42 protein-coding genes and 3 pseudogenes (1 of these 45 running past the window's edge) are annotated in these 57,671 nt (G+C 42.7%); 23 read left to right on the top strand and 22 right to left on the bottom strand.

Annotated elements, in window-relative coordinates; genetic code table 11:
* Positions 1-37: the end of a T3SS effector HopA1 family protein gene (locus tag AABK37_RS13720; RefSeq protein ID WP_432552115.1), read on the top strand. Its footprint begins 1,067 nt before the window's first position; 37 of the gene's 1,104 nt are visible here — the last part of the coding sequence; its start codon lies off the left edge, out of view; the stop codon is at positions 35-37.
* On the opposite strand, the gene AABK37_RS13715 is transcribed toward AABK37_RS13720, so the two are convergent.
* Together AABK37_RS13715 and AABK37_RS13710 are read right to left on the bottom strand one after the other, a co-directional pair.
* Entirely contained in the window at positions 34-339 is a 306-nt protein-coding gene (locus AABK37_RS13715) for a DUF5615 family PIN-like protein (protein ID WP_432552122.1), read from the bottom strand. The genes AABK37_RS13720 and AABK37_RS13715 overlap by 4 nt on opposite strands.
* A gap of 31 nt (positions 340-370) precedes the next feature.
* Positions 371-907, bottom strand: a complete 537-nt coding sequence (locus AABK37_RS13710; protein ID WP_432552114.1) for a hypothetical protein — start codon at positions 905-907, stop codon at positions 371-373.
* Positions 908-1,128: 221 nt separating this feature from the next.
* On the opposite strand from AABK37_RS13710, the gene AABK37_RS13705 reads away from it, so the two are divergent.
* Positions 1,129-1,290, top strand: coding sequence for a hypothetical protein (locus AABK37_RS13705; RefSeq protein WP_432552113.1), 162 nt, complete (start codon positions 1,129-1,131; stop codon positions 1,288-1,290).
* 484 nt (positions 1,291-1,774) lie between these two features.
* Positions 1,775-1,939: a hypothetical protein gene (locus tag AABK37_RS13700; RefSeq protein WP_432552112.1), complete on the top strand. Its 165-nt coding sequence runs from the start codon at positions 1,775-1,777 to the stop codon at positions 1,937-1,939.
* A gap of 147 nt (positions 1,940-2,086) precedes the next feature.
* On the opposite strand, the gene AABK37_RS13695 is transcribed toward AABK37_RS13700, so the two are convergent.
* From AABK37_RS13695 to AABK37_RS13680, 4 genes are all read right to left on the bottom strand, one after another.
* Positions 2,087-2,821 carry a peptidylprolyl isomerase gene (locus AABK37_RS13695; protein ID WP_432552111.1) on the bottom strand — a complete coding sequence of 245 codons (735 nt, stop codon included), beginning with the start codon at positions 2,819-2,821 and terminating at the stop codon, positions 2,087-2,089.
* 185 nt (positions 2,822-3,006) lie between these two features.
* The gene (locus AABK37_RS13690; RefSeq protein ID WP_432552110.1) at positions 3,007-4,527 is read right to left on the bottom strand and encodes an HlyD family efflux transporter periplasmic adaptor subunit; all 1,521 of its coding nucleotides are present in this window, start codon (positions 4,525-4,527) and stop codon (positions 3,007-3,009) included.
* Positions 4,528-4,699: 172 nt separating this feature from the next.
* A complete protein-coding gene (locus AABK37_RS13685; RefSeq protein ID WP_432552109.1) occupies positions 4,700-7,429 on the bottom strand; it encodes a peptidase domain-containing ABC transporter in 2,730 nt (909 codons plus the stop codon).
* Positions 7,410-8,042: a helix-turn-helix domain-containing protein gene (locus AABK37_RS13680; protein WP_432552108.1), complete on the bottom strand. Its 633-nt coding sequence runs from the start codon at positions 8,040-8,042 to the stop codon at positions 7,410-7,412. The genes AABK37_RS13685 and AABK37_RS13680 overlap by 20 nt, the downstream gene beginning before the upstream one ends.
* Positions 8,043-8,311: 269 nt before the next feature.
* Between AABK37_RS13680 and AABK37_RS13675 the strand changes: the two genes are divergently transcribed.
* The 5 genes from AABK37_RS13675 (at position 8,312) to AABK37_RS13655 (ending at position 15,104) form a co-directional block, all read left to right on the top strand.
* Positions 8,312-8,512 (top strand): hypothetical protein, encoded by a 201-nt coding sequence (locus AABK37_RS13675; protein ID WP_432552107.1) that lies wholly within the window; start codon positions 8,312-8,314, stop codon positions 8,510-8,512.
* 373 nt (positions 8,513-8,885) lie between these two features.
* Positions 8,886-10,532, top strand: a complete 1,647-nt coding sequence (locus tag AABK37_RS13670) for a sigma-70 family RNA polymerase sigma factor (RefSeq protein ID WP_432552106.1) — start codon at positions 8,886-8,888, stop codon at positions 10,530-10,532.
* A 13-nt stretch (positions 10,533-10,545) separates the two neighbouring features.
* Positions 10,546-11,799 (top strand): DUF1822 family protein, encoded by a 1,254-nt coding sequence (locus AABK37_RS13665; protein WP_432552105.1) that lies wholly within the window; start codon positions 10,546-10,548, stop codon positions 11,797-11,799.
* Positions 11,792-14,284 (top strand): CHASE2 domain-containing protein, encoded by a 2,493-nt coding sequence (locus tag AABK37_RS13660; protein ID WP_432552104.1) that lies wholly within the window; start codon positions 11,792-11,794, stop codon positions 14,282-14,284. The genes AABK37_RS13665 and AABK37_RS13660 overlap by 8 nt, the downstream gene beginning before the upstream one ends.
* Positions 14,277-15,104, top strand: a complete 828-nt coding sequence (locus tag AABK37_RS13655) for a DUF928 domain-containing protein (protein ID WP_432552103.1) — start codon at positions 14,277-14,279, stop codon at positions 15,102-15,104. Before AABK37_RS13660 ends, AABK37_RS13655 begins: the two co-directional genes overlap by 8 nt.
* Here AABK37_RS13655 and AABK37_RS13650 read toward each other — a convergent pair.
* A complete protein-coding gene (locus tag AABK37_RS13650) occupies positions 15,071-15,283 on the bottom strand; it encodes a hypothetical protein (RefSeq protein ID WP_432552102.1) in 213 nt (70 codons plus the stop codon). The two genes, AABK37_RS13655 and AABK37_RS13650, sit on opposite strands and share 34 nt — an antisense overlap.
* Positions 15,284-15,303: 20 nt before the next feature.
* The gene (locus AABK37_RS13645) at positions 15,304-19,296 is read right to left on the bottom strand and encodes a filamentous hemagglutinin N-terminal domain-containing protein (RefSeq protein ID WP_432552101.1); all 3,993 of its coding nucleotides are present in this window, start codon (positions 19,294-19,296) and stop codon (positions 15,304-15,306) included.
* Positions 19,297-19,814: 518 nt separating this feature from the next.
* Here AABK37_RS13645 and AABK37_RS13640 point away from each other — a divergent pair.
* From AABK37_RS13640 to AABK37_RS13630, 3 genes are all read left to right on the top strand, one after another.
* On the top strand, positions 19,815-20,300 hold the full coding sequence (locus tag AABK37_RS13640) for a TM2 domain-containing protein (protein ID WP_432552100.1): 486 nt from the start codon (positions 19,815-19,817) through the stop codon (positions 20,298-20,300).
* Between the two features lie 169 nt (positions 20,301-20,469).
* Entirely contained in the window at positions 20,470-21,027 is a 558-nt protein-coding gene (locus AABK37_RS13635) for a DUF2939 domain-containing protein (RefSeq protein WP_432552099.1), read from the top strand.
* Between the two features lie 220 nt (positions 21,028-21,247).
* Positions 21,248-23,323, top strand: coding sequence for a VWD domain-containing protein (locus tag AABK37_RS13630; protein ID WP_432552098.1), 2,076 nt, complete (start codon positions 21,248-21,250; stop codon positions 23,321-23,323).
* A gap of 426 nt (positions 23,324-23,749) precedes the next feature.
* Here AABK37_RS13630 and AABK37_RS13625 read toward each other — a convergent pair whose 3' ends face one another.
* Both AABK37_RS13625 and AABK37_RS13620 read right to left on the bottom strand, forming a co-directional pair.
* Positions 23,750-28,822 (bottom strand): filamentous hemagglutinin N-terminal domain-containing protein, encoded by a 5,073-nt coding sequence (locus AABK37_RS13625; protein ID WP_432552097.1) that lies wholly within the window; start codon positions 28,820-28,822, stop codon positions 23,750-23,752.
* Between the two features lie 489 nt (positions 28,823-29,311).
* Positions 29,312-31,945, bottom strand: a complete 2,634-nt coding sequence (locus AABK37_RS13620; RefSeq protein ID WP_432552096.1) for a CHAT domain-containing protein — start codon at positions 31,943-31,945, stop codon at positions 29,312-29,314.
* 579 nt (positions 31,946-32,524) lie between these two features.
* Between AABK37_RS13620 and AABK37_RS13615 the strand changes: the two genes are divergently transcribed.
* Positions 32,525-33,382, top strand: a complete 858-nt coding sequence (locus AABK37_RS13615) for a ParA family protein (protein ID WP_432552095.1) — start codon at positions 32,525-32,527, stop codon at positions 33,380-33,382.
* Positions 33,383-33,404: 22 nt separating this feature from the next.
* Positions 33,405-33,827 carry a hypothetical protein gene (locus AABK37_RS13610; protein ID WP_432552094.1) on the top strand — a complete coding sequence of 141 codons (423 nt, stop codon included), beginning with the start codon at positions 33,405-33,407 and terminating at the stop codon, positions 33,825-33,827.
* A 249-nt stretch (positions 33,828-34,076) separates the two neighbouring features.
* On the opposite strand, the gene AABK37_RS13605 is transcribed toward AABK37_RS13610, so the two are convergent.
* Positions 34,077-34,241: a hypothetical protein gene (locus AABK37_RS13605; protein ID WP_432552093.1), complete on the bottom strand. Its 165-nt coding sequence runs from the start codon at positions 34,239-34,241 to the stop codon at positions 34,077-34,079.
* 319 nt (positions 34,242-34,560) lie between these two features.
* Between AABK37_RS13605 and AABK37_RS13600 the strand changes: the two genes are divergently transcribed.
* Positions 34,561-36,165: a toll/interleukin-1 receptor domain-containing protein gene (locus tag AABK37_RS13600; protein ID WP_432552092.1), complete on the top strand. Its 1,605-nt coding sequence runs from the start codon at positions 34,561-34,563 to the stop codon at positions 36,163-36,165.
* The gene (locus AABK37_RS13595; protein WP_432552091.1) at positions 36,158-37,753 is read left to right on the top strand and encodes an argonaute/piwi family protein; all 1,596 of its coding nucleotides are present in this window, start codon (positions 36,158-36,160) and stop codon (positions 37,751-37,753) included. Before AABK37_RS13600 ends, AABK37_RS13595 begins: the two co-directional genes overlap by 8 nt.
* An 11-nt stretch (positions 37,754-37,764) precedes the next feature.
* Here the strand turns inward: AABK37_RS13595 and AABK37_RS13590 are convergent.
* Positions 37,765-38,255, bottom strand: a pseudogene (locus AABK37_RS13590) (hypothetical protein).
* 152 nt (positions 38,256-38,407) lie between these two features.
* Here AABK37_RS13590 and AABK37_RS13585 point away from each other — a divergent pair.
* On the top strand, positions 38,408-38,614 hold the full coding sequence (locus AABK37_RS13585) for a hypothetical protein (RefSeq protein ID WP_432552090.1): 207 nt from the start codon (positions 38,408-38,410) through the stop codon (positions 38,612-38,614).
* Between the two features lie 137 nt (positions 38,615-38,751).
* On the opposite strand, the gene AABK37_RS13580 is transcribed toward AABK37_RS13585, so the two are convergent.
* Positions 38,752-39,759 carry a tyrosine-type recombinase/integrase gene (locus AABK37_RS13580; protein ID WP_432552089.1) on the bottom strand — a complete coding sequence of 336 codons (1,008 nt, stop codon included), beginning with the start codon at positions 39,757-39,759 and terminating at the stop codon, positions 38,752-38,754.
* Positions 39,760-40,499: 740 nt separating this feature from the next.
* Here AABK37_RS13580 and AABK37_RS13575 point away from each other — a divergent pair.
* Complete coding sequence (locus AABK37_RS13575) at positions 40,500-41,108, top strand: hypothetical protein (protein WP_432552088.1); 609 nt, start codon at positions 40,500-40,502, stop codon at positions 41,106-41,108.
* Between the two features lie 395 nt (positions 41,109-41,503).
* On the opposite strand, the gene AABK37_RS13570 is transcribed toward AABK37_RS13575, so the two are convergent.
* From AABK37_RS13570 to AABK37_RS13545, 6 genes are all read right to left on the bottom strand, one after another.
* A complete protein-coding gene (locus AABK37_RS13570; RefSeq protein WP_432552087.1) occupies positions 41,504-41,842 on the bottom strand; it encodes a hypothetical protein in 339 nt (112 codons plus the stop codon).
* Positions 41,843-41,888: 46 nt separating this feature from the next.
* Positions 41,889-43,280, bottom strand: a complete 1,392-nt coding sequence (locus AABK37_RS13565; protein ID WP_432552086.1) for a hypothetical protein — start codon at positions 43,278-43,280, stop codon at positions 41,889-41,891.
* 53 nt (positions 43,281-43,333) lie between these two features.
* Positions 43,334-43,909, bottom strand: coding sequence for a hypothetical protein (locus AABK37_RS13560; RefSeq protein WP_432552085.1), 576 nt, complete (start codon positions 43,907-43,909; stop codon positions 43,334-43,336).
* A 67-nt stretch (positions 43,910-43,976) separates the two neighbouring features.
* Positions 43,977-44,633 (bottom strand): hypothetical protein, encoded by a 657-nt coding sequence (locus AABK37_RS13555; RefSeq protein WP_432552084.1) that lies wholly within the window; start codon positions 44,631-44,633, stop codon positions 43,977-43,979.
* Positions 44,634-44,777: 144 nt separating this feature from the next.
* The gene (locus tag AABK37_RS13550; protein ID WP_432552083.1) at positions 44,778-45,626 is read right to left on the bottom strand and encodes a hypothetical protein; all 849 of its coding nucleotides are present in this window, start codon (positions 45,624-45,626) and stop codon (positions 44,778-44,780) included.
* A gap of 12 nt (positions 45,627-45,638) precedes the next feature.
* Positions 45,639-46,091, bottom strand: a complete 453-nt coding sequence (locus tag AABK37_RS13545; protein ID WP_432552082.1) for a hypothetical protein — start codon at positions 46,089-46,091, stop codon at positions 45,639-45,641.
* Positions 46,092-46,437: 346 nt separating this feature from the next.
* Between AABK37_RS13545 and AABK37_RS13540 the strand changes: the two genes are divergently transcribed.
* The 3 genes from AABK37_RS13540 (at position 46,438) to AABK37_RS13530 (ending at position 49,445) form a co-directional block, all read left to right on the top strand.
* Positions 46,438-46,812: a hypothetical protein gene (locus tag AABK37_RS13540; protein ID WP_432552081.1), complete on the top strand. Its 375-nt coding sequence runs from the start codon at positions 46,438-46,440 to the stop codon at positions 46,810-46,812.
* Complete coding sequence (locus AABK37_RS13535; protein ID WP_432552080.1) at positions 46,809-47,702, top strand: hypothetical protein; 894 nt, start codon at positions 46,809-46,811, stop codon at positions 47,700-47,702. Before AABK37_RS13540 ends, AABK37_RS13535 begins: the two co-directional genes overlap by 4 nt.
* Positions 47,703-47,765: 63 nt before the next feature.
* Entirely contained in the window at positions 47,766-49,445 is a 1,680-nt protein-coding gene (locus AABK37_RS13530) for a helix-turn-helix domain-containing protein (protein ID WP_432552079.1), read from the top strand.
* A gap of 288 nt (positions 49,446-49,733) precedes the next feature.
* Here the strand turns inward: AABK37_RS13530 and AABK37_RS13525 are convergent, their stop codons facing one another.
* On the bottom strand, positions 49,734-49,898 hold the full coding sequence (locus AABK37_RS13525) for a hypothetical protein (RefSeq protein WP_432552078.1): 165 nt from the start codon (positions 49,896-49,898) through the stop codon (positions 49,734-49,736).
* On the opposite strand from AABK37_RS13525, the gene AABK37_RS13520 reads away from it, so the two are divergent.
* Entirely contained in the window at positions 49,888-53,445 is a 3,558-nt protein-coding gene (locus AABK37_RS13520) for a DUF3854 domain-containing protein (protein ID WP_432552077.1), read from the top strand. The two genes, AABK37_RS13525 and AABK37_RS13520, sit on opposite strands and share 11 nt — an antisense overlap.
* Before the next feature lie 505 nt (positions 53,446-53,950).
* Here the strand turns inward: AABK37_RS13520 and AABK37_RS13515 are convergent.
* Complete coding sequence (locus AABK37_RS13515) at positions 53,951-54,631, bottom strand: hypothetical protein (protein WP_432552076.1); 681 nt, start codon at positions 54,629-54,631, stop codon at positions 53,951-53,953.
* Here AABK37_RS13515 and AABK37_RS13510 point away from each other — a divergent pair.
* Positions 54,594-55,040: pseudogene (locus AABK37_RS13510) on the top strand (IS701 family transposase); the annotation flags it as partial. The gene AABK37_RS13515 and the pseudogene AABK37_RS13510 overlap by 38 nt on opposite strands.
* Positions 55,041-55,480: 440 nt before the next feature.
* Positions 55,481-56,462 (top strand): annotated as a pseudogene (locus tag AABK37_RS13505) (IS630 family transposase).
* A gap of 322 nt (positions 56,463-56,784) precedes the next feature.
* Here the strand turns inward: AABK37_RS13505 and AABK37_RS13500 are convergent.
* Positions 56,785-57,552 (bottom strand): pentapeptide repeat-containing protein, encoded by a 768-nt coding sequence (locus AABK37_RS13500; RefSeq protein ID WP_432552121.1) that lies wholly within the window; start codon positions 57,550-57,552, stop codon positions 56,785-56,787.
* Between the last annotated feature and the right edge of the window lie 119 nt (positions 57,553-57,671).

The following is a 57,671-nucleotide window of genomic DNA, read 5'->3' as shown; positions in this document are numbered from 1 at the left end:
CCCTTATCTCAATGCCAATTCGGAGGATATTTATTAGTAGTTCCATTGATTGAGGGGAATAAACTGATTGGCTAGGCTATAGTCCGATGCTTCGATGTTGGCGATGGACTTAACGATACTCAGGTAGCTCATGCTTTTTGATGGGTCAGAGTGCTGGTAGACTGCTAAAATGCCGGGATGATTTGGGTTTGCTTTGTGGAGAGTCTGGAAGTCATCGCAGTTGCGAGTCAGTAATACACGCTCTTCAAGTCTTGCATACTCAAGTACAACTGAGTCAGGCTTGCTCATTAGATCTGCTTCGTTGACTGTTATAACATCGTGACCTGCACTCCGTAACAAATTAACTAAACGTTTTGCCTGGGAGTCTTCATCAATGAGTAGTTTTAGGCTCAAGGGAGACTCCTTGTTGTTCGAGGCGGTAACGCTCCTCTTCTGCTTCCAGCTTCAAGAGTTCTTGGTGACTTTCGCAATAGCGAATAGCTTCCTCAATGGCAGCAAGGGGGAGGTTCCAATTGTCTGCTGCCTCTTCGATTGACATCTGGTTAACAATCATATCCTGCCACACAGTCGAGGCAAGTAGTTTTCGCCCTTTGATGTAAAGTTGCCGTCGCCAAGGGTGAGGACGTTCTACCAGATATTGCCAGTCGCCTGTTGGGGGAGATTCAAGTTCTGGGATAAGTAGGCGGACTTGCCCTTCTCTTGTGTGGAGAAATAGTTGAGTACCTGGACGCATGTGACGCTTGAGAGTGACCATTAGGTCGATGGAACGCAGGATTGTTTCTTTGGTATTAGGAGCTGCGATCGCATCACGTAGCCAGTTAAGCTTTGCTTCTTGTTCTGGAGTAATGTTGAAGTTCTGCCGCTTGGTTTCTACCGTTTCTGGATTAGATGATATCGGCGTGGTCATGTTACCTGATAACTAGGAATAAGCTTGGTAAGTACAATATGAGTATATCAGACTCATAAAATTGACACAATTGATGCGATGTCTACGACGGGCTTCTCTACGAGACGCTACGCGAATGCCTACGCATTTTCGGCAATGGAACTATTTAATATCTGTTGATCAGCCTAAAGTTTGGATACCGACCTTGGAGTTGGGTTTAGGACTATGGCTTGGAGAGTATCGTGGCAAAAATCGACAATGGCTGTGTTGGTATGATACGGCTTTGTAACTGGATTTGCACCGCAAAAGAATTGGAGCGACAGGAGAAAGAATTGGCTCAAGCTATAGCAGAACGGTTAGCAGAGCGTCTGCGACTCTCAGGGATTGACCCTGAGCAGATTTAAACACTTTGTAGCGGCTATGGAAAGCGATCGCACAGTTGGCAGCACGCTCTTTGATCTGAGTGAAATATAACTATGTCATGTTTATGTGATTGTCAAGAATAGCATGGGGTCTGCTCCTACCGCCAGAATGAAATAACCCTAAATTTTGATCGTTCAGTCTAAGAGGATTCTTGGGCTGATTTTTTATTGGTTCTTCTAATTTGTATTAATAAAGTAAGCAATGAAGAATAAAAAAGGTCATAAATATTTTATATATGCCATCAAAGATAAGGTTATTTATCCAAATAAATATAAAATTTTTATTTTCCGAAAAATCGCCCAGTTAATTTCATAATTAACCAACATATAACTGCATTATTTTTGTCCTATTTTTACTGAAAAAAACCTTGAAATAATAGATTGAATAACAGATTATGGTAATGGGAGGAGGCAATTCAAAGTCTAATCCCAACTCAAACAACTTTACTTAGGAGTACATTTCAAAATGGCTAACATTGCAATCTCTGACCTACGTCCCACCGGTGCTAACCTGTTCCAAGATTCTGAAAGCTTTATGCATGAACTGACAGAGCAGGATATTGCAGATGTTTTGGGTGGTCGTTTCTCGATTTATATTGGTGCTAGCTACGTCCTTTGCATCACATTCTAATTGATGAAAATCTGAGAATATTCGAGTTTTATTACTATTAAATTTTTGGTAATAGACTGGTTAAAACACCCAAAAATATTGAATAAATTTGGGTGTTTTATTTGAAAATAATTGCAAGGTTTTGGAAGTTTTAATTTGATGTTCAATTTAAAAATTAATAATTACATCCCAATTATCAATTTTTTGCTTAATCCAGTCAAAAAATAAATCTGAATTAATTTTTTTGCGTAGATCGTGATTCAACTGTGGTTGAATTATCTCCTCAACCAAAATCAGGTTTACTCCCGAAGATGTCACAATTGGCTTGAGAAGCTGTGGCGGTTTAGCAGCAAAAACAGCAGCAGAAATTTCCGGCTTTAAATCCTTGCGGTGTACTATTCCCCGATATCCCCCTTGTCGGCGTAATTCCGTATCTTGGATGTATTTGTGAGCAACATCATAAAAACTCATCTCACCTTCCTTGATGGCATAAAACATTTCCACTGCCAAGTCTTCATCGTTAAATACAACCTCATACATCACTACACCACTATAGTACAGTTGGTTTTCAAAAAAGTATGGTTCAACCTTATCTGCAAATAGATGAGTAGCCAACTTTATAGATATGAAGCTGGTATAAGCGATTTCTTCAAAATCATCTAGAGAAAGACAATATTTTTTCAGCCATGCCCAGGTATCATCTACAGTCAGGAGATTGTTTGTTAATCGAAGGTTATCCGCCATTTTCTGGAGTGCTTTATCGTCTACTTTGATGCCAGCTTCTTCAGCAGCTACTGAAATAATCTTACGGGTAATAATCTTTTCGATTATCTCAGGAATTTTGCAAGATATCTTGAGTTGAGCAACAATATCTTCGCTGGTAATCGTGATAATTGGTGACATGATGTTTCTCCTAAGTTAGATAAACGAGATTAAACGTGAAATGTTGACCTCTGCTTAACCCTCTCGTAAAAGGAGAGAAAAGAGGAAGAATGTTTTTCGTTGGGAGGGGGGCTTTTCTCCCTCTTCCCTAGTTGGGAACTCTGTTAAAGGGTTAGGTTTAGAAATGTATAAATGCCCTGAAATCCCTACAATTTGAACCCTCCCTGCTGCAACTGCTTAAATGGGTCAAGCAGAAAATCAATAATCCGACGCTGGCGCACAATTACCTCAGCCGTCGCCGTATCCCCAGGACGCAACCCAATACACTTATTACGAGTGGGAATACAATGCTGATTCATGGCAATTTCCAAGTTATAAGCTGCCACCTTCCCATTAGGTGTATCCACTTCTGTTGTAGTAGGAGAAATATCCACTAACTTACCTTCCACTATTCCATAATCCTGAAAAGGATAAGCATCAAACTTTAACTTCACTGGCAATCCTTTCCGCAAAGAACCACTCTCAGTCGTCGCCATTAGCGCCCGAATAATTAGCGGCGAACCAGAGGGTGCAATCTCCGCCACCAGAGTTCCCGGTTGCACCACAGACCCAGCCCTTTGAATCGGTAACTGAAACAATGTACCGTTCACGGTGGCTCTTAAAACTCGTTGTCCTAACTGAATCTTTAACGATAAAATCTGACTTTTACTTTGAGCAATTTCTGCCTTCAGCGTAGTAATTTCCGTCTCCATATTCTTCTGTTGTTCCTCGCTTTTTAAGATAGCCAGCTTACCGGAACGAGTCAAAGTCTGATAACTCCGTTCCTGTTCCTTTAGTCGCAACAGAGCCTGTTCAATATCTGCTTTCGCTTTACGAATAGTCCGCTCATAACTACTTTTTTGTTCTGCTAAACGTAGTTTAGATTGCTCAATATCTGACTTACTTTGTTCATATAATTTTTGCTTTTCTTTAGCTATATCTTGCTTTTCTACTAAATTAATCTCTGGAATAACCCCCTCCTGCTTTAGCTTGCTATAGCGTTCAACTTCTCGTTGGGAACTCGCTAAACTACTCGACACTAACTTATTAGCAGTTTGACTATGCTCAACAGTTTGCCGTGCTTGATTCACTTGAGCTAGTTTTTCTGACTTTTGTAAGTCATAGGAATTACTAAGAGCATTAAGATTCTGCCTAGCCTGGTCGATTTGAGCCTGCTTTTCTAACTCTTGAGCTTGATTTTGTTGCTGTTGAGTCGTCAAAGCCACAACTAACTGATTCTGAGATGAATTTAACTGCGAAAGCCGATTTAATTGACCTTCTAACTTATCTTGCACCTGCCGCAAATCGGCATTAACTAATTCCGATTCTAATACCAACAAAGTCTGCCCAGCCTTAACCGCATCACCCTCCTTTACCGAGATTTGGGCAACAGTTCCTGCTACAGCAGCATCTAGCCTAACTGTCTTGCCCTTAGGCTCAAGTCGCCCTCTAGCAGTACCCGTTTCATCCACCTTAGATAGCATTGCCCAAGGTAAAACTATAGACACAAACACCACTAAAAAATACAGCAATCCCCTTGTCCAAACCTGGGGCAAGCTATCAAGTGATTCTTGAGTCACGTCAGACCAATCATCTGAAGTTATAGCTGGTGTTTGGGAGGTTAAAACTAGCTGTAGTGCATCCGAATGCACTTGGTTTGTAACCCTTCCATTCAATGTATTTGTCATGATTTTTTCTCACACAATTTGGGATTTTAACCGCAGATGGACGCAGATAAACGCAGATAATTTGCCTCGCACTTGGAGTGTGGGACTGGAGGCTGGAGCCTCTTTTCTTAGCATTCCCAAGTTCTACCTGGGAACGAGAGAGAAATTCCCCGTGTCCCCTTGTCTTCTTCTTTCACGCAACTGCATCCAACTGCTGTTGATTGAGATAAAAATAATGCCCTCGCTTCGCCATCAACTCTGAGTGATTTCCACTCTCAATCAACACACCCCGATCCAGCACCAAAATCAAATCTGCATTCCGCACAGTCGAAAGACGATGGGCAATTACCAATGTGGTTCGCCCCTTCAGAATTGTGTTCAAATTCCTCTGAATAATCCTTTCCGACTCTGTATCTAAATGGCTTGTCGCCTCATCCAAAATCAACAACTTAGGATTTCCTAATAAAGCGCGGGCGATCGCAATCCGCTGTCTCTGTCCACCAGACAACAACCCCCCACCTTCTCCAATCTGCGTTTCATACCCCATCGGCAACTTTTTAATAAACTCATCAGCACCCGCTAGTTTTGCCGCCTCGATAACCTCTGCTAAAGTTGCTCCAGGATGGGCTAAACTAATATTCTCCCGAATTGTACTGCCAAACAAAAAGGTATCTTGGTCAACTACCCCAACCTGTTGACGTAAGGAACGCAAGGAAATACTGGTAATATCCTGTCCATCAACCAACACTTTGCCATCTGTAGGGGGATACAACCCTAAAACCAACTTAGAAATCGTGGTTTTCCCAGACCCCGATCGTCCCACCAGCGCCACCATTTGCCCGTTATGTACTTCAAAACTGAGATTTTCCAGGACATTGGTATCGCTTTCTGGGTGATACCGAAATGTCACGTTTTCAAAGCGAATGTGTCCCCTAACTTCTGGTAAATTTTGCCGTGCTTGATACTGCAAATCCTCCTCAGGTTCCGCATCCAGCACATCATTAATCCGTTCCACGGCAATTACCACTTCCTGCAATTGATTCCACAACACCGTTAAGCGTTGGAAGGGCGTAATAATCTGACCCAGCAGCATATTAAATGCCACCAATTGCCCAATGGTTAACTGGTTTTGAATCACCTGGTGCGCCCCAAACCACAGCAAGGCAGTTGTCACCACAGCTTGAATTGTGTTGCTGAAAATTTGCAGGCGATTGCTGATAACTTGCCCGGAAAAGTTCGTTTTTATCTCTTTATTTAATAAATCTTCCCAATGCCAACGCACTGTTTGTTCCACCGCTGTGGATTTAACAGTCCGCACACCAGTCAGCGCTTCAATTAGATAACTACTTTCGTTGGCAACTGCATTAAATATTTCCCTAGAAATCTTCTGTAAAAAAGGTGTAGCAATCAACGCCAGCAAGAAAAAAGGTGGTACAATCACCAATGCCAGCAATGCCATTTTCCAACTGTACCAAAACATCAATCCTACATAGATAAAAACTGTGAGTAAATCCAGCAGGATAGACAAAGCCTCACCAGAGAGGAAGCGTTGAATTTTGCGGTTTTCCTGCATACGAGAGATAATATCTCCCACATAACGGGACTCGAAGAAATTCAAGGGTAGTCGCAGGGTATGGCGAATAAACCCGACAATCAGTGATAAATCTACCCTATTCGCCGTGTGGTCTAACAGATATTGCCGCAACCCCATTATCGCCACGCGGAAGAGACTAAAAATCAGTAACCCAATCCCCACTGCCGTTAAGGTTAGTTCCGAACGCTGCACCACCACTCGGTCTAAAATTAACTGGGTGAATAATGGGGTGATCAGTCCAAATAACTGGATAAACACCGAAGCGATAAATACCTCCAGCATTACCAAAGAGTGAGGCTTCATCAACTCAAAGAATTGCCAAAAGGGAGTCGAAGTCTCTTTGGCATCTTTGAGAAAGACTGTGGGTTGCAGCAGTAACGTATAGCCAGTCCAGTTAGCTTTAAATTCAGCGTGGCTGAGGCTGCGTTGACCAATCGCAGGGTCGGCTACAATCACCTGTTTGTTGTTGATTTCATAAACAACGATGTAGTGCTTCCCTTCCCAGTGGACAATGGCAGGCAATTTTTGCTTCGCCAACTGGTCGAGACTCGCTTTCACAGGTCGCGTGGCAAAGCCAATACTTTCCGCCGCCGCCGATAACCCCCGCAAAGATGCACCATTGCGGTCAACATTAGCGATATCCCGCACGCGGTTGATACTAAAGCGTTTCCCCCAATAGCGAGACACCATTACCAAACAAGCTGCACCGCAGTCTGATGCACTTTGTTGGGCAAAAAACGGATAGCGCCGCAACACATGTTGCCATAAATGCCCTACTCGCTGGGTAGGGTTGGGGAAGTAAGCTTTGCTAATCTTTTTCTTTGGCTCGGCTTCTACCGCTGGTGTTGACAAAATATCATTTTTATATATTTTGTTCGATTCAGCTGACTTTACTGGGAGGTGATTCGAGTTTACCTGCTCTTCATTACGCGCCTGCGCCTCATTCCACAAATGCTCTCGGATTTGCGGATACTTAGCCATCAATGGCGATAATACCTCACCCGGAATAAAGCACACCTGCAAAGAAACTGAAGCCCTAGCAGCATATGGCTGAAACTCAGCCTCCTTAAACAAGGTAAATTCCCCAAATGATGCTCCTGCATCCAGAGTGACGATGATCTCACCCGCAGAGTCCAGCAATCTGACCTTGCCAGCAACTACAATGTAGATACCTGCTTCAACGTCAGTTCCTTGCCAGAACTTTCCGACTTTGGGCGTTAGGGATTTAGCTTGTTTAAGACAACGCTGAAATTCTCCTTCGGAAACAGAATGTCCTAAAGTATTACTTAGCTGTTGCAGAGATAACTGCTCAGATAAATTTTGTGTCATGATTGTCTAATGTCCCATAGATGCCGAAGTTAACAGGCAAAAATTCCTGATTATCTGAAGTGTTTGCCAGTTTTAGGTCACTAATCAAAATTTTGGAACTCTGATCCGGAATCGCGCTTTCCTCGACATGATTCGGCTTTGGTAAAGTGGACAGCCCCATTTGTTTGAGCAGTCGCTTGAGGTGGCGATCGCTCACTGCAATCCCCAATTCTTTCGCCAAATGTTTACTCAGCCAGTTCACTGTCCACCGCCGAAAAGGATAGCCATAATCACGGGGACTACTGCTAAGTAGTTCCTTCAAACGCTCTAGATACTGCTCATTCACCGCTTTAGGGCGACCAATGGGACAATCTTGCCATAGGTGAGCCATTCCAGCATGGGCTATGTGCATCCAATACCGTGCTGTTGCTGGACAACACCCCAAGGTTTGACAAATTTCGATTTGAGATTTCCCCAAATCTGCCAGCAACATAATTTGGATGCGCTGGTGGTACGATGCAGGTAAATCCTCTTGTAAACTTTTTTGTAGCAGTTTGCGCTGAAAGGAAGTTAAACATTTACCACCAGCCATGTCTACGTTCTTAATATCTAATTTTTCTTGAGAGTGCGACATCTTAAGGTTCCGATAAGCCAGGGAGCGAGAATTTAACAACGGTTCATTCCCAAGGTTTCTTAAAGAATAAATTGGGGTGGATAAGCGCCACCGTGACACTCTTAGCGGGCAATGTACATTCTGGTTAATTTGTGTAGTGCGTTTCTGCTAAATACAGCAATAACCTCGGTAAATTTACTCATGGCATTTCCCCAAATCACTTTACTATTGATTACATTGGAAGCAGCTTTGAGGAAATATGAGGTTGTCCGGATTTTTTTGTAATTTTTATGTTTGAGGCTGTAAAACCGACTCGCTACATCAAGCGGCTGTGTTCTGCTCTTAACCCCTTCAGAACTAGATTTACTTCGGTTTTTCAGAAATTTCCGGGTGCGATCGCACGGATCGCAGTGCCGCAAGCAGGCGATCGCCCTTACTGCGTGTTGCAGACACTCGCCAAAATATCTCTACCTTACGGGGCAGGTCTTTGAACCAAGTATTTACTAATAATTTTCCCCAACTGCAACAGAACCCCTCATAAAACGCCTCAAGCAATACCAATAAGTAAGTAGCCCACTTGATAAAGCCACCATCAAGCCACTATGCCCAACAAGTTACATTACCACCTATGCTGGAACAGCAGTTTAACTAATATCTTGTCTTTACGCAGCAATACCCACTCTGCAAGTGCCGCATATCTCCCTAAACTGACTTCACCAATGTAGTCAAGGTTACATATTCGTAAAGATTTCTTTCTCGCTTAAGTGTATCCTGACCGCTACTATAAGGGGAACAAAGTTTTTACACTTTTATCTTGTGTATAAATACTCCCCTTTAGCTTTTAAAGAAAAAGAAGAGGTCAGGATGTTCACTATTACACCCAAACTGCCCAGCCGTCAAAACCTTGTTGATAAATTTTCTATGTATATGACTGTGGAGAATAATAAGGGTAGATCCACTATTAAATGGAAAACTGATCCTCATTTGCAAAGCAATATTGAGTTATACAAAAGCCGACACAAGAAGTTTGCATCGTTATTTAACCAAGAGAATAACGGCAGAGATTTAGTGCAGTTCTGGATAGATATGGCTTTCAATGACCTACCAGCTTTGGAAGAATGGGAGCCAGAGAAACGAGTACAAAATGCATGGGAACACTTAAGTGTTTATTGTGAAGAAAGTTGCTATTGGGCTGCTGAAAAGTTGTCGTCAGATGTATGGAAAGAGGATAAATATCAATCTTGGGAGGAATATCTATTCTTTGCTAGATGTCTGATTTATAATTACAACAAATTTAGGTATGTCTTAGCTAAATATAATTCCAATAATTCTTTAGATACTTATCTGACAACAGTTTTAATTAATGCTATTAAAGATGAAGCAGCAGTTGCTAAGTTTTCCAAATGGCGGCTGTTGCACAAAAAGAGCGATAGAGAACTGAAAGAAGCACTTGTCAGAGCCGGAAGGTATGAACCTGAAATCTCCCAGTTTCTCTTTGCTCGAAAATATTTTAAACAAGTTTATCAGATGAACAAAATTCAAAATCCTGCTAAAATAACCGGAAAAAAATGGCTTGAACCCGATAGTGCAGATTTCGCCGAAGCTGCTAATTACTACAATGCTGAAAAGTTACTACCTTCTGTACCCCATGAAGTTGCTGCTGGTGCTTTTGTCACAGGCGAGCAAATTAAAGTTTGGATGGAAATTTGCATTATTGCATTACAGAATTACCCCAAATCAATCACGCCACACTTTTCTCTTGAAGCACTCCAAGAAACTGGTCGCAAAGTTGAGTATGATGAGTCTCCAGAAATTATCGAACAAGATTTACTAACTTATAGCGAAGTAAAAGATTCTTTTGAAACTCAGGGAAGAACAGTAAAGCGAACTGAGCCAGCTTTGCTTCTTCAGTTGCTTTTTTTTAAATCAGAGCAACAGGAAATATTACTACTTTATTATGGTTTTGGGCTGAATCAAAAACAGATAGCAGAGAAATTTAAAGTCACTCAGGGAGCAATTGCGCGTCGCCTTCAGACAATTGAACTGAAACTCTTGAAAACTTTATCTGAATTAAGCCAACCTACTGAATGGGTTTCTCAGTATGTAGCAGGATGGTTAGGTCGTAGTTACCAAGCTCCTATCTATTCAGATTTGATTCATGTTGCTATAGTTGAGGCGATAAAGAAACTTGAGCCACAAGAGCAAGAGCTATTGCGACTTACCTACGGACAAAAACTGGATGAACAAATAATCGCCAATCAGCTTGGCATCAGTCAACCAAAACTTATAGACACACTCCGCAGAACTAAATCTAAATTAGAAGCGGCTTTAATCAAAGAGATTGATAATTTGATTAATAAATATTTACAATCTTGGTTGCCAAAGGTATCTAAAACTGTAGTTAAATCAGCTTGTGATAATTTGGGATTTTCCCGCTCAGGAGCAGCATCCTTAAAAACAATGAATGCTGTATTAAAAGAATCGTTAAAAATTTTGCATTCATCAAAATAATGAGGTTGCACTAATGTCTTATTTGAATGAGTTGGAAATAGCTTCTGGCAACCAATTGTGGTTGAATATTTCATCCGCAGAGAAAAATATTGCCTGGGAGCAAGCTCAGAGCCATTCTCATACGCTCGCACGTTACAACGCCTATCTCAATCACCTTTCATTGCATACCTTCCTTAACTGGCTTACAGAGTGGCTAGCAGATGAATCTGTGCCTAAACCCAAAATTTTACCAAATGAAGATAGCTTACCCAGTATTTGGGAAGTGGTGAATGGTGCAGCAATTGGGGTGGGTGAGAGGCGAATAGTGCTTATCCCCAGTGAAACAATGGATTTAGAAGAGTTGTGTGTACCCCAGGAGTGGGTGGATATTCCCAGCTTTGCAGGTGACTATTACTTAGCAGTGCAGGTAAACCTGGAGGCGGATGAGGATGAGTGCTTTTTGGGAGTGTGCGGGTTTACCACTCATCGCCAACTCAAGAACTTTGGTTCCTATAACTCGACGGAACGCACATATGTCTTAGCAGCAGAAAATTTAACTGCAAACCTCTCCGTGATGTTGGTGACACTGGAACTCTTAGTGAAAGAGGAAATCCCAGAATTGCCAAGTTTAGGAGAAGCTGAGGCGCAAAAATTGTTGCAACTGTTAGGTGATGCATCTATTTATTCTCCCCGTTTACAAGTTGATGTAAGTTTTGAAAAATGGGCGGCACTGCTAGATAATGAACAATGGCGTATTCAGTTGTATCACAGAAGAATAGGACGCTTAGTTGTTGCCAAAACTACGACACCATGCAACAATTTAAGCAATTGGTTTCAAAATATGTTTGATGCTGGTTGGCAGTCCTTAGATACAGTCCTAAATACAGAATCTCTTAATTTAAACTTTGCTTTCAGACAGCGTGAATTTGCTGTTAGAGAGGTGTCTGTTGGGGGAATTAAAGTTATTGATTTGGGGATGCAATTAGGAAATGAATCTGTTGCGCTGCTGGTTGGTTTGACACAGGAGGATAAACAAAAAGTGGGTATCCGCGTGCAGTTGCATCCAGCTAATGGACATTACCTGTCACCTGATATCAAACTAGCTTTACTTTCTGCCTCAGGGGCAACTATTCAAGAATTAAAATCTCGTAGTCAAAATAACTTTATTCAACTTAAACGATTTACTTGTCCAATAGGAAAAAGTTTCAGAATCCAAGTGGCTATCAAGGATTTCAGTCTTACAGAAGATTTCGTGATTTCACCACTTGCTTTAAATAGCCATGAGTAAGCTAGTTATTTTTAACCTGGTCAGAGGTACATTACAGTCAGGTTTTCCCCTTGTTACTGTTCAGCTTCAAGAAGGAAATTCTCACTCAAGGCAATTTCAAGGTAGTTTACCTGCTGCCCCAAATATTATCGACCTCTACCGCCGTTGGCAATTGCTTTATGATTTAATCTATGAAGCTCGCTCTATAAATATAGGTTTGCGTCACTTTCAGCTAATTGATGAAGACATCACAATTGATGAATCTGACGTGACTCACGTTTCCGATGCTGAATTTTATGACGTATGTGAAGAATTACAAAATCAAATAGATAATTGGTTAGATACCGAGGGATTTCGTAATATCGACCGCCAACTGCGGATGCGCTTATCCCCTGATGATGAAGTTCGAGTCATTATTCAAACTGAAGATAATCAACTAAGGAAACTGCCTTGGCATACTTGGCGTTTTTTTAGGGATTACCCCCAAGCAGAAGTTGGTTTAAGTCCTATTGAATTTGAACCTGGTATTAAGGCAAGGAACTCGGCAACTACCGTTAGAATATTGGCTATTTTGGGTGACAGTACGGGTATAGATGTTGAGGCTGATAAAAAGTTATTATCAAACTTATCATCAGACGCAGAAACGGTATTTTTGGTAGAGCCAAAACGCCCAGAATTAGATGAGCAGCTTTGGGATAAGCAGGGATGGGATATTCTGTTTTTTGCCGGACATAGTTATAGCACTGATGGTGAAACGGGTCATATTTATATAAATTCTACCGATAGTTTAACGATTACCCAGTTAAGAAATGCGCTGAAAAAAGCTATAGAACGCGGATTACAGTTGGCAATTTTTAACTCTTGTGATGGGTTGGGATTAGCACAGCAACTGGATGATTTGCACATTCCCCAAATAATTGTTATGCGGCTCCCAGTGCCAGATCGGGTGGCACAAGAATTTTTGAAGCGCTTTCTTAGGGGATTTGCTGATGATAAGTCGTTTTATTTAGCAGTGCGAGAAGCGCGGGAACAGTTGCAGGGTTTAGAAAGTGATTTCCCCTGTGCTAGCTGGTTACCTGTGATTTGTCAAAACCCTGCTGAGGTGTCGCCAACTTGGAAAGAGTTGCGAGGTAAAACGTCATGCGATAGTGCGGTAGCGCCCAATCTAAGCGATCGCCCTTTAGGCAGCTCCAAGAGGGAGCATCGTCAACCCCTTCCTTTACCTCCAAAGCAACCCAAAGTCAATTTCAAAACAGTTTTGATTATTAGTTTTATAGTAACAAGCTTGCTGATGGGGTTGCGCTGGCTGGGGAAGCTACAAGTATGGGAGTTGCAGGCTTTCGACCATTTAATGCGCCTACGACCACCTGAAAAACAAGATAATCGGATTTTGGTAGTCACCGTCACCGAAGAGGATTTTCAACTAAAAGAACAACAGCAGAGAAAGGGTTCGCTATCGGATTTAGCACTGATGCGACTTTTGGAGAAACTGGAAACTTATCAACCGCGAGCCATTGGCTTAGATATCTACCGAGATTTTCCTGTAGATGCCAAATATGCAGAATTAGCAACTCGTTTGCGGCAAAGCGATCGCTTCTTTGCCATTTGCGAAGTTAGTGAAGCCAATCAAAAACCCGGCATTGCACCCCCTCCAGAAATTCCCAGAGAACGCCAGGGGTTTAGTGATTTTGCAGTTGACCCAGGTCGGATTCTGCGTCGCCATTTAATTGCAATGCAACCAAGTTCCACATCTCCTTGTACCACACCTTACGCCCTCAACGCTCAGTTAGCATTCCATTATTTGCAGTCCGAAGGCATTTCTGTTGGGTACACCCAACAAGGAGAACTGCAACTGGGCAAGGTTGTCTTTCGACAGTTGCGTTCACGAAGTGTCTCCATTCGCGCAGCGTCTCCGGTAGGAGAAGGAGAATCGCATACGGGCGGCTATCAACAAATTGATGATAATGGGTATCAAATATTACTTAATTACCGTTCCTCTCCTTCTCCAAAAGAAGTTGCCGAGCAAGTCAGTTTAAAAGACGTGCTAACGGGTAAGGTCAATCCTGATGCAGTTAAGAATCGGATTATTCTGATTGGCGTTACCGCTGACAGTGCAGGTGATAATTTTTTCACTCCCTACGGAAACGAGATGCCAGGGGTGATTGTTCATGCCCAGATGGTGAGTCAAATCCTCAGTGCAGTTTTGGATGGGCGACCCTTGTTGTGGGTTTTGCCTTTTTGGGGCGAAGTTTTTTGGGTTTGGGGTTGGTCTTGTGTTGGAGGAACAATTGCTTGGCGTTTCCGGTCAATCCCAACTTGTGGACTGGCATCCGGAGTCGCACTTCTGGGTTTATACGGAGTTTGTTATTGCTTATTAACACAAGGCTGTTGGCTACCACTTGTCCCATCGGTATTTGCCGTAATCGTCACAGGAGGAAGTGTAGTAGCCTTCCGTCTCCAGCGTATTCAAAGCAGTGTATTTGAATCAAATTTGAGTCATGACTAAGCATATTGGACTTTCTTTGGCGATCGCTTTCGCACTTGTTAGTTTCACGCCAGTACAAGCACAGCTTGCTAAACCGATGAATTCGATACCGCGCCCAACCTTAAACCTCAGACAACAAGCCAAAAAACCATTGATTTTCAAGACACCCCCGCCACCACCAAATATCGGTGCCCCAAGTCAGCGCAAAGCAGGCGGAAGCCGTGGCTGTATGGACGTGAACGTGCAGAACACGCAGTTTAAGGAAAAGGTACTCACAGCCTTGGCACCTGAGTATTCTGGTTCGCAATTGGTTTTAGGATCGACGACCCAAATGCGTCCCTCCTTCTGGTTTTATGTTCCTTATAAGTCTGACTCTACCTACGCAAAGTTAGTGCTAGAGGATGAATTAAACCAGACTATCTACAAAACTCCTTTGACACAAACACCAGGAGTAGTCAGCGTTTCCTTGCCATCCACATCTTCGGCACTAAAAATTGGCAAGCGGTATCACTGGTATTTCAACATTTACTGCCAGCAGGACAATCAATTTCTGACTTCCGTAGAAGGGGACGTGCAACTTTTGGCACTTAATCCCATTGTTCAGAATGAGTTAGACAAAGCAACACCACAGCAGCAAGTCGCTCTTTATGCTGCCAATGGTATATGGTATGAAGCGCTGACTACTCTAGCTAATCTTCGCCGCAGTTACCCGCAGGATACCAAATTAGTCAGTGACTGGGCTAGTTTGTTGGGGTCTGTGGGCTTGCAAAATATTGCCGCAGAACCGATAGTTGATTGCTGTAAAACTCAAGATGGAATAGCAGCAAGTGACTCTAAGTAACTGGATTTTAGAAAGGCGATCGCCTTTATAGCAGTTTTCAATTGAGTGAAATACAGGTTGCTTGTAGGGGCACAACGCCCGTTGTGCCCCAAAGCGTCTACTGCACCCCATAGAGAAGCGCTATAGTCTCCAGTCCAGTGCCAAACTTGAGCCGAGTTAATCCGATGTTTAATTATCATATTTACGCTATTTTGTCAAATTAATGTTCTACAGCGGATTTCGGCGCACCACAGGTAGTTGGTCGAAGCCAGGAACTGTGGGGAGTGGCAGTGGGCGGATCTGCTGTGAGGATTATCTCGCCTTTGGCATTGGTCACCCACCCTGTAGCTTCGACAATCGGTGCTGGTGTAGGGATAGTGGGTTTGGTAACAGTTTGACGATGCTGCCTCTGGGAGCCGCCTAAAGGGCGATCGCGGTTGTCAGTACTCTCTTTGAGAGTGACCCAATCTACTCGAACTGTATCATTGTTGTTAAAAGCTTCTCTGGGATTAAGTGGCAAGCCACCGCGTCCGGTAACAACAAACCTGCTTTGATTTTGACTTGCACCCGCAGTACAGCCAGAGGCTACCTTGGTATCAACTGGTACTGTTGGCAAGTTGATTAAGCCACTGTTGGGGTCAATGCCGGGTGTGTTGATTTCTACAGTGCCGTTTACACCAAACTGGGAACTGGCGGTGATGTCGCTTTTTGGGGTTTCTTCTTCTCGAAATTGAGTGCCGAAGACACCACTCGCATTGATAGTGACGTTGCCACCAATGCCAGTGTAAGCATTGGCAGTGATGTCACTATTTTCCTTTGGGACAGCAACAATGAAGCCCGACGGGGCATTGATCGTGATGTTACCGCCGTTTCCACCCTGCCCAGCAGTGCCTGCGGTGGCAGTTATGCTGCTGTTGTTACGAAGTAGTAGGATATCTCTGACATTCAGGGTGATATCTCCACCTTCACCTAAGGTAGTCCCAGTTTTAATAGTTCCCTGGTTGTCAAGACGGATAATACGAGAGTTGACTGCTATGTTACCAGCATTAGCAGTTGCCTTACCTCGAACGCTAGCAAATAAGCCACTATCGGAACCGTCATTATCAACGATCGCTTCATTAGAGCGTTCTAATCGGGTTTTGTAAGTAGGATCGCTGCCTGAGATGTTGACATCAGTAGTATTAACATTAATATTTCCTGCCTGCCCACTGCTATAGGCACTCGTCACAATTTGTGCGCCACTGGTAATCTCAAGGTTATTAGCATTTATGTTCACGTCACCGCCCCTAAAATGACTTCTGGTTCGGGCACTCAAAACGGCTCCATCTGATAGGCGTAGGGTATCTGCCGTCAGTTCGATATTACCTCCCTGTCCTCTGGCTCCTTCTTCTGCTGAAGTTATCAGCCCACTAGAGAATCCCCCCAAGTAAGTTGAAAGGTATGGACTGTAAGTTGAGGGAGCAACTCCAGAGAGGTGAACAAAATTTGAATTGACTCGAATATTTCCGGCTTTTCCCTCTCCACGAGTCAATGACTGCACTTGGGCACCCTGAGTCAATCTGAGCAATCGCGCTTGAATATCAATCTCACCTGCATTGCCTTTTGCTCCCAATTCTACAGTGCTGAAAATACCACTACTGATATTTTTTTCGGTCTGATACAAAAATGGTATTGCTGGTGAGGGTAAGAAGTATCTTACAATTACAACATTTAGTGGGGTTGATACTCCAGGAGTAGGCGGGTTTAAGAATAACGAGTTGCCTTCAATCGAGACAGAGTCATCAACCCGTACAAATATGTTTCCAGCATCGCCATGACTAAAGGTACTGGCAATAAACTTAGCCCCATTAGTTAAAGATAAGGATCTAGCTTGAAGTTTAATACCCCCACTATTACCAAAAGCGCTTGTATCACTATAAGCCACAGAACTGTAAATTGCAGTTTGTTCACCCGTAAGAGAAACTGAGTCAAAAGCCTGTATGGATACACTACCAGCATCTCCTCTTCCAAGGGTTCCAGTAATCAGTTGGGCACCATTGCTCATCTCTAACGTCTTACCCTTGACAGTGATGTTGCCCCCATTGCCTACTGCTTGCTCTTCCACATAATTGGATATTAAGGAGTTGTTGATTTTAACAGTCTCAGTAGCATCAAGTGTAATGTCTCCTGCAACAGCAGCCCTTGATCCCAGACTATCAGCTATTCCAGCTAAAAGCCCACTTCTACCAGAAATATCTATATTTCGAGCATGAATTGCAATACTGCCACCACTATCTGCGCGTACATCAACCCTAGACTCATCACCTAAAGACACTGAAGCTCGCTCAAAAGCATCAGAAAAGTTCAAACTCAGGGAGTTGCTATCTATGTTTAACCCAACTGTCCCCGCTTCGCTTACGCCTCCTAACTCTACTCTTCCACCAAAAGCATTTAATTTACCACCATCCATTTGAATGTCGCCTCCTACTAGCAGTAAGCTTCGACCATCTCTTACACCTAGGGCTACTGAGTGATTTTCAATTTGTGCAGTAGCAATTTGATTGAATAAAAAAGCTGAAGGATTGATACTTAACAAGTTAGGATTATTCGGGTTTGTTGCACTAAAAAAACCTTGATTGCCAAATTGAATTGCATTGGCAGTCGTGGCAACAAATGAACCTCCGACATTCAAACTGGCATCTTTACCAAAAATAATCCCATTCGGATTAATCAGAAACAGGTTAGCTGTACCATTGGCGCGGATAAACCCATCAATGTTAGAAGGAGACGAACCTGTTACCCTAGCAATAATATTTTTGATATCAAGAGCGTTGTTGAAGTAAGCCGTATTCAACGTGGGTACGGAAAACTCAGCAAAGCTGTGGAACAGATTACTTCCTACTTGAGTGCCTCCTTCAATAAAGCTGGTGTTGAAATCCGACCTGACGGTGGAACTCGTAGGTAGGGTATTATCAGGAACAATTTGCGAAAAATTTGCTAGTGGCTCTGAAGTAATTACGGTTAATTTCCCCACCGGACCCTTACCAAAACTACGCACTGCCAACTGTGTTCCTTCCAAGCGGGAAGTTTCAATGGTCAAGTTGCCCCCAGCACCTGTGGAATATGGCTCTGTTTGAGCCAATATGCGACCCCCTCCACTAAGTTTCACAGAGTCAGATGCCCGTACTGTCAAATCGCCTGCATCTTCAGTACCAGAAGTACTAGTGGCAATCTGTGCTCCATCCCGAACAATCAACCTCCCAGTTGTAATCGTTAAGTCTCTAGCTGCTAAATCGCTATTGCTCACTTCCACTAATTCTGAAGCGGTCACAACCAGATTAGTTCTAGACTTCAAAGATGTACTACCAATGCTCCCACCATTGAGCCTAATCTGCCTGCCACGCACCTGGATATTATTACCAGATACGAAACTACTAAAAAGTTGAATGTCCTGGAAGTTCTGTACGCCATCATAGCCCAAAGCCCAGCCTTGCTCGGTAGGGGTTAAGCTAACTAGACTTGTACTACCAACGCTACCTAGCTCAATGCGTCCAATGTCTTCTTCTTTTGGTGTCAGATAGCTATCATTCAGCGTCACGTCACCCCCCACTAGCGCCAAAGTTTTACCAGGCTGCACCTGTAAACTAACAGCTTCATTAAGGATACTTCCTGGATTTTGCCCATATTGCAAACCAATGGGAACACTTATAGTCAGTAAGGGTTTTGTTTGTGGAGCAGTGGCACTGAACTGCGTACCATCAGCAAAGTTCAGGCTACTCGCCGTACTTGCCAAAAATGAGCCGCCGATATTCAACGAAGCATTCCGTCCAAAGACAATCCCCGACGGATTAATCAAAAACAGGTTAGCACTACCATTAGCGCGGATTAAACCATCAATGTTAGAGACAGACCCACCCGTTACTCTGCTAATTATGTTTTGAATATCCGCAGCATTATTGAAAAAAGCAGTACCGCCAGTGGGGATAGAAAACTCCCTAAAGCTATGGAATAGATTGCTACCCGCTTGGGTTCCTCCAGTGATATTGAAGGTGTTCCCCTCTAGTTTTACACTGGAATTATTCGGTAGGGTGGCATCCGGCGTAATTTGGGCAACAGCGGAATATGTAGAGAAGGCGAATGTCTGCGACATAGCGAAGCAGATCGCTCCCCCCACCATTAACCAACTTTCTCGCGCCACAAACCGACCGCAGCAACGCCGCCAGTATCTAGTCATCCTGGACATAGTAGACATCGAAAAAAAGCAGTAGTTCATTCAGATACAGCTAGTGGCTTGATAATTGCTTTAATTATCTTCTATACTTGTACCGCTTCGTCGGGCGATATCCGGCAAATTACTGATTAAGTTTTATTTCTTACAGCTTAACGCGGAATTGGTCGTCCTGGGTGCTTGTAACACTGGCACTAGTTGCATTGCCAAAAAAAGATCAGTTTCCTCAACACAGACCTTCATTTTTTTGCCAACCCTATCCCAATACATAAATAGAGCCGAGTTGATAACGGACTAACAAGGTCATCCAGATTTATATGGTAATACAGAAATTTTTAAGCTTCTAAGTGGAAAAGCTAAACGTTAGAGTCAAACGTTAGTTTAACTCTCTATCCCAATCTTGCAATCCCAAATGCATTGGCAGACTAAGGCATATTTGCCAGAACACTTTGTCATGCTCTTGCACAGATTTTCTCACAAAGTGCAGAAAATTTTCAATTCATTACATTTACAGGATTCTAAAAATGAGAAACGTCGGAATTGCTTACCTACTTTGGCTAACTGGACTCCTTGGAATTGCTGGAACTCATCGCTTCTACAACGGGAAGTACGTCAGCGGAACTATTTGGCTATTTACGTTTGGTTTGTTTGGTTTTGGTCAACTTATCGATTTAGCGCTAATACCAGGAATGGTTGAAGAAAAGAATCTCAAGTACAGCACGCTTTACGGTTCCCCTATTACAAATAATCAGACTGTTGTGGTCAATGTGGCAGATTATATTACTCCAAGTGTAAGTGCATCTCAAGCTAGCCCAGCACAGTCTGACATTCAAATTATTCTCCAGTTAGCTAAAAACAGCAGTGGAGGTGTATCTGTTGCAGATTGTGTAATTGCTACTGGGAAACCGATTGAGGAAGTTAAAAAGACACTCTTAGAATTATCTGCTCAGGGTTTGCTAGAAGTAGCCAATCGTCAGGATACTGGCGCGATAGTCTACAGAATTGGATGAAATGACTGAGGATTGGGGAATTCAAACTTCCCTAATCCTCAACTTCTAATCCCTAGTCAAAATTTCTCCAATGAACTTCATTTTTGCTATGAAGTCCCAATAAATTAACGTAACTCCTCGTTTGAAACGTTAAATGGTTCCGACAATGAGACAAAAAGGAAAATTTTACATGAACACGATAAAAGATAAATTGACAACTTATCCAAAAATTATACCACTTGCAACCGCAGGATTAATCGGAATATTTGGTACTTGGTTTTACTTTTCGCCTTATCTTACTGTTTATGGAATGCAACAGGCAGCCCAAAGAAAAGATGCTACAGAACTGTCAAAACACGTTAACTTTCCTGCACTGAAAGACAACGTTAAATCAACTCTGCAAGCGCAAGTAGTCAAGGAAGTGAGAAAGCAGGGACAACAAGGCAACCCCTTTGCTTTATTAGGTTTAGGGCTGGCTGAATCATACATTAATTCTGTAGTAGACACGATGGTGTCCCCAGAAGGTATTTCAGAAATGGTGCAAGGAGAAACACCAGATTCGCAAAATAAAGATGCCAAACAGGCAACAAACTCAAATAAATCAGAAGTTAGCATGAGCTACGAATCTTTTAACAGTTTTGTTGTCCACGTTAAAAAGAAATCTGCTGAAAAAGGTAAAGTCAGCCTGGTATTTTTGCGCGATGGACTTGACTGGAAACTCTCTGCTATCCGTCTTGAAGATGTTTGAGAGACGCGAGGAACATCCCGTCTGGGTTGGGACTGAAGATTGCTAATTGCTCTTCGCGCGATTATTTTAGGCATTGAGTCCAGTTGTTGTAAAAACCTGCATTACTGGTCTAAAAAGTCTTGTCATATCTATGTTTTAGTCATTCGGGAGAAGTTAGGAGCATCTACTATTTGCCAATAAGTAATGGTACTGAAAATCAAGTATTACGGTAGATAAATGTATGCGGAGAATGAAATTTTGGTTAATAAGTATTCTGGGCGTGATTACTACCATTATCGGCGAAGGAATCCTAAAAAAAATTTTTGCAGTGTCACTGTGTGGAATTTTTGCCTTTAATTCAGGCTTGTGTAATGCTTATTTTCTTGACTATAGCCGTGCTAGCGCTCAAGAAAAAACGGGAATTAGCAACTCTAAAACTGCCGCTATTCAAATTATAAATGACTTCCGTACTCAAACAAATTCTAGTAATTGGAAACTTCAAAGAACAGAAGTTGCTGACCGTTTGGAACAGTTGATCCGCGATCCAAATAAGGTGTATCAAGGTAATCTGAATTTGTGCGGTCCGGCGGCATTTTTCAACGTCTGGTTAAAAATCGATCCAGAAGCGGTAGCCCGCTATGCGACAAAGTTATACGATGTGGGTGCTGGTGACGTTGGCACTATAAAAGTCAAACCCGATGATGATTTAGTCAACAAAAATTACCACTCAATTCCTGAGTTGTCAACTCCGCCAGCCGAGTGGATGATGTTAAGTTCTCTGCGAGACCAAGAAAATAATCTTTGGGACTATCAAGGCACACCAAGTGAGGATATTTCCGCAGCCACAAGTCCGGCAACTGTAGCCAAGTGGCTTGGGGCAACTGGTTCATACGAGACAGTTAGTGATGAAGGAAATTGGACTTTAACTAAGGGTTTGGAACATGCCAAGAAATTGAATCCAAGTTCCGAAGAAGATGTCATAATGTTAATCAACGCGCACGTATTGGATAAATATGGTAAAGCTGGGAAGAAAAAGTCTATTGACTTTATGACAAATTCATTCCCAAACCACTTTATTGTTCTCCTATCAAAGGTTAAAGAAGTGGAAGATAAGGTTTCATTTAAGTATTGGACTTGGGGTGAACCTTCCACACAGATAACACTGCCAGCGAATGTATTCAAAGCCAATTATTACGGTGCCGTAATTGCCAAGAGAAAGCAATCGAAGAAGCTAGCAGAACCGGAAAAACCAGCAAAAAAAGAAAATCTATGTAAATTGGAAAGCAATAAAAAACGCAAAGAGTGCGAACAGAAGGAGGGAAAAAGTTACGGCGACCCTCACTTAGTTACATTTGATGGTTTGAGATACAGTTTTCAGACAGTGGGAGAATTTACTCTAGCGAAATCCAACGATGGTGAATTTGAAGTTCAAGTACGACAAGCACCCGTCAATTCTTCTCTCTCCCTCAATAGTGCCGTCGCCATGAAAGTTGGTAGCGATCGCTTGGCGTTATATTCCAAAGATTTTCCTGATACAGATACCAGCACTCCCATACGAGTTAATGGGAAACCCGTAGTAATTCCAGGTGAGAAATTAGCATTACCTGGTAGTGGGGCGATCGCTAAAAATGGCAATACCTACGCAGTTGATTTCCCCACAGGTGAGAAAGTTGTAATTAGTCAAGCCACTGCTGGAGGTAATACCTATTTCAACGTTTCACCCTTTGTCTACAACCAACCAGGGAGATACAGCGGTTTACTGGGAAATGTCAACGGAAACCCCAATGACGACCAACAGGTTCGCGATGCAGGGAATGTTTTACAATCTAAGTCAACCTATGGTGATGTCAAGCAGGTGTTAACCCTAGTTGGGTTGAGAGTTCCCGGTGCCCTCGATGGCGGCGAAAAACTGTATTTTGACCAACTTTACAAGGAATTCGGTAACAGTTGGCGTGTAAAACAAGAGAAATCACTGTTTGATTATGCTTCTGGTAAGAACACAAAAAATTATGTAGACTCCAGTTTCCCAGATAAATACCTAAAACTGGAAATGCTCTCGCCACAACAAGTAGAAAAAGCGCGAAAACAGTGTACAGAAGCTAAAGTAGACCAAGATTTGATGGAAGGATGCATCTTTGATGTCGGTTTCTCAGGATTTTCTGAATTTGCTCGCACCACAGCGAAAATCAACGATTACGTAGAAACCATCAACAAACTTTCCCCTGGTTTTAACATTCCTACACCTGAACGGGCTATTAATAGTGTGATAGAAAAGGTTAAACCCAAAATTTGCTTACCTTTTGTAGGTTGTTTATAAAGAATTCTTTAGGGACTAATGGTAGGCAATTTTTGCCTACTCTACATATGGAAGAGCGAAAAAATTTGGGCGCTGGAAATGGCACGTATGAATGGAAAAACACCTTAATTAAGGATAATTACCCTTTTCACAAGAACCGCAAACTTTCTGACTCAAACTTTGGAACATCGCGCACTCTACAAGTGTTAATCCTATCAAAGTCTTATCTGTCAGGGATTGTAGCTTACTTTGCACGCTTGTGACACGCTCAGTCCGACTACGTTAAATTGCTGAAAACTATACAGGGCAGGGCTTTCTAGACCCGGAATGCAGATTTTTACACGTATCTGTGCTTAATGCCAACTGGACTTTAGTCTCAACTCCTGTGCAAAGCTTGAGCAGAGTTAATGCGCTGTTTATTTATCATATTTAGGCTATTTTGTCAAATTAATGTTCTACAGCAGATTTCGGCGCACCACAGGTAGTTGGTGTCTGCCAGGAACTGTGGGGAGTGCCAGCGGGCGGAGAGGCTGTGAGCAATACCTCACCTTTGTCATTAATTACCCAGCCAGTAGCTTCGACAATAGGTGCTGGCGTGGGGATAGTGGGTTTGGTAACAGTTTGACTCCTGCGGTTGTCACTACTTGGGTTAAGAGTCACCCAATCTACTCGAACTGTATCATTGTTGTTAAAAGCTTCTCTGGGGTTAAGTGGCAAGCCACCGCGTCCAGTGACAACAAACCTGCTTTGATTTTGACTTGCACCCGCAGTACAGCCAGAGGCTACCTTGGTATCAACTGGTACTGTTGGCAAGTTGATTAAGCCACTGTTGGGGTCAATATCCGGGGTGTTGATTTCGACTGTGCCGTTTACACCAAACTGGGAACTGGCAGTGATGTCGCTTGTTTGTGGGTTTTCTTCTTCTCGAAATTGAGTGCCGAAGACACCACTCGCGTTGATTTGGACTCTGCCACCAGACCCGGTGACAGCATTGGCGGTGATATCACTATTTTCATTAGGTACGGCAACGATGAATCCATTGGGGGAATTGATGGTGATATTACCCCCGTCTCCACCACCTTGTCCATCGCCCGCATTGGTAGATATCTGACTGTTGCGGCGTAAAAGTAGCAAGCCCTCATTTTGAATCGTAATGTTACCGCCTTGGGTGCTAGCGGTTTCTGCTGATAGAAAAGCTCTGTTATCTAACTTCAAACTGTCTGCTTGAATCTGAATGTTACCACCAATTCCAGTACCTCGACTGTCTACACTCACCCCTGCGCCATTTTCAATTAGCACAGTTCTGGGGTCGATGAAAATGCTGCCACCAGTGCCGGAACTTCCAACTTCAGTATTTGCAAATAAACCAGTATCTGCACCGGAAACTCTGAAGCGATCGCTTAAATTAACAGTGATATTTCCGGCATTTCCACTACCAGATGTGGTGGTTAGTAATTTGCCCCCACTAACTGCATCAAAAGTTGAAGCATCAATATTAATGTTGCCTGCATTACCTGTTCCCTGGCTTTGAGCAGTAATTTGACTGTTATTGTTGAGAGAGAGCGATCGCCCAGAAATACTGATTTGGGTTCCATTACCTGTAGCCGTTGATTCCACACTACTTTGAATCTGGCTATTGTTAGTAAGCGTTACCCTATCTTTTACTTGTGCGTTAATTCTACCTGCATTTCCCTGACCAGAGGTACTGGCTACCACTTTCGCGCCATCAGTTAAAGACAGCGACGAACCAGCAGTCAGATTGATCGTACCTCCCTGACCGATTGCCTGACTACCTAAGCCACTGGTAATAAAGCCATCGGTAAGCGCAATTGAATCACGAGCATTTATGTTTAAAAATCTTCCGGCACTACCTTGACCTGAACTATTAATTCCAATACTTGCGCCATTATTAATGCTTAAGTTGGTTGAGTTAATTTCTATACTGCCGCCATTGCCGGAACTTCCAGGAGCAGTATTTGCAAATAAACCAGTACCTGTACCAGAAAGGGAAAAGCGATCGCCTACTTTAACACGAATATTTCCGGCATTTCCACTACCTGATGTGGTGGTTTGTAGTTTGCTGCCACTAACTGCATCAAAAGTTGAAGCATTGATAATAACGCTACCGCCATCACTTGCAGAATTGGTTGTGGCATTTAAAGTCGCATTATTGCTAATTTCAAAGGCTTTGGTCGTGACTGCAATAATACCACCCTTGCCTGTATCAGAACTCGTTTGGGTCAACAGTCCACTCGAATCAGAAATGCTGACCGAACCATTTGGCGCATCAATATTAATGTTGCCCGCATTTCCCTGACCAGAGGTACTGGCTACGATCGCGCCATCAGTTAAAGACAACTCACCAGCATTCAGTTTGATTTCACCTCCCTGACCCACCGCCCCTGATTCCACAGTACTTTGAATCTGGCTATTGTTAGTAAGCGTTACCCTATCTTTTACTTGTGCGTTAATTCTACCTGCATTTCCCTGACCAGAGGTACTGGCTACCACTTTCGCGCCATCGGTTAAAGACAACTCACCAGCAGTCAGATTGATTTCACCTCCCTGACCAATTGCCTGACTACCCAAGCCACTGGTAATCAAGCCATCGGTAAGCGCAATTGAATCACCAGCCTTTATGTTTAAAAATCCTCCAGCACTACCTTGACCATTACTATTAATTCCAATACCTGCGCCATTATTAATGCTTAAGTTTGTTGAGTTAATTTCTATAGTGCCACCATTGCCTGAACTTCCAGCTTCAGTATTTGCAAATAAACCACTACTAGCGCTAACTGCTTCCACTCTTCTATTATATTTAGGTGGCTCCTCAGCATAATTTGGGTTGGTGCCTGATAAAACGATACCGTCACCTACCTTAAGCAAGATGTTACCCGCATTACCCCTACTTCGAGCAGTTGTGAGAATTTGTCCGCCATTAGAAAGCTCAACGACTTTGGCATTAACCATGATATCACCGCCCCGGAAGTCGCTTCTGGTGTCGGCTGCTATAACTGCCCCATCTAATACACGTAATTTACCAGTATTAATATTGATGTTACCTGCCGTACCCCTAGCCATCTCATCACTGAGCGTTGTTAACGTAGTATAAAAATAGGTTCCTGATCGATCCTGTCTTGGAGGTGAGAGTATTGGTTCTTTGCCAGAGATTTCCACTGTATCTTTAGCATCAATGTTAATATTGCCGGAGTTTCCACCACCCTTAGACGACTGAGCTGTAAGTTCAGAACCGTCAGTCACAAAAACAGATTGCCCGCTTATATTAATATCACCACCTTTGGCTTGACCCGCTAACTCGCCACCGACAGCACTAACAAGCAAGCTATTTTGAATAGATACATTCCCCGCAGATTTGACTGTAATATCTCCTGCCTTTCCTCCACCAGTTCCGCTTATCAGTGAGCTATTATCAGCTATGGATATAGAGTTGTTAGCAAATAGTGATATGCTTCCTCCATTTGCTTTTCCACCACCAGCTTGCAGATAAGCATTCTCTAATGAAATAGAGTCACCAGCCGAAAGTGATATATCTCCACCTCCGAGTCCTTGCTCGTTGTAAGTATATATCACTTTATCCAGAACGTTCGCATCCTCCCCAATTAAGGTGATTTTGCCAGTAGCAGAGAGTGATACATTTCCACCACGTCCCTGTCCGTTGCTAGTTGTATCTAGTGTTGTAGGTCTTTCTTTCCCATCGGGAACACTAGCGCGACTATCGACAAAAATCTCTCCTGCCTGAATACTGATGTTACCTGCATTTCCTATGGCATTTTCTTGAGTGCGCGTCGTTAACACAGTATTTTGGAAGTCCCCTGCGCGATCGCCACCCATCCCATCAATCCCATCAAATGGATCGTTGCCTGATATTTCCACTTTATCAACAGCGTTAATCGAAATATTTCCGGCTTTTCCACTACCCCTAGACAATCTAGCTGTTAATTCTGCCCCCTCAGTTACAGAAACAGAACGTCCGCTTATATTGATATCACCAGCATTAACGGTGATGTCGCTACCAACGTTAGTCGAAACCAAGCTACGTTTGATAGAGACATCACCAGGCGATTTGATTGTAATATTTCCTGCATTTCCTCCACCAGTTCCGGTTATTAACGAGCTATTGTCAGCTATGGATACATTGTTACCAATTAGTGATATGTTTCCCCCATTTGCCGTGTTGCTACCCGCTAGCAGATAAGCATTGGATAATAAAATAGAGCCAGCAGCAGAGAGTGATATATCTCCTCCCCCTCCGAGTCCTTGGCTGCCGTAGGTAGATATCACTTTATCCTGAATGTTGGCATCCTGTCCGATTAAAGTAATTTTGCCAGTAGCAGACAGTGATACATTTCCGGCACGTCCCTGTCCATTGCTACTTGTATCTAGTGCTGCAAAAATCTCATTACCATCGGGAACAGTAGCCCGATTATCGACGAAAATATCACCTGCTTGAATACTGATGTTACCCGCATTAGCCGTAGTACCAAGAGCACTCATATTGGTTATTCTGCTCAATTGATCGATTGTTACTACCCCTGTAGCATTGAGCGTAATATTTCCTGGCACAGAGGCAATTCCCGCTTCTTTGTTTAATCCAGCAGAAATCTTGCTACCTCCGGAAATATCAATGGAACGGGCAGTAATTCCTACACTACCCGCACCATTACCAGTCACATCAACTTTAGCAGCGTTTAATAGGGATACATCCGCTGTTGGTATATCCACAGGAAAAGTTAAGGAAAAATTGTTATTATTAACTTGAAGATTTACCGTTCCCCAAGCTGCTACTCCTGCCAACTCGACTCGACCATTTGCAGCTTGCAACAAGCCACCATCCAATCTCACGTCACCACCGACCAAGGCTAAGGTTTTTCCTGGCTCGACTTGAAGACCTACACTTTCACCGTTACTATTAGTTGCAACAGATTGACTTTGGATGCTTCCCGGATTCGCTCCAAATTGCAAACCAATGGGAACGCTGATGGTTAGCAAAGGTGTGCTTTGTCGAGCAGTTGCACTAAACTCAAAACCATCAGCAAACTTCAGACTACTAGCTGTACTTGCCAGAAATGAGCCACCAACATTCAAACTGGCATTTGGTCCAAAAACAATCCCCGACGGGTTAATCAAAAATAGGTTAGCCGCACCATTAGCGCGAATCAAACCATCAATATTAGAGATTGAACCACCTGTTACCCTACCAATAATGTTCTGAATATCAACAGCATTGTTGAAGAAAGCAGTGCCACCAGTAGGTACAGAAAACTGCCCAAAGCTGTGAAACAGGTTGCTTCCAGCTTGGGTTCCTCCAGTGATGTTAAAAGTGCTACCCTCTAGTTTTACACTGGAATTATTCGGTAGAGTGCCATCTGGTGTAATTTGAGCAACAGCAGAATTTGTAGAGAAGGCTAATGTCTGCGACACAGCGAGGCAGATCGCTCCCCCCACCATTAACCAACTTTCTCGCGCCACAAACCGACCGCAACAAAGCCACCTAGTCATCCTGGACATAGTAAACATAGAAAAAAGCAGTAGTTAATTTAGATACAGCATATAGCAAGTTGCTTGATAAATTTTTTCATTATTCTCGTCAATTATACTGCTTTCTCCGGCGATATCCGGCAAATTACTGATGAAGTTTTATTTATTATATCTAGTAATAAAGTTAACTGGACTAAATTTGGCTACCCACAGCTTACTTGATGAGCAACGAGGTTTGGGGCGTGCGTTGGCGCTAGTACACAACGGCGGAAATAAAGCTACCATCTAAAACACCCAAAAACCTTGTATTTCAAGCTTTTTGAATGAGCGAATTCCGCGTAAAGCCTTCTCTTCTCCCAAAGGGAGACGCTACGCGAACGAGAGGCTTCGCCAACGGCATAGCTGAGTCCTTCGGACACGCTACGCGAACGCTTAACGCTTCTCCTTCTCAATCGCGGAGACGCCGAAGCGATTGAGAAGGAGAAGCGGCACTAGCTTCTTCTACCAGTACTATAGCCAATTTCCCACAAGAACGTAGGGTGCCCAAAACATTGGACGTTGGTATCTAGGATTTTGCAACAAAGCTAGTTGAGCGTGACGAAGTGCTTCAGCTTTAGTTATAGTGGGCGTTAAGGCTAATTCTTGGTAAAACTGGCTCATGAGCATGGCGGTAGACTCATCGTCTACGTTCCACAAGGAAGCAAGGGTACTGCGTGCGCCAGCGCGGACAGCTACCCCAGCTAATCCTAAAGCAGCTCGATTATCCCCATTTGCCGTCTGACAGGCACTTAGGACTAGCAATTCGACTGCTGAGGGTTTGTTTTCCTCTCTAATTCGCAGAAAGTCACTTAACTCGTTGACCTTAATCTGCTTATCCCATGCGACAATAAACGTCTTGTCAGCGTTGGAACTAAACTGTCCGTGGGTTGCCAAGTGAACTACCTTAAAAGGCAGCGATTTCATCTGTTTTTCCAGCGCCTGCGAGGTAAACTGCTGATTGAGAAGCACCTGCGTTCCTACTTGTGACTGAATCTGTTTTAACTCGCGTTCTACGTTAGGTAATGCTGAAAACCCTAAACGTGCCTCACTCAGTCCGGCTGTTAGCGCCTGCAATCGTTTTCTTGGTAAGGGTTTGGGGTCGAATAGCTGTAAACCGGGGGAAAGAGAGATCGCATACTTTTCCAGCAAATATTGTTTACCGTCGTAAAGTGATGCCATCGGTACATTCCGCAATGCACCATCTAACACAAACACCAAGGTTTTCACTTTATTTTCGGCTAAGTCTGCCTCCTCCGGTCGAATTAACCAATCATACACCCGCCCGGATAAAGATTGAACCATTCGCTGCGTGTGGGGTTGGGTGATGTTTTCACGCAGTTGCGATAACGTGCTTTCCACTTCAAGCTTAACTATATTAGTAGCGTAGTGCTTGAGGTTCTTTTGCCCAGGCAACTTGAGAATAACCTCTAAGCGGTCTGGTAAAATAATTGGATAGAGAACTGCTGCCGTCTGGTCAAGTTCGGCAACTTGGTCAATCTCTACCTTGGCAGTTAAACAAGCTTGCCGAAAGAAGTTGTCTAGTTCTGCCAATTGTAGAGATTCAATCACATTCCGAGCTTGCTTGAGATTGTCTGGTGGTAGTTCAGTGTTTCCTCCAGCTTGCAACAGCAATTCAACTAACTCGCGATACACCGGTTCTACATTTTCCCGAAAGGAAAACTGAATTTCTGGATTGATGGCGACTAAATCGCTACGTAGGGACTGGAGGGTTTTGATAGCTTGGGAATAGTACGAAATTGCAAGCTTTGTGTCTCCTTTAGTTTTAAGTAAACGTCCCAACTGCCATTCCCACTGATAACCAATGTCCGACGCTTCAATACTCTGCGCTATGAATAAAGCTTTCTCTGTCAGGTTTTTAGCATCGGTGAATTGTCCGGTTTGTTCGTACAACCAGCCGAGAGTGCCTTTAGCATAAGATTCTGCTCGCTTGTCTTCTAAACTTTGCGCCTGTTCAACGGCTTTTGCTAAAAGTTGGGCAATATCTAGCCATGAGGAAGTGTCTGTGGTAAACTTCTGTTTTAGTCTCGCTAAATTCTGAGCAAAGTTAATTCGAGCATAGACTGCCATCCGACTAGGGGGCAACTTGCTAATTTCTGACTGAATTTGGGGCGATAACGCAACCGCAGCACTCCATTGCTTTGTTTCTAAAAGAAAGCTAAATTGATTCAGCAGCAGCTGGATACGCGTGCTTGGGGGAACGGATACAGCAGCAGCCTGTTTATAAAAATCTAAAGTAGCTTGAGTGTCTCCTTGGACACGAGCTGTATTGGCTAGACTAAGTAGAGCTTCAGTCTTTTCTTGATTTGCTCCCAAAGATGAAGCCACTTCTAGGCTGTGCTTCAAAACCAGCCGGGATTCATCTAAATCACCAACTACTCGCAAGACATCGCCGAGACTACGCAGTCCTGTGGCTTTCAAAAGTGAGTCTGGAAGGCTTGTGAGGCTTTGCTGAACTTCGGTGAGAATCTTTCTAGCTTGAGGGTAAAGCCCCAAAACTTGCAAAGCTTTCGCCGAGTTAATGCGATTTCGGGTGAATTTATCCTTATAGCCTATTTGCGTATAAATATCAGCGGCTTGTTGCCAAGTTGTGAGCGCAGCTTCTGCTTGTCCCCTAGCTAATTGCCAGCGCCCTTGAACATCCAGGGTTTGGGCTAGGATTTCAGCACGCTGTTTTGAGTTATTTAAACTTTGTAATAACTTCAGAGATGACGCGATCGCCTCAAGTGCCTCTGTCCAGCGTCCCAATTCTTGATAAGCTAAGGACAGATTGCTCAAGGTCATCGCTTGCTGTAGTTTATCACCATTGGCAGCGTAGGTTGCGTTCTGTTGTTGCAAAATCTTGACTGCATCACCAAACCGTTGGGCTGAGTACAACGCTTCGCCTTGTAATACCACATTTTCCGTATTGGGCAAATCTGAAGCCAGCGAGTTTTCTGCAACCATCTGGGCGGTGCTGGGCAAAATTGCCGTCACATTGAACAGCGCCACAAGTATGATTACGCTGGCACGGCGTTGCGCTGTTGCCTGCAACTGCCTGAGTTTGCGTTGGACTCTCCGCCAAAATTCACCGAATCTATCTACCATATTTCCGCTATTTTGTCAAATTAAGGTTTACGCTTCAGTGTTGAATAACGCTCTTATTTGTTGTCATTAACGCTCTTTGTGTCGCTCTATTATTAAGCATATTAATGAGCGCCTATATCAAAGATTTGGCTATCCGGTTGCCCGCAGTGTCAGTCCTCTACGCTCTTTGTGTTGCCCAAAGTTTTCCGCGCCTGCTCTTTGATATAAGTAGGATGCTCATTACATCGACTTAAAGCTTAACGACATTAAGAGTGCGATAGCACGACAAATAAGAGCGTTATCTGACAGATATGTTTAGTTCGAGCGTCTTTTGCTTGAAGAACGTCCGCTCTTGTTCGACTACACCACGCACACAGTTGACAGCTTTAATATATACGGTTAGCGTTGCCCTAATGAGAAACGAAACGTTTCCCTGAATAATCACGCGTTCGTAACGAAGCGCAATCCCACTATATAATGTATATGCAATTTTATACATATTTACTTTTGTACAAAAATGCAATTATATTAATATACATAATTGAAAATGTGTATTAGCGTTATTGTACAATAAATAATTTGTGCTCTACGTTTAATGTAATGCAACTTTTCTCAACTCCCACACTTGTGACATTGGGCTTGGCAGGGGGTCAGGGCAAGTCAACCGTCGCCCTGATGCTAGGTCGATATCTAGGACGATTGGGAATTCCAGTACTGTTCATTGATGCTGACCCGCAGTCATCGCTTACTAGTTTTTTAGGGGTCAAGGTGCAGCCAAATACCCCTACCCTGCTGGAGGTAATCACCACTACGGAAGAAAAAACACCCCTTGTAAATGCGATCGCCCCAGTACCAAATGTCCAACTTGACAACCGCACTATCAGTAACGCCAACTTATTTTTGATACCTTCAGACGATGGCTTAGAAAATGCCAACTACAAGCTTGCATCCAGCGGGATTAGTTTGTTTATCCTGAGAAATCGCTTGCAAGCCATTGCCAACAACTTTGGGGTAATAATTGTAGACCCACCACCTGAGCGATCGCACCTTGCCCAAACTTCTCTGGGTGCGGGGGATAAATGGATAATCCCCGCAGAAGCCAACGTCAAGGGAGTGCAGTCGTTGGTGAGAACTTTGGAATTGGTAAAAGAATTTCAGCCAGCTTTACCATACGGTGAACTATTGGGAGTCGTACCCTTTCGCGCCAAATGGACGGGTGTAAACCCCACAAAAGCCACTAAAACCAGTATCACGCTCATGGGTGAAATTGTGGGGAAAGATTTGATGTTGCCCCACCTGCTCGAATCTGATGTATATAAAAATGCTATCAACCAACGGGTATCACCAAGCGATTTAGGACAACCGGGATTGGAATATCCAATTTCAGTATTGGCGCAGAAGCTAAAACCAGCATTAGCCGAACAGTACGCCAAACTTATCCCAACCGAAACAGTGTAATTTATAGTACCAGGAGTTACCCATGAGCCTTTTAGACGAGATTCGCAGTCGTGCTAATCAACCGACTGTTCCCCCACGCCAAGATGTATTGCAGCAACCGACTACTGACACTTTAACAGAACTGAGTGCAACTTCAGGAGTGCAGCAACCAACCGAAGTATCGGAACTTAAACGCCTAGAAGAATTACTCGCCAACTTTCCAGAAATTGCTGCTAGAATACCCGTGCGGTTAGAAACTCCAATTAAAGACGAACTCGACGAATTGTGCAACCGAGAAAAAGTCACAATCGAAACATTACTCGAAGCATTTTACGTAACTTGTAAGGACAAGGAATCCGTGATGAAGCAAGTTACTCTAGAAGCTAAGAAGCGGTTGAAAAGTCGGAAGGAGGCGGGTAATATTCGTTCCAGTCTTACCAAACTGAATAATTTGACGCGCAAATAGGAAGTAATAAAAACAGCTCCGAAGAAGGGGAAATACTCTACTCTGCCGATCCTTCCCCCCTTGAAGCGATCAACTTGCGTCCCTTGTAAAAGCAACACAAGTACTTGTGCCAGTAATGAGTGCAACGCATGAACGCACAAGTAGGGTTGTGCAATGAAGAAGGATTTTTTAGCCAACTTGTAGGTAATTTATATGCTATTGGTGAGTGAGTCTCCATCAGTTTGTGGGTTTATAGCTAAAACTAATTTTTTAATTTGGCTCAAACGCGCGCACCGGAGCGATCGCCGTTTCTAAAAGGTTGGCACGTTCGGCATCATCGGAAACTTTGGCTATATATGTAGCAATCGTGTAAGCAATTTGTCCGTTACGTATAACTGTGCCAGCGATTGTGACACAGCTACGTACCAGCGACACAAATGCTATTAAGTAAATATACTCTGTTTACTTTTAACTTGACTAACTAACAAAGAAACAAAGTTACAAAATACCAACTTGGATTGTTTGTATAAGATTGATAAATCACGACTTGGTAATCATTATTTTGTAGTATCCCCACAAATTAAAAAAAAATTGCTACCGTAGTCAAGATAGTACCTGTGTATTATTATAGATGTCAAAAAGATAACTGGAAATGAATGCTAGTTATCCGATAAATTAGCAGGGTACGCGTTTCTTATCTGATACAACTTGACTTCCCACAACATAGCAACAATTTTTAGTGACAAATTAAATAATGTTAATTTCCGACAATCTACGCGATATTTTTCTTTCGCACCGCTCCACAAACAAAGATTTTGTGCGACCACTTGCCGCAGATATCGAAGCCATATCGTTCCAAGAACGAAACCTTTTAACTTGGTTGGATGAAGCAGAAATCCGTCCGGGACAAAGTATACCAGGTATGGTCAACGATGGCTTGGAAAAAAGCCGTTTTATCGCACTAATCATGACCCCTGACTACTTTAATAGCGAAAGCGGGTGGACGGAAGCCGAATGGCACGCCGCACTACACAACGACCCAGACAATCGCAAAGCACGCATTATTCCCATCCTTGCTGCCGATTGCCCTTATATTCCCTATCTTCTACGCCACCTCAAAGCAATTGATTTGCGCGAGAAAAATTATGAACGCGGGCTGAAAGAACTTATCGCTATATTGCGCGACGAACCTCTTCCCCGACCGATCGCAAATCGCGGGCAACTAGTTACTGCTGGAGGAAAAATCGAGCGCAGCAGTTTGATTGCCGAACGTGCTGTTATCCAAGGCGACCCCGATACAATTTCAGAAAAGTTGTACTGTAACCTCTTACCTATCGAACGTCTGCCGCAATATGTGTATGTAGCCCCAATTGCCGAAACATTAATTGATACCCGAACCGACGGAAGCCCTATATTTCCGTCCAAAGCCAAATTAAAAGAAGTCATCCGCACCGCACAGGAGGAAACAGGAGTAGAAAATTCATACATGCCTGCATTTCGGGTTTTTGAAGGTCAAATCGTTACTTTTCACGATTTACAATCATCTGAAAGCCCGTTTGCAGCTGTTATCAACGATAGTGCTATCGAGTCGATTCTTACATCAGACTTACTTTCAGATGCAGAGGAGAGAAAGCTAGTTATTTCTCTCCTCAATATGTGTTTAGACCGTCACGCACATCGAATTGGCTTAGTTATTGATGAAATTAAATCGCGCAGATTTTACTTCCCACCCAATAAAGATGGTAATGCCAACGTAATTACATGGATGCCCAATCGCAAGAAAGCCACGCGCACTGTAGCCAAACCATGTATCGACAAACAAGGGCAAACTAAAGCCAAATCTAGTACCGACCAACAAGAAAAAATCATATTTTGGCGGCACTTAGGCGCTTACCTCAAAATTGTCTTTCTTGCTAACAAGTTATATTTGCAAATTGTCCCAACTTGGGTACTTACAGAAGATGGCGTTCAAGTCAAAACAGGTCCTAAAGTCGGTCCAATCGTTATCAAATGGACGGGAGCCGAACGCAATTTACAAGTTCTTTACCATGTCCGCTTCTGGGCAACGGTATTGCGAGCCAAATCAATAGGGCAAATAATCCAAGTCTGGGCTGGCGAACAATCTATTGAAATATCAGTTGTACCTGCGTTCGTACAGCAAGCATTCGGTATCGAACACGACCGAAAAAATTTGATGGAAGAGTTAGACCAAGCGGCTTGGTTGTTGGCAGAAGAGGAAGAGGAATTAGCAACGGAAGACATAGAAGCCATTATCAATGCAGGTGTTGATATCACTAGTGAAGAAGATTTCTTCACACTTGACGATTCAGACGAGGAAGATTTTTTAGAAGATGAATAATAAAGGATTATCCAAACTTCACAACCGCAACTTACGCCTACGCAGTCCAAACTTTGAATCGGGAATCATCTCCGAACCTCTTATAACATTTGGCGGGCGGCACGAACACATTGATCCGAAAGTGGGATTGGCACTCTACGGTCCATACAGCCTAGTCGGACAATCTCGACCGTCGCTGTCTAGTATCATCATTGGTATTGTCGGTCCGCCCGATATGGTTGCCGATGCCGAACAATGGCTGCGTGGCTGCCAAGGTATGCTGACCAATGATGGCAGCGAACCGTTTCTTTATCCCCACTTTCCAGGATTTAATGCAGAATTACCATTCCAGTGCGAACTCATTTTTGGCGAGACTTGGCGCGAAACAATCAAAAAAGAGAAATTTCAAGAGGCTATAGATGCTGATAACTTCTACGAACGTCTAAAACGGGTTATCAAACTCTATACTCAAGCAATCGAGGTCTTAGCAGAACGCGAACCTCGTCCGCAAGTCATTCTCTGCTGCATTCCCCAAATCGTCATCGATTATTGCACGGTTCGCATCAAAAAAGGAGGAGAAGTCAAGCGCGTTAAATTAACCAAATCTGAACGCCGAAGTCTTAAAGCAGTACAACTTGGTCAATTACCCCTTTTCCCAGAAATGAATCCAACGCTGGGTGTCGAAGACATCGAAGACGGGCATCAAAACCTGCGCCGGGGGCTAAAAGCTGAAGCAATGCAGTACGGAATTCCCACCCAGCTTGTATGGCCAGGTACTTTACAACTTATCGATACTGCTACTGCATCTAACAAACGGAAATTACAGGATGTCGCCACACGGGCTTGGAATTTTTCCACCGCACTTTACCACAAAGCCGGCGGCACTCCCTGGCGATTAGCAGATATCGACCCCGGTGTTTGCTACGTCGGTGTTTCCTTTTACAAAGAGGTGTCCGAAACCGATCCTCGCATCCGCACCTCGATGGCACAAGCGTTCACCTCCGCAGGCGATGGATACGTTTTGCGAGGAAATCCGTTCGAGTGGGATGCATCAAAAAACGGTCGTTCGCCGCACTTAGACCAAACATCTGCTGCTGCGTTGATGCAAGATGTGATTGACTTGTACCGCAAACAAAACCGCGATAACCTTCCCCGACGCATTGTTGTCCACAAAACCTCGCGTTATTGGGAAGAAGAATTGGCTGGATTCAAAGATGCGTGCCAATCGATTTCCCAAGTTGATTTTGTTACTCTCGGCTGGCGGCAGATTCAATTTTATCGACTGGGCGACTACCCGCCAATTCGCGGCACGTACATTAAATTCAGTGCCGAAAATTTACTATTGTACACCTCCGGTTACAGCCCGTTTCAACGCACTTATTGCGGACCGCGAGTTCCTCATCCGCTTGAAATCCTCGAACATCACGGCGATAGTTCCTGGGATGTGATTTTAAAAGAAATCTTAGCGCTTACTAAAATGAACTGGAACACCGCCGACTTTGCGTGCAGCGACCCCGTAACCACCGCTTTTTCACAACGAGTTGGTCACATTCTTGCCGAGTTACCCTCCAAGCTACCAATGCGATATGAATACCGTTACTACATGTGAACAACCAATGCTTACTCCTCAACCCCAGCGATCGCAGCCAGCACGCTCGGCATATTGCTCTAATTCTTGGCGCAACAATTCCAGTTCGTTACGCAGTTGGGGTTCCTCGCACCAATTCTTCTCGTGCGCGACAGGATTTACATGCGGTGGGCGCTGCGTCTCCCACGCTTGTAATAAAGGATGCCACTTGGAAAGAAACGGACGCAACCCACGATTGAGGACAGCAAGCGCAATTCCACCAACCGAGTACGGTGCTGTCCCAACAGATAATCCTGCTTCCTTAAGAACATCGCGTGTCGTTTTAAACAAACTATGCAGCGATAATAGTGCTTCGCGGAGCAACCCGGGGTGCGAGTTCTGCTTCCAACGGTTGCAGCGATATTCTAGTCGCTAGTTCAACATATAAAGACCACGCCGCTTTCCGTTCGGTTGGGTCGGATGTCCATTCTGCCGAACCAAGCCCAAACGGAAGGCTTACAGATACTTTTGCGTTCTTTGGCAGGGACTCTACTTGACATTAGTATTCCCTCCTAGATTTGCATAGTCTGAATGCGATCGCACGCCGAAATCTCACTGATTTAATCAACAACGACATACAACATAGTACGCTTTTACTAAGGTAGTATACTACAACGTGTTCAGGATAGCTGCCCTATGGAAGAACTTACAGTTAAGTTAAGAATACTACTGCAACTAGTAAATGATTGGTTGAAATTTGCAGAAACAAAGAATGCGGTGCTACTTGCTTTTTCAGGCACAGGTATTACATCAACTCTCAAAGAACAATCAGTTAATGTCAAAGATTACAATGTTACAATTTTCGGTGGTGACGTAACTTTTACAGCCGTTCAGGAGATTTGATGGCAAGCACAATAACTACACTCGTTTCTTACACATATATAAATATTTAATTCACTCGTAGTACGGTGACATAATATCAAAAATGATATCAACCTCAGCAACGCTGAGGAGGATCTTTTCACCCATCAAAAAAACCTTTATTTGGGGTTGCGCCTTTTCCCCACACGAGATGCTAACTTATTAGTTAACTCCAACTGATACTGATTTTTGTTATCTTCATACGCCAAAATCACCCTTGGGTCGGCATGTCGGCTGAGATGCTGCACCTTGCGGTAATCACCATGAGCCAAATCCAAAGCATCCGTAATGCCCGAATGCCGAATCCGGTGCGGACTCATCCGCTTGCGAATACCCGCACGTTCGCATACCTTCCTCACAATTGCATACAACCCATCCCCTGTCAGCTGATGTCCAGAATTGTGGAAATCCAAAGCAATAAACAACGGGTCGCTGGGCTTCAAATTATAACGACATCCCAACCAATTAGAAATAGAGTCTGCCACCATCTCATTTAAATCCACCACTGTATCATCGTTACCCTTTCCCTTCCCATATATCCGTAATGTCGAAGAGTGGTAATCAAAATCCCCCACCTTCAACTTAGCTATTTCACAACGCCGAAGCACATTTGACCAAAATAGTAAAAACAGCGCGTAATCCCGCTGACCCTTCACACTTGTTAAATCAATAACATCAAATACTTTGTTATATTCATCCACACCAACACCTGAAGTATCCCTATACTTCGTCACACGCATAGACTCAATCCGGTCGGTATCGAACCGATACTTGCACCGCTTCAAATTCCTGCCAGCCTTAATTAGATACTTAATCGCCGCCAAATAGCGATTAATCGTCGCAGACTTCCTACCGGAGCTAACCAAATAATTCTTGAACTTCAAAATTAAAGTATTCGCCGACTCCTCATCCAACCCCCAAAACTCCGTAACATCACTCCTAGTCGGTTCTCTATTTAAAAAATATTGAAAAAACAACTTAATATTCCCAGCGTATCCCCGTTGCGTAGTATGAGCCTTTTGCTGCAACTCACTCAGAAAGTCACTTGAAAATTGCAACTCACCAGCTAGAGCCGCAAGCTGCCCCCCTTGATGAGTAATTGTACCTTGAGTATTTATATTGAGCATGAGTTAAATAATGCGTTAATGACAATGCATGTTTTCGTTAACGTCTTATATTAAATAGCATACCCCAACCGTCCAAGTACGAAACCCCTTGAATAACGAACATACGTATAGATTTGACACTGACAGCAGCACTCTCAAAACTCCCTCTTTTCGGGTATACGTGTAATAAGTGTTTATTTTTACTGTTAATTGGTCAAATATTGCACAAACTGCTCTTAATCCTTGTATAAATATTTTCTCTTCATTACTCAAAAAATACCTGTTGTAATAACGGGTGCTTTACTTTTTTGCATGACTGCTTTTTGCCAAAAGGGATACACCCGCGCATGTCCAATATTTACTTTTGAAGGCTGACGCGCGTGCACTCGTCGGCACGAGTGCAGTGGCAAACTGCATGGCGCTCTGTTTTAGCCGGGATCGAGAACGGAATACTGACTCTAATTTCAGCAAACCCTTGCAGCTTTATTGGTTTCACTCTGCTTACTGTGAAAAATATTAATTCTGTTATTATTGCTATCCATACAAAATTAATATTTTTGATCGCGGCTCTTTCCCCACTCGAAAAATCTCTCATCCAAGCAGGTTGGAGCGTCAGTTGCGCTCCAAACTTCACCCCTCCCAACGAGCGTCCATTAAAAACGGTTAATCAAATAATGCTTTAAGCATCCAATTCCTGATATTATGATAGCAATGCTATCTACTTGATATCGATAGCTGTTGCTAGCAATGGCGATATCAACATGTCCGAAACGGTCGATGATAATAAACCAAGTGCAATGGTACGCGTCCCGACTCCCCTAATTCCCGCAGTGAGGGAATTATCCCGTTTGCACCGACAAGGACGAACAAGCGAGATACTTCAAAGGCTTGATGAATTAATATTGGCGTTGGATAACAGCAGTGACAGCACATACAATGCCACAAGTCAAACGATAGGAGCAATTTACGAACGACTTGATAATTTGGAGTCGCAATTGTTGGGTGAGTCGAATAGCAATGAAACGGACTCAACCAAACGCCTCGCCTCACTAGAACAAAAAATCGAGGGGATGACAAGTCGGATGACACAATTTGCTTCGGCTATTATCCAAATACAAACAGGACTTAATAACCAACCGAGGCGGAATAAATCGTACAACAATTCTTATTATCAAGGGCAAACTGTTAAAATCCAACCATTAACAGAAGAAAATTTAGCGAAAAGATTAGGTGTGAATGTAGAAACTGTACGTAAAGAGAGAAGTAGCCAGCCACCGCCACTTTTTGTCGGGTGGTCTAAGCGTAAAGATACTTCTGGTATTGGGTGGGAATTTAACTCTCATACGGGACTATATCACCCAGTAACATAAAGATGTTGAAAAATCCCATAACAGATACCCAGAGAATTGGGCAGATATCGCGTTAGAGGTCAAACAATCCGCTGATTGTCCAGTGCTCTAAATGCAACTTACAATGCATCCGTCCAGGTGATAGTACAAAAGGACTTTCTCGTTCGGAAAGAATGGCTTTAACACTTACAGTCCATCACAAAAACTTTACGCCTGAAGACAACAGATTAGACAATCTTTGTGCTGTCTGCACTCCTTTGTCATTTATTATATCATTGTAGAAGAAAAGGGAATATCTCACGCCTAGCAATTATCATTGTGGAAAGATTAGGAATTAATTATTAGTTATAATTATAAAAAGTTTTTAGTTTGAAGCAAGAGCGCTTATCTGCATCGTCACCTGTTGCTTGTTGATTTTAGTCGTACCTAAAATATTTGGTGATTATTAGTGCATTAAAAATGTCGGGGATAATATCTCCGACATGGCTATTTTTCTGATTTTTCGCTTTTGTTGCAACTGACCAATTAAATATTAAGATTGTCCACCAAACAAGCGCAATTAATTCCGACCGCGATAACTGCATTAGTAATGGGGTAAACTCTTCTGGCAATAAAGCCAGTAATGGTTCAATAATTGCTTGAAGCTCGTTATCTAATGAACCAAAGCGAACTCGTAGTAAGTTTTCGACAACAAGACGTTCTCCTTCAAGTTTGGCTTGTTCCCGGTCTTGCTGATAAAGTGGTTCTAGTCGCATTTCGTAACTCCCTATCATCTTCTTATAATTGTTGTTTATTCATTAGTTATCCCTCAAAGTCGATCTTGTTCCCGTTGAAATGGTTGTAAATTTGTACTGCCTCAAACCAACTAGGTAGCGTCACCTCAACTTCTTCTAATTCATTCCCATTGCTATCCACCAAACCATGTACAATTTGTACTCTTGATAATGGTGTTTCACCATTTGCGGAAAACTTTTTAATTTTAATTGTACCAGCCTTACGTGCTTCAAATGTGCCTTCCACAGTACTTTCATTGGTAAAATAATGATTGATGCCAATAAAAAACTCTTTCGCTTTTCTGGTATCAGTCAGGTGCATGGAGAAAAATTTCATAGCTGACTCTTTACAAGATGGGATTTTTTTGAGATTTGTAAATTCATCAATAACTAGCTGTTGCTTTTGTTTCGGTCCTTCTTTAATTCTCGCTAACCAACGCTCACAAGCATCTGATAAAGCCTGTCCTATTTCTGATTCGGATTCTGCCTTGATTTGTGTATCTAATAATTGCCACACTTTCCAGTTTTCACCAGTAGCATGACGGTCGATAAGCTGGTAAATTGGAGCATCAAAGCAATATTTACGGATGATTGCTATACACCCCGCTGTGTTGGTTTTACCGCTGCCTTGGGAACCAATTAACCACAAAGGTTTGTTATTTTTGATAATTGTGTACAGCCAACCATCCTCCCATCTTTGTAGGGCTTCTAATAGTTGATTTACCCTTTCTTGCATATGAAATTCTGGGTTACTTAATGTTTCTGAATCATTATCAGATTTTTTCCTTAGTATCTTTTGGGTATCTGCTTCTGCTTTATGTTTATCTCTCAAGTTTTCGGCAATCTTTTTATCCATATCGGAATCGGCTAAATCAAACTGTTTTATCGTAGAAGCGTGTGTTTTATCCTGTATAAGAGAGGAACGTTTTAACTTATCTTGCATCGCTTCAACGGATATAAAACCGTGTTTTCCCTTCTGCTTATCCCAAACCCGGTTAGTTTGAAGCGTCTTAAATTCTCTCTCATTTTGACTCGAAACTGTGGTTAATTTAATACAACTTTTATACGCTTCTAATTCAGAATGTGCTGAGAGTTCGTCTATTTCTGCCTTTTTAGTCCAACTTAAGTAAGCGATTCCAGAAGCGAAGGGAGCAACTAAAAACCAAATTGCATTCTTATTACTAGCAGGGATATGACGAATGCTAAATGATGATTCTGGTAATGGTGTAGATGATTCAAATTGCTTTTGTGACCATACTTCTTTGAGCAATTTATGCTCGTATCTGCAATACTTTTTATCTAAGCTTTCTTGGCTTAGTTGGCTAAATTCTTCACCGTACCGAGGTGGTAAATTGGCAGTTTTCGGGCAGAATTTAATTGCTACTAAATCATACGGACGATTCGACTGGCTTAAATACATCGCACTTGATAAAGCAATTACTACCCCGATAACTGTTACCCCTGAGTAGACTTTCATCTTCTTTTTGAGTCAATAATCGTGTAAATACCAGCTAAAGCGAGTAAACCACCTACAACAATAAATCCATTTTGCTTGTCTTCAGGTAGCTTATTGAAAGCCGTAACTGTATCCTGCAATTGGTCGTAGGTTTGTTTTGATGAGTTAACAATGTTCAAAAAACTACCACATGCACTCCATATTACAAATGCAGTTACTAAGGTTGAGAATCCAAATTTGATAAGTTTACCCATATTGTCAGCTGACCATTGTCCGTCTTTACGATTAATATTTATCTCATCAAATACTTCTCTATTGGTTATTTGATTGATTAGGAGGATTGATGCTATTGCTAATGCTATTCCTTGTGTTCCACTGGTAATAATTAAAAATCGGGCTAAACTGTAGGAAGTAATTCCCCAAAAACTTGTCTCTAATCCCTTTAAAATACTTCGATTTTTGTTTAGCTTTCGGTTGAGATTATCCTTGTAAGCTTTGATAGCTTCAATTTCATCGGGGGTAAATGCAGTATCTTCTTGGATTGGATAATTTGATTCTTGGCTGGTATCCTCTCCTAACTCCAAATCGGACATAATAAAAATACCAGAATGTATTTTGATTTTTTACCTCCAGTTACAATTCGGTCTGGAGGTGTTTTAATTAACTGAAAATATCTCTAATATTGTTCCAAAGCTTAATTACTGGGTTTGTTGAGTAATGTTTCTGGGGAATCAGGCTTAAATCGCTGTCTGAGCCATTCTCTAGCAGGTGCTTTATCTTTTTATCTTCGTAATCTCTATCTGCTTTCATTTGTGCTAAAAATGGCTTATTGCTGATAGATTCAAGGCTAGCTTTGGCGTTAACTGTAGCCATTTGAGTATCTATCCAAGCCTGTAACTCGATGACATCTAGCGCATCATCGTGACGTTGATTCTCAGACTCTAGCTTGGCAAATAAACTAGTTTTATATTCCTCAATTAGGTTGTTGTACCGGGTGTTCTCCAGGGCTAATTCTCCCCCAGCTTTATCAATTGTGATCGCACCTTTACCACCACTTTTATAAATGTCAGCTAGGGCTGTGTTGTATTCGGTTGTGCCTTCGATATAGGCTTTAAGATTCTCCCGGATAAGCGGCATAGACGTAGCTAGTCTCTCCCCCAGCTTACCCATATCGCCAATCTGTTTGAGGGCTTTTTCGTCTCCGTTTACGGCTTTGATAATCAAAGCATTGTTGATGTCAAACTTTTGATTTGTAGCTTTGGTTATTTGTTTACCGTAGCCTGATACGTGGTCGCGAACTTTGGCTTTGTTTTTCATAATTAATCCTTACAATGTCCTTTACAGATGAAACCCTGTTCAATTAACCTTTGTCGTTGCTGGCTGGGGGTAAAGGGTTTAAAACTCACTACAAATTGAATCAGTAGGGGTATTAAACACAGCCCCAATATCAATAAATAAAGTTTATGTTCCCTTGATTTTGAGATGTGAGAGGATTGTAGCTTTTGTTCTTTTGAGGTTTGACTGGCTCACCGACAGTGCCGTTTTCACATTGCCTAAACCTTCTACAAACTTTTGATTGAGTTGCCTTTCTCGGTATGCAAAATGATTCTTTAAATCTTTATGGGTATCTTCGATGGATTGTTCTAAAGAATCATAGTGATGGTCGGCATAGGTTTTAATTGCTGAAGTTACTTCTCGAATAAATTCTGCATAATCTGTGAATTTATCTCCAACGGTTGATGCTAAGTCGGCTACTTCTACTTCGGATAGTTCAATCCCTAAAACTGATGCTTGGGTTGTGATTAAATCTTGCTTCTGTTCGGTACTAAATACTATGGATGATGTTTCTACTACTTCACCGCTCTCCTGACTCAGTATTTCATCAACAAAAGACTCATCAACAATATTGGACGAATCGCTAATTACGTGAAACTTCCCCCCGGAAGATTGCACCAAATGTGATGATTTTCCTGGTTGGATATTATTTGTATCAATTAATCTGGTGTTATCTAATTCGGTTTGTGAAGAATCTGACACTAGCTGAATTTGGTTTTTTGGATCATGTGCAGTGTTTATTTGTGTTTCAGCATTAGTCTCAATTGGTTGTTCCAGGTTAATAAAACCCATTTCATTTTTGGTATTCTGCATTTTGATTACTGACTGTACAATTTCCCGCTTGTGCTTACGGATATTCTTACCATTACGACATACTTTCAAAATGGCTTCTCGGATTTGTTGTGCTGTGGGTTTATAGTCCCCTGATTGTTTAACAGCTTTACGAATATTTTCTATATCGCTACGTGCAATCATTCTCCTAACCTCCTATTTGGATAATGGCAACTTTTGGGAGAGTTTCTTTTGAACGTACAGACAAGCAGCAGCAAATACTGGCACTAATTCTTCTGCTTTGTAGTCTCTGTTTTTATCAAAATACTTACCCTCCTTCTTGGGAACTGATTGAAACCATCTGATAATAGTTGTGCGGTGAGCTTTATTACTGCTAAGTTTTTGGAGTTCTCTGTAGACGACATCCCCTTTAACTAAGACTCGTTTGTTTGCTATCTGAAGTGCTGAGTAGTGGCAATAAATTAGTTGTTTCAAGGACAGCTTGGTGTATACCGTCCTCCTTTTTAAATCAGCAATTAGTTGGAGATTTTCACGGGTTATCTCCAATCCTGATTCGCGTAAAGCACGCTTTATCCTGTACCAACTTCTGTCACTTATTTCAGATTCATAGTGAATTTCAAAGTAAGTTTTAGCCTGGACATTTTTCATTTTTCTTGATAGTTAATGACGCTCAACTGCACTGCCGTTACTACGCACCATATGTATTGCACTGCAACGCAACTAACGGAAAATCAATATTTCTGGCTTTGGGAGAAATTTGGCAACCTTTCTTCGGTGCGTAGAGATGACAGTTTCAGTTCCTGTAATTGGGGTATTAACTGCGCTTGGGCTGCACCGAAAAAAATGCAACTGCTTTCTCCATAAGGATTTCGGAATTTACTGCCACGCTTGGGCTGCGGATGCACGGTCTCACTACGACCCACTTTGTGGGCATTAATAGCGCTTGCGGGTGTAAGAGTTTTGGGGTTCCCGCTTTCCCTCGGTTTTTGCTCATATGTTTTTAGGCAATACAAATCTGTCCCAAAATCGGCTGAAAAACAGTCAGTGTAAAGATTTAGGGTATTTTGGTATGTTGATGGTAGTATCGTATCACATGGTGCAAGTAGTGCAAGTGGTTATTTTGAACTTGGTTGTCCAGGTGGCACAATCAATGGGAGTTCAAATATTTGAAATGCCCACTGATAAAGCCAACGATGTTTTTATCCGAGTCTTTTTAAGCTCGGAAATGAGGACTCGCTTTAAAGTCGCTTGCGCTCAAGCCGAAGTAGCAATGAGTGAAAAGGCTAGAGAACTAATTGAAGAATGGACTATGAAGCAAGAAGTCCAAAATAAAAGCCCTTCGCCAAGTGACAGCAAGGAGGATAAATGAACATTGATGAAATTAATCCTTTGAGTTTGCCATCACTGCGGACGAACACAAAACCAAATTACCGCCCCCAATCCGCCGATACGAACATCGAAGCCGATATCTACCTGTTTGAACGATTGCGCCAACTCTCCCTCAAACAAAGGGTAGAAATGTTCGTCGCCTACGATCGCTCTGTAAAAAAACTTTGTCTTGCGGGTATCAAATGGCGGCAGAAAGATGCTCAAAGACAAGAAATTCGCCTGCGCTTTGCCCGTGCTGTCTTGGGGGACAAATTCCCCTGTGGCTTCCAACCCACTGGTACTGATGAAATTATGTGGATTCAAGATTCGATTTCTCTAGCTGGCGAACTCCACCAATTATTTGAATCGATAAATATCCCCTACTTTGTTAGTGGGGGTGTGGCGAGTTCCATTCACGGGGAGGCTCGCTCAACTCGTGATTTGGATTTGGTTATCTCTGTCAGGCTCTCCCAAATCGATTTGTTGGTGACAACTTTAGAGACAGGGGGATACTACTGTCCCGCCGGAGCAGTGGAGGATTTAAAGTTGGGGCGGGAACGAATGCTGAACATTACGCATACCGAAACGATCGCCAACGCTGATTTATATCTGATGGACAATTCGCCATTTGCTGTATCGCTTTTGTCCCGTCGTAGGTTGCTCGATGTAGAAGGGATGCCCCAATTTTGGGTAGCGTCTCCAGAGGACACTATTTTACAAAAACTGCGGTGGGGAAGGGGGAGTCAGTCAGAAAAACAGTGGCGCGATGTTTTGGGGATACTCAAGCTGCAAGCTGAGGGTTTGGACTACGACTATCTTACTGAGTGGGCGGAATACTTGGGTTTGGTTGATACTTTTAGTCAGGCGTTAACTGAGGCAGGCATTTTGTAGTGAACTTTCTTTCACACTTTACAAAAATGAATAATTAGACTTCTAATCAATTGGAGCTATCTTATGGCAGCAGACGATTTTAATCTTAAACTACCATTAATAGTAAATCTGAATCTTGTCAATCAATCAGGCAATGAGAACATTGACATCAATAAATTAATTATAGAAATTGATTCAACTTTATTTCCTAACAAAGAACAATTTATAAAAGCTTTACAGAACCATTTATTGCAGTCTTTAAAAGACAATTATGTAAATGACTCAATAAACTTAATAAAATCGCCAGATAAGTCTTTTGAAAACGCTGAACATGAATTGTATCTTCCAGAATCAAACGCTTGGTCGGAAGAAGATAACAATAGTAACCAGCAAGACGAAAAATTATCTGAAAACCCGGCTACTTCCCTGACCAACACTTCAGTAACAGTTAGACAAACAAAATTATTTAAATCCCAAAAATTTGAAGCTATTCCTACAGCAGCAATTATGTTTTCTAGTATTGACTCTCAAATCCAAAAAGAGTTGTGGAACCAAAATGAAAATGGGATAGCTTGCTTACAACATAAAGCCAAGGGCGATTCTCAAAATTATATTGAGCATTATATTACCAACCCTGGTGATATTACCATGCTTCCTTGGGATGAAGCCCTACAAATCATCGATAAATTTGGGTTTAGCAGTGCCAAACTGCACTTAATCTTTGCTGCCTATGCAATGAAACAGGAAAGACCTTGGGAAAGCTTATTTATTCTCAATGCCAGTGACTTAATAAAAGAGATGGGTTGGGATAAGCGAACTGATTTACCCAAACATGAAAAACTGCTGGAAATTGCCAACACTGCGTTTGCATTAGATTGTTTGTTAGTTAAAACAGTGTGGATAGAAGGTAGAAACAAAAAAGGCGGTATAAATGCTAGTACCCCTGTTGGTCGCATGTGGAATATCACAATTGTGCCCTATGGTCAGATAAATTTGCAGGGAAAAATAGAGGAGCCTGATGAAGTTCAGCTAATTATTCAACCCGGTGCTTGGACTAAACACTTTTTGAACCGAGCTGGAGCCAAATCGCGGGAAGCTTTATATCAGTTTGGCTACTTAGCCCAGCAAGTTTTGAAAATTGACCCCTACCATGATGAACTCGCGCTAAGGCTGGCTATATATCTTACATTGGATAGTCGGGTTCGCCTTAATGGGAACTACAAAGTACAGGAGTTACTAGAAATTGCATTCGCCAAACCGATTATAGACAAAGCCCGGTTAGACCGTCGCAGAGCTTATGACCTAAAGCAGCACTGGGATAGTGCTATAAAATTACTGCTCAAGCTGGGCTGGCAGATTGTGTTTGACCCGGAAACCTACCCCGAAGAGCTAAGACCAGACTCACTGGATAAGAAGCCCAAAGGCTACTTGGACAAGCTGCTAAGAGCCAAGCTAACTATTAAACCCCCAGCCCCTATCCCTGAACTTATAGCATCAAAGGCAAAACCCAAAGTAGAACGATTACAGTCGAAAGTCAAACCTAAGGTAGAACGATTACAGCCCAAAACCAAGGTTACACCGCCACAAAACACCGACTTGACTGGCAACCAAGTTAGAGAAGCACGTATTGCCAAAGGCTGCACACAAACTCAACTGGCTGATTTTCTTGGCGTGTCCCAAAAACTCATCTCCTTGATTGAACGGGGTGAGCGCACCATCAGTCAAGCTCACGCTAGCAAGATCCAAAAATTTATTGAGATTTAATTTTGAGTATTAATACTTAATAATACCTCGCTGCCAGCCGATTATTATCTGTAATCGGCTGTTCTTCTGTTATCTTTTTGTTCTAAAAAAAATAACTCAAAAAATAAGCTTCAAAGCCTTACGGCATATAAATTAGAGCTTTAGAACAACGACTCTAGAATCCCCGGACAAAAACTCTAGAATCCCCGGACAAAAACTCTAGAATCCCCGGACAATCCATTTTTAAAACCCATACTAAATAAGGGTTTTAGGCTTTTAGAACAGCCCGGATCATATAGATTAATTAGATCAAAATGCCAAACCCGTTTTTGCGGATCTGGCATTATTTTGCAATGCTATATACATTTCGCCAATTACTGGAATCGTTCCCCCCTTTACCAAGACCTCTCTTGGTTTCCACAGATGCACCCAGTCGGTGTGCCAATCTTGGGGGTGATGGTTGATGAAAGACAATCCTCATTCTCAATACCCCAACAACCTTACAGTCGCCGAGTACCACGAACTCGCCGTCCTTAGCGCCATCCACCCCGCGCTAATCGAGGCTAATTTTATCCACATCGAAGGCGTATTAGTTTACTCGTACTTATTCATTTCCGAGCAAATAAAGCGCAAAAACACCGGTCGAGTCACCGATAGCTTCTTAAAACAGTACCAACACGCCGAATCGGGTGGATTGTGGATTAGCGGACTCGACCCTCAAAACAACTGGCAACCGATGGAGTGGGGGCGCTTTAAGCCCACCAACCCTCGGATTAACGCCGATAAAGGCAAAATAGTCAAATACGAGTCACCACCCAAAACACCCAACCGCGTCACTTACTTTGATGTTCCCGACTGCATTTGGGATTTAGTCCGAAAGCGGTATAATATCAAGTACTATAATTCTCCCCTCTCGTCGCGCCTTACTGATAGGCTAAATCTGCTCTTATTTTGGGAATGGGTTATTCGTCATCCAGAAATTCCCATAATCCTCTGCGAAGGGGAAAAGAAAGCAGCCTGTTTGTTAAGTCTTGGGTTTGTAGCGATCGCACTCCCCGGTATTTGGAACGGACGTGTTGGTAAAAAAGACTTCTCAGAACGCCTGCACCCCGACTTGCTGCCATTAGCACAAAAAGGGCGCAAATTTATAATTCTTTTCGACCACGAAACCAACCCCAAAACCCGTTGGTCGGTCTTTCAAGCCACCCTACGTACAGGTAAGGCAATAGAAGCGGCTCTATGCGTCTGTGAAGTGGCTCAACTCCCAGGACCAGAGAAAGGGGTTGATGACTTCGTAGTAGCCCGTGGTGACGATGCTAGCGCCCTACTGACTGCGATCGTTGATGATGCCAAAACCCTCACAGATTATCAGCGATCATTCTACCTCAGCCAGAGAGGACTAAGCAACAAATACAAACCACACATTCGGGTAAATGTCAAGTATTTATCTCAAGAAGTTGAATTACCAGAATCAGGACTGGTAGTATTAGACAGTGATATGGGAACCGGTAAAACCGAGTTGCTCTCAAAATGGCGTGACTCTCATCCCCAATCGCGGTTTCTCAACAACGGGCATCGGGTTAATTTGCTGAAAAACCTGGCTAATCGTCTCAAAACCGAAATGTACTCGGATTTGGGTTACACGGGTTTAGCCAAGGCTACTGCCCTCAGCATCACCATCGACAGCTTGCACAAGCTTTGCACCGATTCCCTCACCTACGGCTGCGTGTTTATTGACGAAGCTTGCCAGTACCTAACTCACCTGCTGCACAGTAAAACCTGTAAAGAACATCGAGCATCGATTTTAGAAGTTCTGGAATATATCGTGTATAATGCGCCCTTGGTTGTAATTGCCGACGCGCATATGGACGACGTGACGGTGGACTTCTTCCGGGCAATGCGTCCACCATCAGAAAAACCGTTTATTATCAAAAACGAGTGGAAAAATGGCTCACGCCTAATTTACTGGTACGAAGGAGATAATTCCTCCGCCCTTGTAGCCCAAATTTCAGCAGCGCTGATGAGGGGTGAGAAAATTATGGTGCCTTCCGACTCCAAGCGGTTTATTAAGAAACTTGAAAAGTCGCTCTCTATGCGCGTTGTTGTAGAGGCTAGCAATGCAGACAGTATTTCGCAACCACCGCCATTTAATGACAATAATTCTGACTACTCCTCACAATTACCCCAAAAGATAGATGACAAAAATACTTCAGGTGGTGACCCCTCACAATTACCCCAAAAGATAGATGACAAAAATACTTCGGGTGGTGACCCCTCACAATTACCCCAAAAGATAGATGACAAAAATACTTCAGGTAGTGAACCCTTACAATTACCCCAAAAGATAGATGACAAAAAAAGGTCAGATGTAAAACAGCCTCTACGAGTTTGGGCGATCCACTCAGAAAACTCCGGCAGTGAAGAAAACGTTGCCTTCATCAAGGACATAACTAACTCTGTAAAGAGCCTAGATGCCCTTCTAGCGTCCCCTAGCCTGGGAACTGGGGTAGACATACCCGAATATCATTTCGACGCTGTTTTTGGCGTTTTTCACGGGGTTTCTCAAACGGCTACCGAATGCGCCCAACAACTTTGGCGTTATCGTCCCAACGTCCCGATTCACGTTTGGGTTGCTCCGCGTCCGCCCTTTGGTTATAAAGATACCAATGCCAGTAAAATTAAGGAGCGGTTGCTGCAAACAAACGAGATGACCGCTTTCCTGATCCGGATTGACCGTGAAACAGGACGAAGAGGTGCTGAAAAAGACTGGGCGCTAGATGCGTACTGTCAAATAATGGCAACGCGCCACCAATCTATCAACAACCTGCGGGCTGATTTACGCGACTTGTTGACAGAGATGGGTAACGTAATTATCCCAGTGGGTGCGGAGGACAATTATATTGCCCAACAGCAACTAAAAAATGCTGGCATTGCCCTAGACGCTGCTTATTATGCTGCGGTTGCTGATTCCAAGGAGATTTCGGCTACTGAGTATCGCCAACGTACTAGTAAAGATTATCTATCACCCGAAGAAATTTTCGAGTGCGAAAAATTCCGCATCAAAGATGCTTACGGGATGGAGGTGACAGAAACGCTGGTGCAAAAAGATAACAGTGGGAAATTAATTAAAGCGATCGCCGACTTGGAGGCAATTTTATCTGAGCCAGATGGTACAATTGTTGACCCAAATACTGGTTCGGAATACCCAGCACCACCAACAATTGTGGCAGACAAAGACCGTCAGGAGCGGTTGCACTTGGCGTTGTGTATGGACTGGGGGAATTACTCGGCTTCTTGGTTAGCGAGGTTTAATTTGGGACTGCATGGTATTCTCAAACGTCTAGTAGCGGGTGTTGAGGTGACAGCGAATGACCCTGATTTGGTGAGGATGACGGAAATAGCCAAATTTTGTGCGTCTCATGTTAAGGCAATTTTAGGGTTTACGGTTCCCCCTAACTGCAAACCAATGTGGCTGTTAGGGGTGCTAGTTGAGCAACTGGGGCTAAAGCAGGTTTCCCATAAGGTTGGTCATCGGGGGAAACAAGTTAAATATTACAGACTTAAACAGGAGGAATTGGAATTTGCTCGCGGGGTAATGAACCACCGTGCGAACAAACGTGCGCTAAAAGAAGAACGAATGCGTCAAGCCGCAGAAGATCAGGCACGGTATCAGGCTGCAATGCAGACTAGATATGGTGTTGCACCTCCCAATACTCCCGTATCCACCCCCCCCCCTAATTCTATAGGGGAACCCCTAGGGTCAGGGGTGGATACCAAAGTTGAAAACATCGATTTTGTCGATTTTGACCCCGAAGATGGCGATCCTACACCAATTCAGGTTTGTGTCCAACAACTGCGCTCTGGGATTAAGCATGGGGTTGATGCCATTAAAGATATCCTCCAACGTTGGAGTGAGGATCGTCGGTGGTGTGCTGTGCTACTGCTGGAAAAAATTGCAGCTGTGGAACTACGTGTATTAGAACAAATGATGCCACAGTTTTATACGTGGTTGAGTTTGTAACCATCTAATTGCTCTCCAATTTACCGCAACGCAAACGTCGAGTTACCGAGGCTGCACAGTTTCTGCTGTCAATATTTTTTATGTACGCCCCGTGCTTATTGCCTTACAGAATAAAAAAGTTGAGGAGTGTGCGTGAAATAAGGGCACACTTCATGAGGAATTTATACAGAAAGCTTGATTGGATTTTGATTTATTTGAACCCAAAAATCAAAGTAGTATTCTGCTTTTTGGTAAGCTAATCCGGGAGCAGTACGTCCAACATTTTTTCTCGTTTCTCTTTTCACGGGGATTCATAAAGGCAGCCCCTCAAGCTCGTCTCTTAGCACTTATGATCCCATACTTTTAAGCATGGGATTGAAGCAAGGAGCGTTTTGGTAGGAGTGCTACGCCATGATGCCACAAATCTTTTTATGAAGCATGTTCCTTATACCCACAACGTGCAGTTTTTATTGATACATATGTATTTCTGCCCTCTGCCCCTGCTTGCGCTGCCTTTCTTTGTAAGTTATATGTCGAACAACTTATTATCTTTTTTTGACATAAATTCGGCTTCTTCTTCAGCAGTAAATTGCCGACAAATTTGTATCCACTTATTTGATTCTGAACGGTAGATATAAGAATCTTCAGCAGTTGCTGCATATAAACATTGCAACCACACGTCTTGGTATTTCGGATTTTTCTCAGATTCTGTCAGAATAATATTTAAAATTTCCGGCAACGTTAAATTACTGCGAATAATCCTATCTGACTCGTTCAGTTCTTCAACTTCTAAACTAGAAAGAGTAGGACAAACAGTTGCTTGCGAATTACAATAGTAAATATTACCGCCCGGTACTTTCACCATCATCCATACTGGTTCGTATGGATAAGGAGATGTACAAGTAAAATCCTCATATTGTTCAATCATCCATCCAGAAGTTTCCTCCGATCCAAACATATATTCGCCATCGGTTAAGCAAGTTAAGCGAACTTTTTCTCTATCGGATGAATCCAAAAAACCAAGTTCTATCGCTCGGTCTAAAGCTTTTTCAATACTCCAAGGTTCAAAACTACCCGCCCCTTCCCAGTGCTGGTCACTATCTGGTTCATTCCACCCTTTCTTCCAATATCCAAATTCCCAAACAGTCATCATTGGGTCAAATTTAAATTCTGTACTTGTGGGCAAGCGGATAATTGCTATCGTCATGAATGCTCCAACTTTCTCACAAGCCACTGATATCGACTATTTTATCACCAATGTTTCTGCGTCTATTGTTACACCAGAATGGATAGTTGACACTTATGCACAAAGAAATTGGGTGGAAGTTTTTTATCGGGAAGCCTCATGTTGGTTAGGATTAAAAGAATATCAAGTTCGAGATAAAATAAGCCTATTACGCCATCTTATTTTAGTTTTCTGTGCCTATACTTTTATTCTTTGGCATCAGTTAACTGGTGGGTTACGACGAAGGTGGGCAAATAAACCTTTGAACACTTTTACAGAAGCTTTAGAGGCTTTTAGAATAGCCATGTCTTTCCGCTTTTTTGATTGGTTGATTCTCAACCGTGACCTGTTTGCCGCTTATAAAGCTAGTTTGGGCTATATTTGGGCTTAATTTTTGTTTAAGTCCCAATAATTGGGTTTAATATCAAGTTCGTCCGGTGACTCAACAAAATATAATGTCGTATCAGTACCAAACAATCAACCAAACAATAAATATAACCACAACCAAACATACAGTTATAAATCCAGTCTGTTTTTCCCAATATCGTTATAGGTATTTAATTTGTGACCAGTAGAGAGAGTATCGCGCCCCCAGTACGCCCACTGTATAGTGCTGCACATAAAAAAGTAACAGACCCCTGTCAACCCCAGCATTGCATTTTTCTTGGCACGAAAAACACAAACATCGAGGAAATCCTCTGACTGACAAATACTAAGAGCCTTCTGTCTTACTTTATGCTTGCAGTGACTAATAAGTAGGTCGGCGTGAAAAAACCAAACTATGTAAAGATAAATAAATACGGAAAATGCATATATAAAGGTGAGTGAGATATGGGCGTTCGTCTAAGGGTCTTTCTGACTAGTGAGCAAGATAAAACCCTGTTAAACCTGAGAACTGGGGATGTACCGCAGAAAGTCAAAGATCGCGCAGAAGTAATCAGATTAAATGCACATGGCTGGTATGTGGAAAAAATAGCTGCTCACTTTAAATGGACTCCACAAACAGTGAGAGAAGTTCTACATAAATGGCAAAAGCTTGGTCTGGAAGGACTTTGGGAATTACCAGGTCGAGGGGGCAAAACAAAGTGGAAAGAAGAGGACATCGTTTTTTTGGAAGAATGCCTCAAAAAAGAACCACGTACATACAACGGTCTTCAATTAGCTCAGAAATTAGAAAGCGATCGCCAAATTAAACTGAGTCCCGATAGATTAAGGCGGGTACTTAAAAAAAGGGGGTAAGAGTGGAAACGAGCTAGAAAAAGCCACCAAGGAAAACAAGACCCAAAAGTCAGGCAAATCAAGCAAGCAGACCTAGATATGTTGGAACTGTCTGCTGCAACTGGAGAAGTAGACTTGAAATATTTGGATGAATCAGGTTTTTGCATGTGGAGCGAGCCAAGTTACACTTATTACCAACGAGGGGAGCAAAAATGCTTAGAACAAACAAAGCGTCGTGGGCGTAGATTAAGCATCCGCAGCGTTTCTTCAACCTCTGATTAGCTTTGTTTACGGTCTGGTTATTGGGGGTGTCAATCGTAAATCTTACATCCAGATGATGGAGCAAGAAGCTTCTGATGCCGAAAAGACTGGACGCGCTAGGGTAATCGTCCAAGATAACAGTCCCATACATCGATGCCAGGAAGTTCAACAGTTGTGGACAAAGTGGGAAAACCAGGGTTTGTACATCTTCTTTTTGCCTAAATATTGTTCTGAAATGAACCCTATTGAATTGGAATGGCAACACCTTAAAAAAGATGAGCTAGCAGGACAAATGTTTGATAACGAGCTAGAACTTGCCGGGAGCTGTAATTGATGGTGTTAAAGCTAGGGGAGAAAAAGGAAACTATAGTACACAACGTATTAAATTTAACTCAAACTCTTTTGATTAACCTTTCGTTACATACCTATAAATTTTCCTGCCGACCTACTTAATATATAATACTTATTACGGAATTGCACTTGGCTAGGAGCTTACATTACACACTCGCTTTCTTCAAATAAGGGAAAAACCAAACCAATCCAATAATAAAATAACTTCGATTATGAAAGCTAACATAGATGCAACTCGATTATTGAAATCTATACTATATCGTTATAGGTCAACATATATTAGTAAAATCATTCTCCTGCTTTCATCAACTATTCCTACTGTTTTCCGAGTCCATAATTTGTCTAAGCGTATCGACATCACTAGGAATTAAATTACTATCAATATTGCCATTATTAACCCGCAAGATAACCCCATACCTAGATTCATCACTAACAGTAACTTCCAGCAAATCTGAGGATTGATAAATCCGGTACGAATTGGTGAAATTATACGTTTTCACATACAAGCGAGAATTATCTCCTGGTGATATCCCACCATATTTACCCACAAGTTCCATCACGATGCGTATAACTTCCTGCTCTGAATCAAGAAGTTTTATCAGGTTTGATGAGGCAAACATTTCTGGTTGTTGATGACGCAAGTTGCAAAATAACGCCCATGCTAAATCATCCTTAGTAATATCGTTTTTATCAGGCGTAGAAACATCAACCATGTGCGATCGCTTAATAGCCTTCAAATCCACATCCCACAAACAAATACCAGCAATCTTACAGTTAACAAACACCGCACCCTTTAAAAAAGCTTGCCTTAAGTTACAATCACTTAAATCTGCCCCTGTGAGGTCAGCATTACTCAGATTAGCTTTAATTAAACTAGCTCGACTCAGATTTGTATCCGTAAAAGAAGCACCACTAAGATTAGCTTCATCGAGGATTGCTTCAAGCAGGTGCGAATCTTTAACAATAGCACCACTGAGGTTACAAGTTCGCATATTGGCTTTTGTGAGATTAACACGTTGGAGAGTTGCGCCACTTAAATCCGTATCAACTAAGCTAGCTTCAAAAAAATTAATTGTATAGCCCCTAATATCAGTAAACCAAAAAGTTTTCTCCTCAAGGCGATCGCTAACCAGCCATTGCGTAGTTTTAGGTGCTAGGTGATACTAAATATCTTAAAAGTACTTATGCTTCT

This window comes from Tolypothrix sp. VBCCA 56010 (genome assembly GCF_050875635.1).
Taxonomy (GTDB): Bacteria; Cyanobacteriota; Cyanobacteriia; order Cyanobacteriales; family Nostocaceae; genus Hassallia.
This window is presented reverse-complemented; position numbering and strand designations above follow the sequence as displayed.

Bases quoted from the DNA above. Each gene is read 5' to 3' on its own strand.
- AABK37_RS13555 (WP_432552084.1), bottom strand. From the start codon at position 44,633: ATGAAAAACAAAGCCAAAGTTCGCGACCACGTATCAGGCTACGGTAAA.
- AABK37_RS13615 (WP_432552095.1), top strand. From the start codon at position 32,525: ATGCAACTTTTCTCAACTCCCACACTTGTGACATTGGGCTTGGCAGGG.
- AABK37_RS13560 (WP_432552085.1), bottom strand. From the start codon at position 43,909: ATGTCCGATTTGGAGTTAGGAGAGGATACCAGCCAAGAATCAAATTAT.
- AABK37_RS13660 (WP_432552104.1), top strand. From the start codon at position 11,792: ATGAGTAAGCTAGTTATTTTTAACCTGGTCAGAGGTACATTACAGTCA.
- AABK37_RS13635 (WP_432552099.1), top strand. From the start codon at position 20,470: ATGAACACGATAAAAGATAAATTGACAACTTATCCAAAAATTATACCA.
- AABK37_RS13675 (WP_432552107.1), top strand. From the start codon at position 8,312: ATGTTTGAGGCTGTAAAACCGACTCGCTACATCAAGCGGCTGTGTTCT.
- AABK37_RS13550 (WP_432552083.1), bottom strand. From the start codon at position 45,626: ATGATTGCACGTAGCGATATAGAAAATATTCGTAAAGCTGTTAAACAA.
- AABK37_RS13570 (WP_432552087.1), bottom strand. From the start codon at position 41,842: ATGCGACTAGAACCACTTTATCAGCAAGACCGGGAACAAGCCAAACTT.
- AABK37_RS13530 (WP_432552079.1), top strand. From the start codon at position 47,766: ATGGCAGCAGACGATTTTAATCTTAAACTACCATTAATAGTAAATCTG.
- AABK37_RS13580 (WP_432552089.1), bottom strand. From the start codon at position 39,759: ATGCTCAATATAAATACTCAAGGTACAATTACTCATCAAGGGGGGCAG.
- AABK37_RS13650 (WP_432552102.1), bottom strand. From the start codon at position 15,283: ATGATAATTAAACATCGGATTAACTCGGCTCAAGTTTGGCACTGGACT.
- AABK37_RS13645 (WP_432552101.1), bottom strand. From the start codon at position 19,296: ATGACTAGATACTGGCGGCGTTGCTGCGGTCGGTTTGTGGCGCGAGAA.
- AABK37_RS13685 (WP_432552109.1), bottom strand. From the start codon at position 7,429: ATGACACAAAATTTATCTGAGCAGTTATCTCTGCAACAGCTAAGTAAT.
- AABK37_RS13610 (WP_432552094.1), top strand. From the start codon at position 33,405: ATGAGCCTTTTAGACGAGATTCGCAGTCGTGCTAATCAACCGACTGTT.
- AABK37_RS13585 (WP_432552090.1), top strand. From the start codon at position 38,408: ATGGAAGAACTTACAGTTAAGTTAAGAATACTACTGCAACTAGTAAAT.
- AABK37_RS13700 (WP_432552112.1), top strand. From the start codon at position 1,775: ATGGCTAACATTGCAATCTCTGACCTACGTCCCACCGGTGCTAACCTG.
- AABK37_RS13535 (WP_432552080.1), top strand. From the start codon at position 46,809: ATGAACATTGATGAAATTAATCCTTTGAGTTTGCCATCACTGCGGACG.
- AABK37_RS13690 (WP_432552110.1), bottom strand. From the start codon at position 4,527: ATGACAAATACATTGAATGGAAGGGTTACAAACCAAGTGCATTCGGAT.
- AABK37_RS13595 (WP_432552091.1), top strand. From the start codon at position 36,158: ATGAATAATAAAGGATTATCCAAACTTCACAACCGCAACTTACGCCTA.
- AABK37_RS13665 (WP_432552105.1), top strand. From the start codon at position 10,546: ATGTCTTATTTGAATGAGTTGGAAATAGCTTCTGGCAACCAATTGTGG.
- AABK37_RS13575 (WP_432552088.1), top strand. From the start codon at position 40,500: ATGTCCGAAACGGTCGATGATAATAAACCAAGTGCAATGGTACGCGTC.
- AABK37_RS13670 (WP_432552106.1), top strand. From the start codon at position 8,886: ATGTTCACTATTACACCCAAACTGCCCAGCCGTCAAAACCTTGTTGAT.
- AABK37_RS13565 (WP_432552086.1), bottom strand. From the start codon at position 43,280: ATGTATTTAAGCCAGTCGAATCGTCCGTATGATTTAGTAGCAATTAAA.
- AABK37_RS13540 (WP_432552081.1), top strand. From the start codon at position 46,438: ATGTTTTTAGGCAATACAAATCTGTCCCAAAATCGGCTGAAAAACAGT.
- AABK37_RS13545 (WP_432552082.1), bottom strand. From the start codon at position 46,091: ATGAAAAATGTCCAGGCTAAAACTTACTTTGAAATTCACTATGAATCT.
- AABK37_RS13655 (WP_432552103.1), top strand. From the start codon at position 14,277: ATGACTAAGCATATTGGACTTTCTTTGGCGATCGCTTTCGCACTTGTT.
- AABK37_RS13515 (WP_432552076.1), bottom strand. From the start codon at position 54,631: ATGACGATAGCAATTATCCGCTTGCCCACAAGTACAGAATTTAAATTT.
- AABK37_RS13620 (WP_432552096.1), bottom strand. From the start codon at position 31,945: ATGGTAGATAGATTCGGTGAATTTTGGCGGAGAGTCCAACGCAAACTC.
- AABK37_RS13640 (WP_432552100.1), top strand. From the start codon at position 19,815: ATGAGAAACGTCGGAATTGCTTACCTACTTTGGCTAACTGGACTCCTT.
- AABK37_RS13520 (WP_432552077.1), top strand. From the start codon at position 49,888: ATGAAAGACAATCCTCATTCTCAATACCCCAACAACCTTACAGTCGCC.
- AABK37_RS13600 (WP_432552092.1), top strand. From the start codon at position 34,561: ATGTTAATTTCCGACAATCTACGCGATATTTTTCTTTCGCACCGCTCC.
- AABK37_RS13710 (WP_432552114.1), bottom strand. From the start codon at position 907: ATGACCACGCCGATATCATCTAATCCAGAAACGGTAGAAACCAAGCGG.
- AABK37_RS13625 (WP_432552097.1), bottom strand. From the start codon at position 28,822: ATGACTAGGTGGCTTTGTTGCGGTCGGTTTGTGGCGCGAGAAAGTTGG.
- AABK37_RS13630 (WP_432552098.1), top strand. From the start codon at position 21,248: ATGCGGAGAATGAAATTTTGGTTAATAAGTATTCTGGGCGTGATTACT.
- AABK37_RS13695 (WP_432552111.1), bottom strand. From the start codon at position 2,821: ATGTCACCAATTATCACGATTACCAGCGAAGATATTGTTGCTCAACTC.
- AABK37_RS13680 (WP_432552108.1), bottom strand. From the start codon at position 8,042: ATGTCGCACTCTCAAGAAAAATTAGATATTAAGAACGTAGACATGGCT.